The 57,671-nt window shown below is 76.2% G+C and carries 38 protein-coding genes and 1 pseudogene (1 of these 39 running past the window's edge); 34 read left to right on the top strand and 5 right to left on the bottom strand.

The annotated features are described in order from the left end of the window. The 6 genes in view from D5H78_RS05460 to D5H78_RS05435 are tightly spaced (at most 40 nt apart) and all read left to right on the top strand, a layout consistent with a single transcriptional unit that may run on beyond the window. A protein-coding gene (locus tag D5H78_RS05460) for a uracil-xanthine permease family protein (RefSeq protein WP_119949439.1) crosses the window boundary here: on the top strand, positions 1 to 446 show its 3' end. The gene continues 982 nt to the left of window position 1, outside the view; only the last 446 of its 1,428 coding nucleotides appear in the window; its start codon lies off the left edge, out of view; its stop codon occupies positions 444 to 446. A gap of 40 nt (positions 447 to 486) precedes the next feature. Next, entirely contained in the window at positions 487 to 1,401 is a 915-nt protein-coding gene (locus tag D5H78_RS05455) for an FAD binding domain-containing protein (protein WP_119949890.1), read from the top strand. Next, on the top strand, positions 1,394 to 1,888 hold the full coding sequence (locus tag D5H78_RS05450; protein WP_119949438.1) for a (2Fe-2S)-binding protein: 495 nt from the start codon (positions 1,394 to 1,396) through the stop codon (positions 1,886 to 1,888). The genes D5H78_RS05455 and D5H78_RS05450 overlap by 8 nt, the downstream gene beginning before the upstream one ends. Next, on the top strand, positions 1,885 to 4,359 hold the full coding sequence (cutA, locus tag D5H78_RS05445; protein WP_119949437.1) for an aerobic carbon-monoxide dehydrogenase large subunit: 2,475 nt from the start codon (positions 1,885 to 1,887) through the stop codon (positions 4,357 to 4,359). The genes D5H78_RS05450 and cutA overlap by 4 nt, the downstream gene beginning before the upstream one ends. After that, positions 4,359 to 5,030, top strand: coding sequence for an SRPBCC family protein (locus D5H78_RS05440; protein WP_119949436.1), 672 nt, complete (start codon positions 4,359 to 4,361; stop codon positions 5,028 to 5,030). Before cutA ends, D5H78_RS05440 begins: the two co-directional genes overlap by 1 nt. Before the next feature lie 4 nt (positions 5,031 to 5,034). Further along, the gene (locus D5H78_RS05435) at positions 5,035 to 5,961 is read left to right on the top strand and encodes a carbon-nitrogen hydrolase family protein (RefSeq protein WP_119949889.1); all 927 of its coding nucleotides are present in this window, start codon (positions 5,035 to 5,037) and stop codon (positions 5,959 to 5,961) included. A 20-nt stretch (positions 5,962 to 5,981) separates the two neighbouring features. On the opposite strand, the gene D5H78_RS05430 is transcribed toward D5H78_RS05435, so the two are convergent. Further along, positions 5,982 to 8,243: a putative bifunctional diguanylate cyclase/phosphodiesterase gene (locus D5H78_RS05430; protein WP_119949435.1), complete on the bottom strand. Its 2,262-nt coding sequence runs from the start codon at positions 8,241 to 8,243 to the stop codon at positions 5,982 to 5,984. A 114-nt stretch (positions 8,244 to 8,357) separates the two neighbouring features. Here D5H78_RS05430 and D5H78_RS05425 point away from each other — a divergent pair, with 114 nt between their 5' ends. The 5 genes from D5H78_RS05425 (at position 8,358) to D5H78_RS19715 (ending at position 28,861) form a co-directional block, all read left to right on the top strand. Continuing rightward, positions 8,358 to 8,993, top strand: coding sequence for a DUF2238 domain-containing protein (locus D5H78_RS05425; RefSeq protein ID WP_119949434.1), 636 nt, complete (start codon positions 8,358 to 8,360; stop codon positions 8,991 to 8,993). Between the two features lie 122 nt (positions 8,994 to 9,115). After that, the gene (locus D5H78_RS05420; protein WP_119949888.1) at positions 9,116 to 11,257 is read left to right on the top strand and encodes a hydantoinase/oxoprolinase family protein; all 2,142 of its coding nucleotides are present in this window, start codon (positions 9,116 to 9,118) and stop codon (positions 11,255 to 11,257) included. Then, positions 11,254 to 13,119: a hydantoinase B/oxoprolinase family protein gene (locus D5H78_RS05415; RefSeq protein ID WP_119949433.1), complete on the top strand. Its 1,866-nt coding sequence runs from the start codon at positions 11,254 to 11,256 to the stop codon at positions 13,117 to 13,119. The genes D5H78_RS05420 and D5H78_RS05415 overlap by 4 nt, the downstream gene beginning before the upstream one ends. Before the next feature lie 279 nt (positions 13,120 to 13,398). Next, complete coding sequence (locus D5H78_RS05410) at positions 13,399 to 14,082, top strand: LuxR C-terminal-related transcriptional regulator (protein WP_119949432.1); 684 nt, start codon at positions 13,399 to 13,401, stop codon at positions 14,080 to 14,082. Positions 14,083 to 14,329: 247 nt separating this feature from the next. Then, a complete protein-coding gene (locus D5H78_RS19715) occupies positions 14,330 to 28,861 on the top strand; it encodes a malectin domain-containing carbohydrate-binding protein (protein WP_218566277.1) in 14,532 nt (4,843 codons plus the stop codon). A gap of 68 nt (positions 28,862 to 28,929) precedes the next feature. On the opposite strand, the gene D5H78_RS05380 is transcribed toward D5H78_RS19715, so the two are convergent. Next, positions 28,930 to 29,535 carry a nucleoside/nucleotide kinase family protein gene (locus D5H78_RS05380; protein ID WP_119949431.1) on the bottom strand — a complete coding sequence of 202 codons (606 nt, stop codon included), beginning with the start codon at positions 29,533 to 29,535 and terminating at the stop codon, positions 28,930 to 28,932. Next, on the bottom strand, positions 29,532 to 30,233 hold the full coding sequence (locus D5H78_RS05375) for a FadR/GntR family transcriptional regulator (RefSeq protein ID WP_218566276.1): 702 nt from the start codon (positions 30,231 to 30,233) through the stop codon (positions 29,532 to 29,534). Before D5H78_RS05375 ends, D5H78_RS05380 begins: the two co-directional genes overlap by 4 nt. Positions 30,234 to 30,417: 184 nt before the next feature. Here D5H78_RS05375 and D5H78_RS05370 point away from each other — a divergent pair, with 184 nt between their 5' ends. The 7 genes from D5H78_RS05370 to D5H78_RS05340 all read left to right on the top strand — a co-directional run bounded on the left by D5H78_RS05370 (position 30,418) and on the right by D5H78_RS05340 (position 38,422). Then, entirely contained in the window at positions 30,418 to 31,773 is a 1,356-nt protein-coding gene (locus tag D5H78_RS05370; RefSeq protein ID WP_119949430.1) for an SLC13 family permease, read from the top strand. 34 nt (positions 31,774 to 31,807) lie between these two features. Beyond that, a complete protein-coding gene (locus D5H78_RS05365) occupies positions 31,808 to 32,974 on the top strand; it encodes a CaiB/BaiF CoA transferase family protein (protein ID WP_119949429.1) in 1,167 nt (388 codons plus the stop codon). After that, positions 32,971 to 34,488, top strand: a complete 1,518-nt coding sequence (locus D5H78_RS05360; RefSeq protein ID WP_245941602.1) for an acetyl-CoA carboxylase carboxyltransferase subunit alpha/beta — start codon at positions 32,971 to 32,973, stop codon at positions 34,486 to 34,488. The genes D5H78_RS05365 and D5H78_RS05360 overlap by 4 nt, the downstream gene beginning before the upstream one ends. A gap of 448 nt (positions 34,489 to 34,936) precedes the next feature. Continuing rightward, the gene (locus tag D5H78_RS05355) at positions 34,937 to 35,869 is read left to right on the top strand and encodes a carbamate kinase (protein ID WP_119949428.1); all 933 of its coding nucleotides are present in this window, start codon (positions 34,937 to 34,939) and stop codon (positions 35,867 to 35,869) included. A gap of 95 nt (positions 35,870 to 35,964) precedes the next feature. Continuing rightward, complete coding sequence (gene bar / locus D5H78_RS05350) at positions 35,965 to 37,083, top strand: barbiturase (protein ID WP_119949427.1); 1,119 nt, start codon at positions 35,965 to 35,967, stop codon at positions 37,081 to 37,083. 46 nt (positions 37,084 to 37,129) lie between these two features. Beyond that, a complete protein-coding gene (locus D5H78_RS05345; protein ID WP_119949426.1) occupies positions 37,130 to 37,915 on the top strand; it encodes an SseB family protein in 786 nt (261 codons plus the stop codon). Positions 37,916 to 37,945: 30 nt separating this feature from the next. Continuing rightward, positions 37,946 to 38,422, top strand: a complete 477-nt coding sequence (locus D5H78_RS05340) for a Fur family transcriptional regulator (RefSeq protein ID WP_119949425.1) — start codon at positions 37,946 to 37,948, stop codon at positions 38,420 to 38,422. A 96-nt stretch (positions 38,423 to 38,518) separates the two neighbouring features. Here D5H78_RS05340 and D5H78_RS05335 read toward each other — a convergent pair whose 3' ends face one another. Together D5H78_RS05335 and D5H78_RS05330 are read right to left on the bottom strand one after the other, a co-directional pair. After that, a complete protein-coding gene (locus tag D5H78_RS05335; RefSeq protein ID WP_119949424.1) occupies positions 38,519 to 40,177 on the bottom strand; it encodes a catalase in 1,659 nt (552 codons plus the stop codon). 177 nt (positions 40,178 to 40,354) lie between these two features. After that, entirely contained in the window at positions 40,355 to 40,795 is a 441-nt protein-coding gene (locus tag D5H78_RS05330; RefSeq protein ID WP_119949423.1) for a DUF1844 domain-containing protein, read from the bottom strand. A 192-nt stretch (positions 40,796 to 40,987) separates the two neighbouring features. On the opposite strand from D5H78_RS05330, the gene infC reads away from it, so the two are divergent. The 16 genes and pseudogenes from infC (at position 40,988) to tyrS (ending at position 57,310) form a co-directional block, all read left to right on the top strand. Beyond that, a complete protein-coding gene (infC, locus tag D5H78_RS05325; RefSeq protein ID WP_119949422.1) occupies positions 40,988 to 41,686 on the top strand; it encodes a translation initiation factor IF-3 in 699 nt (232 codons plus the stop codon). Between the two features lie 152 nt (positions 41,687 to 41,838). After that, the gene (rpmI, locus tag D5H78_RS05320) at positions 41,839 to 42,033 is read left to right on the top strand and encodes a 50S ribosomal protein L35 (protein ID WP_119949421.1); all 195 of its coding nucleotides are present in this window, start codon (positions 41,839 to 41,841) and stop codon (positions 42,031 to 42,033) included. Between the two features lie 28 nt (positions 42,034 to 42,061). Continuing rightward, the gene (rplT, locus tag D5H78_RS05315; protein ID WP_119949420.1) at positions 42,062 to 42,451 is read left to right on the top strand and encodes a 50S ribosomal protein L20; all 390 of its coding nucleotides are present in this window, start codon (positions 42,062 to 42,064) and stop codon (positions 42,449 to 42,451) included. 91 nt (positions 42,452 to 42,542) lie between these two features. Beyond that, complete coding sequence (locus D5H78_RS05310; protein WP_119949419.1) at positions 42,543 to 43,412, top strand: TrmH family RNA methyltransferase; 870 nt, start codon at positions 42,543 to 42,545, stop codon at positions 43,410 to 43,412. 60 nt (positions 43,413 to 43,472) lie between these two features. Continuing rightward, on the top strand, positions 43,473 to 44,564 hold the full coding sequence (locus D5H78_RS05305; RefSeq protein ID WP_119949885.1) for a sensor histidine kinase: 1,092 nt from the start codon (positions 43,473 to 43,475) through the stop codon (positions 44,562 to 44,564). A 67-nt stretch (positions 44,565 to 44,631) separates the two neighbouring features. After that, the gene (gene pheS / locus D5H78_RS05300; protein WP_119949418.1) at positions 44,632 to 45,744 is read left to right on the top strand and encodes a phenylalanine--tRNA ligase subunit alpha; all 1,113 of its coding nucleotides are present in this window, start codon (positions 44,632 to 44,634) and stop codon (positions 45,742 to 45,744) included. Then, the gene (gene pheT, locus D5H78_RS05295; RefSeq protein ID WP_119949417.1) at positions 45,744 to 48,227 is read left to right on the top strand and encodes a phenylalanine--tRNA ligase subunit beta; all 2,484 of its coding nucleotides are present in this window, start codon (positions 45,744 to 45,746) and stop codon (positions 48,225 to 48,227) included. Before pheS ends, pheT begins: the two co-directional genes overlap by 1 nt. Further along, positions 48,224 to 49,051, top strand: coding sequence for an SDR family NAD(P)-dependent oxidoreductase (locus tag D5H78_RS05290; RefSeq protein WP_119949416.1), 828 nt, complete (start codon positions 48,224 to 48,226; stop codon positions 49,049 to 49,051). The genes pheT and D5H78_RS05290 overlap by 4 nt, the downstream gene beginning before the upstream one ends. Positions 49,052 to 49,142: 91 nt before the next feature. Further along, positions 49,143 to 50,174, top strand: coding sequence for an N-acetyl-gamma-glutamyl-phosphate reductase (gene argC / locus D5H78_RS05285; RefSeq protein ID WP_119949884.1), 1,032 nt, complete (start codon positions 49,143 to 49,145; stop codon positions 50,172 to 50,174). Continuing rightward, entirely contained in the window at positions 50,171 to 51,322 is a 1,152-nt protein-coding gene (argJ, locus tag D5H78_RS05280) for a bifunctional glutamate N-acetyltransferase/amino-acid acetyltransferase ArgJ (protein WP_119949415.1), read from the top strand. Before argC ends, argJ begins: the two co-directional genes overlap by 4 nt. Next, positions 51,319 to 52,231, top strand: a pseudogene (gene argB / locus D5H78_RS05275) (acetylglutamate kinase); the annotation flags it as partial. The gene argJ and the pseudogene argB, both read left to right, overlap by 4 nt. Before the next feature lie 4 nt (positions 52,232 to 52,235). After that, positions 52,236 to 53,393, top strand: a complete 1,158-nt coding sequence (locus D5H78_RS05270; RefSeq protein WP_218566363.1) for an acetylornithine transaminase — start codon at positions 52,236 to 52,238, stop codon at positions 53,391 to 53,393. Then, positions 53,390 to 53,932 carry an arginine repressor gene (locus D5H78_RS05265; protein WP_119949412.1) on the top strand — a complete coding sequence of 181 codons (543 nt, stop codon included), beginning with the start codon at positions 53,390 to 53,392 and terminating at the stop codon, positions 53,930 to 53,932. Before D5H78_RS05270 ends, D5H78_RS05265 begins: the two co-directional genes overlap by 4 nt. Beyond that, entirely contained in the window at positions 53,929 to 55,389 is a 1,461-nt protein-coding gene (gene argH / locus D5H78_RS05260) for an argininosuccinate lyase (protein WP_119949411.1), read from the top strand. Before D5H78_RS05265 ends, argH begins: the two co-directional genes overlap by 4 nt. Further along, positions 55,386 to 56,036 carry a DNA-3-methyladenine glycosylase gene (locus D5H78_RS05255; protein WP_218566274.1) on the top strand — a complete coding sequence of 217 codons (651 nt, stop codon included), beginning with the start codon at positions 55,386 to 55,388 and terminating at the stop codon, positions 56,034 to 56,036. Before argH ends, D5H78_RS05255 begins: the two co-directional genes overlap by 4 nt. Beyond that, positions 56,033 to 57,310 carry a tyrosine--tRNA ligase gene (tyrS, locus tag D5H78_RS05250; RefSeq protein WP_119949410.1) on the top strand — a complete coding sequence of 426 codons (1,278 nt, stop codon included), beginning with the start codon at positions 56,033 to 56,035 and terminating at the stop codon, positions 57,308 to 57,310. Before D5H78_RS05255 ends, tyrS begins: the two co-directional genes overlap by 4 nt. The last annotated feature ends 361 nt before the right edge of the window (positions 57,311 to 57,671 follow it).

Below are 57,671 nucleotides of genomic sequence, written 5' to 3'. Positions count from 1 at the left end.
CCTACTACGTCGCCGCGGTCACCGCGATCCTCTTCGGCCTCTGCCCGAAGTTCGGCGCGCTCGTCAACGCGATCCCGGGCGGCGTGCTCGGCGGGATCACCGTGGTGCTCTACGGGATGATCGGCCTGCTCGGCGCGAAGATCTGGGTGGAGAACCGGGTCGACTTCGGCAACCCGATCAACCTGGTGCCGCTCGCCGCGGGGATCATCATCGGCGTCGGCAACGTCAACCTCCAGGTCACCGACGACTTCTCGCTCGGCGGCATCGCCCTGGGCAGCATCGTGGCCATCGCCGGCTGGCACCTGCTGCGCGTCCTGGCCCCCGCTCCGCTGCGCGACCAGCTCGCCGCGGAGGCGCAGGCGCCGGCCACCGCGGGTGGGGCGGACGGCGTGCCCCCGCAGGGCCGGCGCCCGTCCGCGCGCCGCGGCGGCGCCCGCCGCCGCTGAGCCCGGCGCGCACGCGAACGACGACCGCGACGGGAGAGCGGTGAAGCCCAGCCCCTTCACGTACCACCGGCCCGAGACCCTCGAGGAGGCGCTCGCGACGCTCGCCGACGTCGGCGGCGACGGCAAGGTCCTCGCCGGCGGGCAGAGCCTGCTGCCGCTGCTGAGCATGCGCCTGGCGGCGCCCGCGCACCTCGTGGACATCGGCCGGCTGCGCGGGCTCGCCCACGTCACCCGCGACGACGGCGGGGTGCGGGTGGGGGCGCTGGCCCGGCACGCCGAGGTCGAGCGCGACGCCGGCGCGGCGGCGGCCCAGCCGCTGCTGCGCCGGGCGCTGCGGCTCGTCGCGCACCCGACGATCCGCAACCGGGGCACGACGGTCGGCAGCATCGCCCACGCCGACCCCTCGGGGGAGATGACGGCCGTGCTCGCGCTGCTGCGCGGGAGCGTCGTGCTGGCGAGCGCGTCCGGGCGCCGCGAGGTCGCCGCGGCCGACTTCTTCGTGGGCCCGCTGGAGAGCGCCCTGCGCCCGGGGGAGCTGGCGCTGGAGGCGCGCTTCCCGGCCGCTCCGGCGCGCAGCGGCTCGGCGTTCGTCGAGCTGGCCCGCCGGCACGGCGACTACGCCGTGTGCGGGGTGGGCGCCGTCGTCGTCCTCGACGAGCGGGGCGCGGTCGCCTCGGCCCGCACGTCGTACGTCTCCATGGGACCGGTCCCCGAGGTCCTCGACCTCACCGCGGACGCGCCCCCCTCCGGCGCCGACCTCGCGGATTCCGCCGCCTGGCGGGCCGCGGGCGCGCGCACCGCCGCGCTGCTCGAGCCCGACGCCGACATCCACGCCACCGCTGACTACCGCCGGCACCTCGGGCGGGTGCTCACCGCCCGGGCGCTCGCCGAGGCTGCCGGCCGGGCCCGCGCCGCGGCGCGGGCGCCCGAGCCCGAGGAGGCCCTCCGTGCCTGAGCAGGTCCTGCCCGTCGCCCTGACCGTCAACGGCGCGGCGCACCGGGTGCAGGTGCCGTCGCGCCGGCTGCTCTCGGACTGCCTGCGCCACGACCTGCGCCTCACCGGCACCCACGTCGGCTGCGAGCACGGCGTGTGCGGCGCCTGCACGGTCCTGCTCGACGGGGTCCCCGTGCGCTCCTGCCTCGTGCTCGCCGCGAGCGCGGACGGCGCGGAGGTCACCACGGTCGAGGGGCTCGGCACCGAGGAGGCGCTGAGCCCCGAGCAGCAGGCGTTCCGGGAGTGCCACGCCCTGCAGTGCGGCTTCTGCACCCCCGGCTTCCTCACGACGGTCAGGGCGTACCTCGACGACCACCCCGACCCCACCGAGGAGGAGGCGCGCGAGGCGGTCGCCGGCAACCTGTGCCGGTGCACCGGCTACCAGGGCATCGTGCGGGCCGTGCTGCGCGCCGCCGAGATCCGCCGCGAGCGGGAGGTCGCCCCGTGACGACGAGGATGTTCGGCGCGCCGGTGCAGCGCCGCGAGGACGCGCGCCTGCTCACCGGCGGCGGGCGCTACCTCGACGACCTGGGCCACGACGCGCTCGCGGCCGCCTTCGTGCGCAGCCCGCACGCTCACGCCCGGGTGCTCGACGTGGACGTGACGGACGCGCTCGACGTCGAGGGGCTCGTCGCGGTCTACACGTGGGAGGACCTGCCCGAGCGGGTGCGCGACCCGCTGCCGCTGCTCATCCCGCACCCGTCGCTCGTCGCGCCGCGCACCGGCTACGCGCTGGCCCGCGGGGAGGTCAACCACGTCGGGGAGCCGGTGGTCATGGTGGTGGCCACCGACCGCTACGTCGCCGAGGACGTCGCCGAGCGGATCGCGGTGACGTACGAGGTGCTGCCCCCCGTGGTGGGGGTCGCCGCGGCGCGCGAGGCCGTGCACCTGGTGCACGAGGAGGCCGCCGGCAACGTCGGCGCCCACCTCGTGCAGGGCTACGGCGACGCCGGGGCCGCGATCGACGCCGCGCCCCACGTGCTCGAGCTCGACCTCGACGTGGAGCGCAGCGCCTGCGTCCCGCTGGAGGGCAAGGGCGTCTACGCGGTGTGGGACACCGACGAGCAGAGCCTGCGGCTGTGGTCCTCGACCCAGACCACGACCGGCGTGCGCGCCGCGGTCGCCGCGAAGCTCGGCCTGCCGCTGGCGAAGGTCGAGTGCACCGCGCCCGACGTCGGCGGCGGCTTCGGGGTCAAGATCATGCACCCGTGGCCCGAGGAGGTGCTCGTCCCCTGGGCGGCGCGCCTGCTCGAGCGCCCGGTCAAGTGGACCGAGGACCGGCGCGAGCACTTCGTCTCCAGCGCGCACGAGCGCCAGCAGCTGCAGCACGTGCGCGTCGGCTTCGACGACGAGGGCCGGGTGCTCGGGCTCGACGTGCGGCTGTGGCACGACCACGGGGCCTACATCCCGTACGGCGTCATCGTCCCCATCAACTCCTCGACGCAGCTGCTCGGGCCGTACAAGCCCGGCGCGTACCGCGTGGAGTTCTGGTCGCTCTACACGAACACCGTCATCGTCACGCCGTACCGCGGGGCGGGGCGCCCGCAGGGCGTCTTCGCCATGGAGCGGACGATGGACGCCATCGCCGACCACCTCGGCCTGGACCGGGCCGACGTGCGGGCGGCGAACTTCATCCAGCCCGAGGAGATGCCGTACGACTTCGGCCTCACCTTCCAGGACGGGCGCCCGCTGGTCTACGACTCCGGCGACTTCCCGGCGTCGCTGCGCAAGCTCAAGGACCTCGTGGGCTGGGACGGCTTCGAGGAGCAGCGCGCGCGGGCCCGCGCCGAGGGCCGCAGGGTCGGGATCGCGCTCGCCTGCTACGTCGAGGGGACCGGGCCCGGGCCGTACGAGGGCGGGCACGTGCACGTCGAGACCAGCGGTCGGGTCAACGTGTCCACGGGCCTGACCTCGCAGGGCCAGGGGCACCAGACGATCCTCGCGCAGATCGTCGCCGACGAGCTCGGCGTGCCGTTCGAGGACGTGCACGTGACGACCGGGGACACGCGCCGCTTCGGCTACTCCGTCGGCACCTTCGCCTCGCGCGGCGCCGTGATGAGCGGCAGCGCGGTGGCCCTCGCGGCCCGCAGGGTGCGGGCCAAGGCGCTGCGGATCGCCGGCGACGCCCTCGAGGCCGACCCCGGCGACCTGGAGGTGGTCGACGGCGTCGTGCGGGTGAAGGGCAACCCGGGCGCGAGCATGCCGCTCGGCACGGTGGCGGTGCTGTCCAACCCGCTGCGCTACGCCTTCGACGACACCGCCCGCGCCGCGACGCAGTTCGCCGCCGGCGGGCGCGGGCCCGACGAGCCGCCGGTCGCGCCGGGGGAGGAGCCGGGCCTCGAGGGCCGCGACTACCACTCCCCGCTGCGCTCCACCTTCGCCAACGGCATGCACGCCGCCGTCGTCGAGACCGACCCGGAGACGGCGGAGATCCGGGTGCTGCGCTACTGCGTCGTCCACGACTGCGGGACGATGGTCAACCCGATGATCGTCGAGGGGCAGATCCTCGGCGGGGTCGCGCAGGGCGTCGGCGGCGCGCTCTACGAGCGCATGCACTACGACGAGAGCGGCCAGCTGCTCAACGCCTCGTTCATGGACTTCCTCATGCCCTACGCGACCGAGGTGCCCCCGGTCGAGACCGACCACCTCGAGACGCCGTCCCCGCTCAACCCGCTGGGCATCAAGGGCGCCGGCGAGGCGGGCGTCATCCCCGCGGCGGCGCTCTTCGCCTCCGCCATCGAGGACGCCGAGGGGTTCCGCATCTCCCGGATGCCCATCTCGCCCAGCGAGCTGTTCCACCTGCGCGAGCGCTTCGCGGCCGGGGAGGTGCCCGCCCTGCGGCGCGGCGGCCCGGCCGGCGCCGCGCCCGCCACCCCCGCCACGCCCGCCACCCCCGCCCCCTCCGACGAAGGAGCCTGATGAAGGTCACCGGGACCGCCGTCCTGCACGCGCCCGTCGAGCGGGTCTGGTCCGCGCTCAACGACCCGGCCGTGCTCGTGCGGACCATCCCCGGCTGCGAGCGGCTGGAGGAGGTGGGCCCGGACCGCTACCGCATGACGGTGACCGCGGGCGTGGCGAGCATCAAGGGCTCGTACGTCGGCGAGGTCGCCCTCACCGAGCAGCAGCGGCCCGGCTCGTTCGTGCTCAGGGCGTCGGGCTCCGGCGCGCCCGGCACGGTGAGCGCCGACGTGCTGGTGCGCCTCGAGGAGGCGCCGGAGGGCACGCACCTCGCCTACGACGCCGACGCGGTCGTCGGCGGCCCGGTCGGGGGCGTCGGCCAGCGCGTCCTCACCGGCGTGGCCCGCAAGACCGCCGGGGAGTTCTTCCGCGCCGTCGACGACGTCCTCGCCGGCGGCGCGCAGGAGGGGGCCGCCGAGCCGGCGGCGGCGGTGCCGGCCGCGCGGCCCGCGCCCGAGGACGGCCCGCTGCCCGCGCCGCCCGCCGCGCCCGGGCCCGCGGTGCACGTGCCGCCGCCCCCGCCGCCCGCCGCGGCCGGCGGCCAGCAGCCGTTCGTCCTCGGCGCCCTCGTCGGGGCCGGCGCGGCGCTGCTGGGTGCCCTCGTCGGCGGCCTCGTGGCGCGGCGGCGGTGACGCGGTGAGGGCGTTCACCGCCGCGGCCGTGCAGATCGCGCCGCTGCCCGGGCCCCTCACCGCCGCCTCGGTCGCCGCCAACTGCGCCAAGGCCGTGGAGTGGGTCGAGCGGTGCGTGGCCGCGACCGGGGCCGAGCTCGTCGTGCTCCCCGAGTCGGCGTCGACCGGGTTCACCCCGGGCGTCGGCCCCGACGAGCTCTGGGACCTCGTGTCCGGGGTGCCGGGCCCGGTGACCGAGCCGCTGCAGGACGTGGCGCGCCGCCTCGGCGTCCACCTGGTCTGGGGGACGTACGAGCGCGGTGCCCGGCGGGGCACCGTGCACAACTCCGCCGTGGTCATCGGCCCGTCCGGCGACGTGCTGGGCACCTACCGCAAGACGCACCCGTTCTGCACCGAGATGCGCTCGCGCGGGGGGTGGGTGGAGCCCGGCGACGAGGTGGTCGTCGTGGAGACCGACCTGGGGCGGCTGGGCGTGGTCATCTGCTTCGACGGCGACTACCCGGAGCTGGCCCGGATCCAGGCGGTGCGCGGCGCCGAGGTCATCGCCCGGCCGTCGGCGCTGCTGCGCTCGGCGGACCTCTGGGAGCTCACGAGCCGGGCGCGCGCCTACGACAACCACGTCTTCGTCGTCGGCGCGAACTGCACGGGCACCGACCCCGCGGGCGTCCTCTACTTCGGCAACTCCCTCGTCGTCACGCCGACCGCGGAGGTCGTGGCCCGGGCCGCGAGCCACGAGTGCTGGGTGAGCGCGCGGCTCGACCCGGAGCGGGCCATGGCCTCGCTGACCCCGGGCTCGAGCGTCCCGCACGTCTTCGACCACCTGGCCGACCGCAACCTCGACCTCCTGCGCCGCTACGCCGACGACCTGGTCCGCCCGGCGGCGACGTCGTTCCCGCACGCGGCGCCGCGCCCGACGGACGTCGTGGACTGAGGGGTCGCCGGAGCGCCGGGCTAGGCGGCGGCCGGGCGCGGCACCCCCTGCACGAGCGCGCGCAGCGCCTCCGGCTCGAGCGGGCGGGACCACAGGAAGCCCTGCGCCGTGTCGCAGCCCGCGGCGAGCGCGGCGGCCGCCTGCGCCTCGGTCTCGATGCCCTCGGCGACCACGGGCAGCCCGAGCGCGTGCGCCAGGCCCACCGAGGAGCGCACGATGGCGCCGGCCCGCTCGTCGTGCACGAGCGGCTGCACGAAGCTGCGGTCGAGCTTGAGCTCGCTGGCCGGCAGGTGGTGCAGGTACGCCAACGAGCTGTACCCCGTGCCGTAGTCGTCGAGCGACACCCCGAGGCCGAGCGAGCGCAGCGCGCCCAGGACGCGCACCGCGCAGTCCCGGTCCTTGAGCAGAGCGCCCTCGGTGACCTCGAGCACGAGCCGGTCCGCGGGCAGGGCGTGCGCCCGCAGCAGCGCGTCGACGTCGTCGGGCAGCCGGGCGTCGATGAGGTCGGCGTCGGTGAGGTTGACCGAGACCCGCAGGTCCAGCCCGTCGGCCCGCCAGGCCGCGGTCTGCGCGACGGCGAGCCCGAGCACGAGGCGGGTCACCGCGGCCGAGCGCCCCGTCTGCTCCGCGACCGGGAGCACGTCGCCCGGGCCGAGGAGGCCCCGTCGCGGGTGCTCCCACCGCAGCAGCGCCTCGACGCCGACGACCCGCCCGTCGTCGAGGCGCACCTGCGGCTGGTAGCGCAGGACGAGCCGACCGCCCGCGGGGTCGCCGTCGAGCGCGCGGTGCAGGTCCTCGTACGCCTGCAGCCGGTCCCGCCCGTCGTCGTCCTGCGGGCCGTGCGCGGCGACCCCGCCGCCGCGCCGCTTGGCGCGGTACATCGCGGCGTCCGCGCGGCGCAGCAGCTCCTCGCGCCCCACCCGCTCGCCCGCGGCGGCGCCGCGCACGGCGGCCAGGCCGATGCTGACCCGCGGCTGCAGCGCGATCCCCGCGATGCGCACCGGCTCGGCGAGGGGGTCGAGCAGGGCCCGGGCGAGCAGCTCCCCGTCGCGCTCGCCGTCGGCGAGGACCGCGAACTCGTCGCCCCCGAGCCGCGCCAGCGCGGCGCCCTCGGGCAGCCGCCGCGCCCAGCGCCGGCCCAGCTCCACCAGGAGCTCGTCGCCGGCGCCGTGCCCCAGCGAGTCGTTGACCTCCTTGAAGCCGTCGAGGTCCAGCAGCAGGACGCTCGCCGGGGGACCGGCGGGGTCGTCGAGGCGCCGCTCGACCACCTCCTCGAAGCCCCGGCGGTTCAGCAGGCCGGTGAGGGGGTCCGTACGGGCCTCGAGCCGGCTGGCCGCGACCGCCTCCGCGTCGCGCACCCCGAGCCCGACGCGGGCCACGGCGGCGAGCACGGCCGCGCCCGCCAGGACGACCGCCGCGGGAGCGAGGTCGCCCAGCCCCGCGACGACGAGGACCGCGACCGAGGCGACCGACATGAGCGCCGGCACGAGCAGCAGCGCCCAGGGCCGCAGCGGCCTGGGCTCGGCGCGGACCGGGGCCGACCACGCGCCGCGCACCACGAGCACCATGGCGGCGCAGTAGAGCAGCGCCGGCCACGGCGACGCCGGGGAGTACGTGCCGCTCGCGGTCGTCGCCAGCCAGACGCCGTCGGCGCTGGTGTGCGCGAGCAGCCCCAGGCCGGTCCACCGCAGCTCCGGGGACGGGCGCCAGCCGGCCAGGGCGAAGAGCAGCCCGACGAGGGCGACGAGCACGAGGTCGCCGAGCGGGTACGCGACCGTCACGAGCCGCCCCTGCGCCTCGGCGAGCGCCCCGGAGGCCAGCGCCGCCCCGACGGCGCCCGCGCCCAGCCCGCCGACCAGGCCGTCGAGCCACATGCTCGGCGGGACCCGCCGGGCCTGGCGGCGCAGCAGGAGCATGAGGGCGACGTACGCGCAGGGGAAGAGCGCGAGCCAGCCGGCCTCGGACAGCCGCAGCCCCCGGGCCTCGGGGTCCGGCAGGCCGCTGGCCCCGAGCACCGTGCCGGCGGTGTAGAGGAGCAGCCCCGTGCCGAACCACGCCCACGGGCCGCGGTGCAGGGGCCGCAGCAGCGCGCGGGCGAGGACGAGCAGCGTCCCGGCCACCGCGAGCAGGCTGCCGAGCAGCCCGACGGCGAGGGCCGTGGCGCCGCCGCGCGCGGGCACGCCCGCGACGAGCAGGAGCGCGAGCACGGCGTACCCGGCGAGGAGGGCCAGCACGGCCGCGCGGACGGGGCGCGGGGCGGACGGCGGGGGCAGGGGGGTCACCGGGCACACCTCGGCAGGACGGGTGGCCACCTTGAGCGGCCGGTCGGGGGACGGCGCCCCGCCCGCGCGCACCGGGCCCGTGCGAGCGCCGACGGGCCGGGGTAGGGGGCGCCCGTGGACACCCGGACCCTCGTCCTCGGCGACTGGTCGCCCGTCGTGCGCGACGGCATCGACCTGCTGCGCCTCACCCTGCTCGGCGGCGCCCTGGGCTACGCGCTCGCCGGCGACCCGGGGGCGGCCACCACGCTCGCGGCCCTGGGCGCGCTGACGCTCCTCGCCCGCCTCGTGCAGCTGCCGCGCCTCTACGACCTCTCCTTCACCGCCGCGATGGTCCTGCAGGGCTGGGGCGAGGTCCTCGGCCTGTACGACCGCTTCGTGCGCTTCGACGACCTCGTGCACGTGACCCTGCCGATGCTCACCGCACCGGTCCTCTACATCGCCCTCGCCCGCCTCGACGTCGTGCCCGACCCCAAGGACGAGACGCACGGGCGGCACTACGCGGGCATCGCCGTCGTCACGTTCGCGCTCGGCGCGACCCTCGGCGCGCTGTGGGAGGTCGTGGAGTGGCGCTCCGACGCGTGGTTCGGCACGTCGCTGTCCATCGACAACGACGACACCGTCGGCGACCTCGTCCGGGACTGCCTCGGCTCGCTGCTCGGCGCGGGCCTGCTCGTGGTGTGGGCGCGCTGGGGCTGGGGGTCCGTGCGGCGCATCCCCGGGGTGAACACCCACGAGGAGGTCGACGCCTGACGGCGGCCCCGCGCTCCGCCCGCCGGCGCCGCGGGGCGGGCAGGACCCCACCAGCGGGGGACCCGAGGTCCGGCAGGACCTGACGATGCCCCGGCGGGGTGCGCTCGCGTGGGATGGCGGGCATGGCTGCGACGGCTGGCACCGAGGACGCCCCCCGCACCGCGGGCCGGGTCCGCATCGGCATCGACACCGGCGGCACGTTCACCGACGTGGTGGCGCTCGACGAGGCGACGGGCCGGCTCGTCACGACGAAGACGCCGTCGACGCCCGCGGACCCCGCCGACGGGTTCATGACCGGGGTGCGCAAGGTGCTCGACCTGCTCGGCGCGGGGCCGCAGGACGTCGCGTCCGTCGCGCACGGCACCACGGTCGCCACGAACCACCTGCTCGAGGGGAAGGTGGGCCGGCTCGGCTTCGTGACGACCGAGGGCTACGAGCACGTGCTGGAGATCGCCCGCCAGTCGGTGCCCGACGGCTACGGCAACTCGTACTTCTGGGTGAAGCCGCCGCGGATCGTCCCGGCGGACCTCGTGCGCACCGTGCGCGGCCGGCTCGACCACACCGGTGCGGAGGTCCGCCCGTTCGACGAGGAGCAGGCGGTCGAGGTCGCGCGGTGGTTCCGCGACCGCGGGGTCGACGTGCTCGGCGTCTGCTTCCTGCACTCCTACGCCGACCCGGGCCACGAGCGCCGCATGCTCGAGGTGCTGCGGCGCGAGCACCCGCGGGCGGTCGTCTCGATCAGCAGCGAGGTGCTGCGCGAGTACCGGGAGTACGAGCGCAGCATGACGACCCTCGTGGACGCGGCGGTCAAGCCGCGGGTGGCGCGCTACGTCCAGGGGATCCGGGAGCGCCTCGACGCGCTCGTCGAGGGCCTCGACCGCCCACGCGTCCCCTTCGCGGTGATGAAGTCGAACGGCGGCGTGCTGAGCGCCGACGAGGTGGTGCACCAGCCGGTGACGACGGTGCTCTCCGGACCCGCCGCGGGGGCGCTCGGCGCCGCCCTGCTCGCCGGGCGCGCCGGCTTCGACCGGGTGCTCACCTGCGACGGCGGCGGCACCTCGACCGACGTGTGCGTGGTGCTCGGCGGCGAGCCGTCGCTCACCACGGAGGGGACCGTCGGGGCGTACCCGTCGAAGATCCCCATGATCGACGTGGTGACGGTCGGCGCCGGCGGCGGGTCCGTGGCCTGGACGACCCCCGAGGGGGCGCTCAAGGTGGGCCCGCGCTCCGCGGGCGCCGACCCGGGCCCGCTCTGCTACGCCCGCGGCGGCACCGAGCCGACCGTGACGGACGCGCACGTCGTGCTGGGGCGCATCCCTGCGCACCTGCTCGGCGGCGAGGTGCCGCTCGACGTGGCGGCCGCCCGCGAGGGCCTCGCGGCGCTCGCGGACCGGCTGGGCCTGGGGCTGGAGCAGTGCGCCGTCGGCATCCTCGAGATCAGCGCGTGGAACCAGGCCAACGCGCTGCGCGAGGTCACCGTGCGGCGCGGCCTCGACGTGCGCGACTTCGTCCTCACGACCTTCGGCGGGTCCGGCTCCCTGCTGGCCTGCCGGCTGCTCGACGTGCTGGGCCTGGCCGCGGTCTGCGTCCCGGAGGACCCGGGCACCGTGAGCGCCTACGGGCTGCTCACGGTCGACGTGCGCCACGACGTCGTGCAGACCGCGGTCGCCCGCCACGCGGAGCTCGACCTGCCGGCGACCGCCGCCCGCCTCGACGCCCTGCGGGCCGCCGCCTCCGCCGCGCTGGAGCAGGAGGGCTTCGCCCCCGCCGACCGGCGCTACCAGCTCAGCGCCGACCTGCGCTACGCCGGGCAGGCCTTCGAGGTGCGGGTGCCGGCGGGCGAGGCCGCGGGGGAGGAGCGGCCCGTGCTCGACGCGGCGTGGGCCGACGGGGTCGCCGAGGCGTTCCACGCCGCCCACGAGCAGCTGTACGGCTACTGCTTCCGGGGCGACCCGCGCCAGCCGGTGGAGTGGGTGAACCTGCGCGTGACCGGCGTCGGCCCCCTCGCCCGGCCGGCACCGCGGCCGCGGCCGCCGGGCGACGGCGACCCGTCGAGGGCCCGTACGGGCACCCGCCCGGTCTTCTTCGACGCCTGGGTCGACACCCCCGTCTACTGGCGCCCCGACCTCGCCCCCGGCGACGAGGTGGCGGGCCCGGCGGTCCTCGAGGAGTTCGGGAGCACCGTGCCGCTGCACCCCGGCGTGGGCGCCGCGGTCGACCGCCACGGCAACCTCGTCCTGCGCCGCGCGGGGGCGGGCGCGTGAGCGCCGCGGCCCCCGGCGCCGTCGACCCGGTGCTCGTCGAGATCGTCCAGGGCAGCCTCGCCGCGGTGGAGCGCGAGGTGGAGACCGCGATCGCGCGCACCTCGCGCTCGCCGATGATCCGCGACGCGCACGACTTCCGGGCCGGCATCCACGACCGGCGCCTGCGCAAGCTCACCGGGCGCTCGTACTCCGCGCTGGTGCACCCCGTCGTGCGCGACCACCCGGTGGCGACGATGCGCCCCGGCGACGTCTTCTTCCACAACGACGTCTACCTCTCCGAGGGCGGGATCGGGCACCTGCCGGACCTGTGCGTCACGGTGCCCGTCTTCCACGAGGGCGAGGTCGTCGCCTTCGTGCAGGCCTTCGGGCACCACGACGACATCGGCGGCGGCTGCCCGGGGTCCATGCCCTCGGGGGCGACGAGCGTCTTCGAGGAGGGGCTCATGGTCCCGCCCATCAAGCTCTGGGACCAGGGCGTGCCCAACCGCGCCGCGCTCACGATCATGACCCGCAACTCGCGCATGCCCGACGCGCTGGCGGCCGACCTCGACGCGGAGTGCTCGGCGTGCCTCATGGGCAGCCGGCGGCTCGCGGAGCTCTTCGCGCGGTACGGCCGCAGCGAGGTCGAGGCGTGCTTCGACGCCATCCTCGACCGGACGACGCAGACGTACCGCCGCGAGGTGCTGGCGCGGATCCCCGCCGGCAGCTGGACCTGGGAGGACTACGCCGAGCACGACGGCGTCGACGCGCCGCGGCTGCACGCGCAGCGCATCACGCTCACCAAGACCGACGAGGACGGCGGCCGGCTGCTCGTCGACTTCACCGGCACGGGCCCGCAGGCGAAGGGGCCGATCAACCACTGCGGCGACTACGCCGACGGCAACTTCCTCAAGAAGTGGCTCGCGCCGATCCTGCGCAACCTCGCCGACTCGCCGGAGCGGATGGCCGAGCTCGACGTGGACGAGGGCGTCGTCCCGCTCATCGAGATGCGGTTCCCGCCCCCCGGGACGCTCCTGACCCCGGTGTTCCCGGCGCCCACGAACGCGCGGACGTTCGTCATCCTGCGCCTGCTCGGCGTGCTCGCCGGCGTGCTGGCCAAGGCCGTCGACGGGCGCATGCCCGCGGACCAGGAGACGATCCGCTACACGGGGGTGCACGGCGTCGACGAGCGCGGCGAGCGCTACCTCATGCGCGAGGTGCTCGGCGGGGGCTCCGGCGGTCGCTACTACGCCGACGGCGAGGACACGATCCACGTGGTCCCCGACTCGCGGAACCTCCCCACGGAGTTCAGCGAGTCGCGCTTCCCCTTCCGGGTCGAGCGCCTCGCCCTCGCCGTGGACTCCGGCGGCCCCGGGCTGCACCGGGGCGGCCTCGGCTACGAGAAGCACGTGCGGATGCTGCGCGACGCGAGCTTCATGTCCATCGCCGACCGCTCGATCCTGTCGTGCTGGGGCGTCAAGGGCGGCCGTGCGGGCCGGCCCTTCCAGGTCACGATCGACCCCGGCGGGCCCGACGAGCGCGAGGTCGACGCGCTGGAGGACGCCGCGCCGGTGCGCGCCGGAGAGGTCGTGCGCATCCGCACCACTGGCGGCGGCGGCTGGGGCGACCCGCTCGAGCGCCCGTACGAGGCCGTGGCCCGCGACGTCGCGTGGGGGAAGGTCTCCCTCGCGGGGGCGCGGGAGGACTACGGCGCGGTGGTCTCGGCCGGCCCGGACGGGCCCGTGGTGGACGTGCCCGCCTCGGACGCGCTGCGGGCCGCGCTGCGGGCTGCGCGCACGGGGGACGAGCCCTTCTTCGACCGGGGCCCGGGCTACGCGCGCCTCTCCGGGGGCGCGCCGCACGCCGACGTCGACGTCCTCTGACGGGCGAGCTCCTCACGGACAGCGCTTGCCTGTTCACTCACCCTGAGCGTCCTCGTCCTCATCGTCGGTGAGGGCGAGGACGCTCCGTGCCGACGTAGGGCCGTCCGGGTCACGACCGGGACCTCCGGCCCCCGCCGCGCAGGTGAGGATCTGCCCCGATCGGCGCCGATCCTGTGTCGGCGGGGCACCGCCGGGTCATGATGTCCCCGTCCCGGCGAGCGCGTGCTCGCCCGGCCCGGGGGAGGGCCGCGCGGACGGGCGAGGGGGTAGGGGGGCTCGATGTCGAGCGCGCGCGCGAGTGCGGTGCCCGGTCCGGCGGCGGCGCCGCTGCGGGTGCTCGTCGGCGGGGACCAGCAGCTGCTGGTCCTCGGCGTGCGGCACACCGTGGAGGCCGACGGCCTGCGCGTCGTCGGCCAGGCCGAGGCCGCCGCGGCGCTCGCGCGCACCGCGGCCGTCGAGCGGCCCGACCTGTGCCTGGTGCTGGCGCCGTTCCCCGGGGGGGTCGTCGCGGCCGTGCAGGCCGTGCTCACGGCGTCACCCGACACCGTCGTCGTGGTCCTCTCGGCCGACGACGCGGTCGACGGCGACAGCCTGCTGCGGGTCATGGCCGCCGGCGCGGACGGCTGGCTCTCGCTCGACCTGCCCCCGGCGGTGCTCGGGCGGACGCTGCGCGCGGTGCACGCCGGCGAGCCCGGCATCAGCCGCAAGCACGTCACCCGGTTGCTGAGGGTCCTGCGGCGCTCGACCCAGGGCGACGTCGTGCTCCGCGACGGACGGTCGGTGGCGCTCACGCCGCGCGAGCAGGAGGTCTTCTCCGCCGTGTCCGGCGGAGGGTCCACCCGCGACGTGGCGCTCGTGCTCGGGATGAGCGAGGCGACGGTGCGCTGGCACGTCGCCGCGCTCGTGCGCAAGCTCGGCGTGGGGTCGCGCGCGGAGCTCGTGGGGCTCCAGCTCCGCCGCTGACCGTTGCTGCGCGCTGCAACGGGACAGCGTCTTCCCGACTACGGGCCGTCCTGCCGCTGATCCGGCAGGGCGGCCCGCAGCCGTTGCGGGGCAGGGGATCCCGAGGCAGGGGACCACCCCGGACGGGCCCTGGCGCGTTGGGCGGTCCCAACGCAGAACAGCCGCGACGGGGCATGTCGCCCGACCCCTCCCGCACCGCACCCTCAGCGTGAAGGCTCGTCTCTGCCTGCCCATGGGGGGCTCCCGCATGTCATCCGAACACCTGCGCTCGCGGCTCGCCGCGAGCACGGTCGTCACCGTCCTGCTCGGGATGCTGGCGACCATGACGCCCGCGCTCGCCGGCGTCGCCCGAGCTGCCGTCACGCCGGACCTGAGCGTGAAGGTCAACTTCCAGCCCGACGCCTCCGCCGTGCCGGCGGGGTTCACCAAGGACACCGGCGCCGCGTTCGACGGCGCGCGGGGCTACGGCTGGGTGCGCCAGGACAGCCTGCAGGGCGCCCACGTGCCCTTCGGCGTCCCGCTGAACACCCGCGACCGCAGCACCTGCACCGCCCTGACGCCGCAGCAGCGCACGTTCGTCCACATGCAGGCGCCGGCCACGAACGCGACGAACAACGCGACCCCGGTGGCCTGGGACCACGCGCTGCCGAACGGCACGTACGAGGTCACCGTCGGCGTCGGCGACGCCAACCTCGGCAACGACGCGGAGTCGCACACCGTCAACGTCGAGGGCGTCCCGGTCGTCTCCGGCTTCGCCCGCTCCACGGCGGCCAACTGCACCCCGTCGCGGCTCACCACGGGCACGACCTCGGTCACCGTCACCGACGGGGTCCTGACGGTCGACGCCGTGGGGGGCACCAACACCAAGCTCCAGTACGTCACCATCGAGTCCACGCCGAACCCGGTCGCGAGCGTCTCCGCGACCTCGGGCACCTCGGGCGTGAGCCTCGACTGGGACGACGCCGAGGGCGCGACGGCGTACGAGGTCTTCACCTCCGCCACGCTCCCGGTGCCGACGACCGGCACCCCGGCCGCCACCGTGACCGGCAGCGCGTACGAGGACACCACGGCGCCGCGCGGCACCGTGCGCTACTACGCCGTGGCGTCGGTCGACGCCGACGGCGTGCAGGCGCCGGCCGCGCTCGCGTGGGGGATGCCCGACGCCGCCGAGCCGACCGCGCTGCCCCTGCCCGTGCAGGTGAACTTCAGCAGCCAGGCCGGCCCCGCCGTCACCGGCTACCTCAAGGACCACGGCCAGAACTACGCGAACGACCGCGGGTACGGCTGGGTCGTCCCCGGCACCCGGGTCCCCCTCAACCTCGTCGGCAACGGCCGCGTGCGGACCGAGGCGGGGCTCGACCCGCGCCTGGCCTCGCTCATGCACATGCAGGCCGACGACGTCCCGGCGCCCGCCGCCGGCACGATCAAGCAGGAGGGCGCCTGGCAGCTCGCCGTGCCGGCGGGCTCCTACGACGTCGAGGTGGCCGTCGGCGACGCGTCGCCGGGCAGCGACCCGACGACGCACCGCCTCCGCGTCGAGGGCACCGTCGCGGTCGACAGGTTCCCCGTGACCAGCACGACCACCGGTGCCGCCCGCTTCAGGACCGCGACGCTGACCGGCGTCCAGGTGGCCGACGGGTTCCTCACCGTCGACGCCGAGGGCGGCACCAACACCAAGATCGACTACATCACCGTCACGCCCACGCCGGCCGACGCCAAGCCCGCCGCGCCCACCGGCCTCACGGCCACCGCCGGCGACGCCCGCGTCGCGCTCGACTGGGCCGACGGCGGCGAGGACGACCTCGCCGGGTACGACGTCTTCCGCAGCACCGGCACCACCGTCCCGACGACGGGCACCCCGCTGAACGGCGACCAGCCGCTCGGCGCCTCGGCGTTCGAGGACACGACCGCCGCGAACGACACGACCTACCGCTACGCGGTCGTCGCCGTCGACCGTGCCGGGCAGCGCTCCGCGGCCTCGGCGACCGTGACCGCCACCCCGGACGCCGCGGCGCCCGCCGTCGCCGAGCTGCCGCTGAGGGTCGACTTCGTCGACCAGGCCGGCGCGGCGGTCGAGGGCTACCGCAAGGACTACGGCCAGGCGTTCGGCAACGCCCGCGGCAGCGGCTGGGTCGAGCCCGGCACGCACGAGCCGCTGAGCCTCGCCGCCGCGGGCCGCACCCGCCCGGCGCGCGCGGGCGTGACCCCGCTGCAGGCCTCGATCCTGCACATGCAGGGCAGCGGCCTCACGACCAACGCGACGCCCGACGGCTCGTACGAGGTCGCGGTCCCGAACGGCGCCTACGCGGTGACCGTCGGCGTCGGCGACCAGGCCGGCGCGGCCAGGACCGGCTGCCCGGCGCCCTGCTACGACTCGGTGCACCGGGTGCTGGCCGAGGGCGAGCCCGTCGTGGACGGCTTCCAGGCGACCGCCGCCCAGGAGTTCGCGACCCGCACCGCCGTCGTCGAGGTGGCCGACGGCCGCCTCACGCTCGACGCGACCGGTGGCACCAACACGAAGATCACCCACCTCGAGGTCGAGGTGGCCGACACCGCGGCCCCGGCCGCGCCGGCGGGCTTCGTGGCCGACGGCCGCGACGGCCTCGTGCACCTCGCCTGGGACGCCGTCGAGGACGCCGACCTCGCGGGCTACCACGTCTACCGCGCCACCGGCTCCGACCCGGAGCTCGTCCCCGCGAACCGCGTGACCCCCGCCCCGCGGACGGGCAGGACGTACGACGACAGCGCGGTGCAGAACGGCACGTCGTACCGCTACGCCGTCACCGCGGTCGACGCCGCCGGCAACGAGTCGGCGCCGGTCCGCGGCACCGCCACCCCGGCCGACCGCACCGCGCCGCCCGCCGTGGCCGACCTCGTCGCCGTCGCCGGCGTCGAGAGCGTGGCCCTGCGCTGGACGCCGAGCACCGCCACCGACGTGAGCGGCTACCGGGTCTACCGCGCCACCGGCCCGATCCGCGAGCTCACGGACGCCGAGCACGTCGGCTCCTCGCCGACGCCGGCGTACCTGGACGAGGGGCTCACCAACGGCACGACGTACCACTACGTCGTCGTCGCGGTCGACACCGCCGGCAACGTCTCGGCCCTGCCCGCCGGCGTCGAGGCCACGCCGACCGCCGCGCCGGACACCGAGGCGCCCGCCGCCCCGACCGGCCTCGCCGCGACCGCCGGCGATGCGCGCGTCGAGCTCGCCTGGACCGCGAGCACCAGCGGCGACGTCGTCGGCTACGACGTCTTCCGCGCGGCCACCGCCGACGGCGCCGGGACGAAGCTCAACGCGCTGCCGCTGACCGCCACCGCGTTCACCGACGCCACGGCGCTCAACGGCACGACGTACCACTACTACGTCACCGCGTCCGACCTGGCCGGCAACGCGTCCGGGCGCAGCGGGGTCGCGAGCGCGACGCCGCGCGACACCACCGCGCCCGCCGCGCCCCGGGGCGTCACCGCCACGGCGGGGCCCGCCAGCGTCACGCTGCGCTGGACGGCGAACACCGAGCCCGACCTGCGCGGCTACCGGATCTACCGGAGCACCACCGCGTCCGTGCCGACCGACGAAGAGCACCTCGTCGGCCTGCTCACCGGGCGCACCGGGCGCACGTTCCTCGACAGCGACCTCGAGCCGGGCACGACGTACCACTACGTGCTCACCGCGGAGGACCAGCTGCGCAACGCCTCCGCGCCCAGCGCGGTGGCCAGCGCCACGCCCACCGCCCCGGCCGACACCACCGCGCCCGCCGCGCCGACCGGGCTCTCCGCCACGGTCGACGGGACGGACGTGCGCCTGGCCTGGACCGCGGTGACCGCCACCGACCTGGCGGGCTACAACGTCTACCGCTCGACGGGGACCGCCCCGCGGGTCAAGGTCAACGCGGCGCCGGTCACGGCGACCTCGGCCACCGACAGCGGTGCTCCGGCGGGGAGCACGTCGACGTACGTGGTCACCGCCGTCGACCGCAGCGGCAACGAGTCCGTCGCGTCGGGTACCGCCACGGCGACGCCGGCCCAGCCGGCCCTGTCCGCCAAGGTGGACTTCCAGACCGCGGCGGGGGCCGCCGCCCCCGGCTACACCAAGGACACGGGGGCGGCCTTCTCGGTCGCGGCCGGGCAGGGCTGGGTCCGCCAGGACAGCCTGGCGGGCGCCGCCCACACCCCGCTGGACCTGTCGGCCAACACCCGCGACCGGGCGCGCGCCGGGGTCGACGAGCGCCTCGACTCGGTGATCCACATGCAGTACGGCGACATCGTCCCGCTGCCCACGGGCAACGGGAACCTGACGTCGGGCGCGTGGGAGAAGGTCGTCCCGAACGGCCGCTACACCGTCACCGTCGGGGTCGGCGACCAGCCGGGGAACGGCAAGACCGGCTGCCCCGCGCCCTGCTACGACAGCACCCACACGGTGCGGGTCGAGGGCGTCACCGCGGTGGACGCCTTCCAGGCCACGGCGGCGCAGGAGTACGAGACCGGCACCGTGACGGTCGACGTCACCGACGGCCTGCTCACCGTCGACGCGGTCGGCGGCAACAACACCAAGCTCGGCTTCGTCGACATCGCGAGCGCCGGGCCGGTGCTCCCCGACACGACGCCGCCGGCGGCGCCGAGCGGCCTGTCCGCCCTGCCCGGCGACGGCAGCGCCACCCTCACGTGGGGCGCGAGCACGAGCAGCGACGCGGTGGCGTACAACGTGTACCGCGGCGCGACCGACGTCGTCGTGCCCAGCGCGGCCTCGAAGGTCAACACCAGCCCGGTCGTGGGCCTGAGCCTCACCGACACCGGCCTGACCAACGGCACGACGTACCACTACGTGGTCACCGCCGTCGACCAGGCCGGCAACGAGTCGGCCGCCTCGGCGGTCCGCTCGGTCGTCCCGGCCCCCGGCACCGGCACCACCACCGTCAAGGTCAACTTCCAGGACGAGGCGACGACCCCGCCGGCGGGCTACCTCGCCGACTGGGGCCAGGCGTTCGGCCCCCGCACCAGCACGGGCCAGGGCACCGGGCAGTCGTACGGCTGGGTCGGGGTCGGCACCGGCACCCCGCTCTCGCTGGTCGGCAACGGCCGCAACCGGAACGTCGCCTCCAGCGGCATGCCGGCGGCGGGCCTCGCGGACCTGCGGATGGCCACCTTCCTGCACATGCAGCTGCCGGCCACCGTCACCGGCGGGGTCAAGACCCCGGGCAGCTGGGAGCTCGCCGTCCCCAACGGCGCGTACGTCGTCACCGTGGCGGTCGGCGACGCCGGCACCCCGGTCGACAGCACCAACTGGATCGGCATCGAGAACCAGAACGCGATCGCCGCGCACGTGCCCACCGCCACGGCGAAGTCCGCCACGGCGACCCGCACCGTCGTGGTGTCCGACGGCCGGCTCACGCTGTCGCCGGCGGGCGGCACCAACACCAAGATCGACTACGTCGACGTCGTCGGCGTCGACCGCGGCGGGCGGCCGTTCTCGACGGCCGTCACCCCGGCCAACGGCGCCACCGGCGTCGTGACCAACGCGTCGGTCACCACCGACAACGCGCTCAACCCCACCGACGGCGCGGTCGACGAGACCAGCCTCGGCGGGGGCAACGTCCGCCTGGTCCGCGTCCTCGACGGCACGCCCGTCGCCGGCCGCGGCGTCACCAGCGGCGGCGGCGACACGGTCTCCTTCCAGGCCGACGCGCCGCTGAGCCCGAGCACGCTGTACCGCTTCGAGATCACCGAGGCGGTCAAGGACAAGGGCGGGCGCTCCTTCCTGCCCTTCTCCAGCGTCTTCACCACCGCCGGCGGCACCGGGACCGAGCAGCCCCCCGGCACCGTGCGGGCGGCGTTCGACAAGGCCGCCTCCGGCGCCTCGGCCGGCAAGATGTACACCTCGGTGGTCGTCGGCCCCGACGGCAAGCTCTACGCCGGCAGCATCACCGGCCAGATCTACCGCTGGACGATCGGGCAGGACGGCACGCTCTCGGGCGAGCAGGTCATCGACACGGTCCGCACGCACGCCGTGCAGCGCGGCTGGGAGGGCGCTCCCAACCGCACCGTGATCGGCATGGCGTTCGACCCCGCGTCGACGCCGTCGAACCCGGTCCTGTGGATCACCGACAACTACGCGTACCTCGGCCAGGACGTGCCGAACGCGACCGGCGCGATCTCGCGCCTCTCGGGCCCGAACCTGGAGAACTACCAGGAGGTCGCGGTCAACCTGCCGCGGTCGATCAAGGACCACGAGACGAACTCCATCGCGATCCGCGACGGCAAGCTCTACGTCACCCAGGGCTCCATGAACGCCATGGGCGCCACCGACGGCACGTGGAAGCGCCCGGAGCACCTGCTCTCGGCGGCCGTCCTCGAGCTGGACCCGGCCAAGCTGCCGGCCCAGCTGCCGGTCGACGTCGCCACGCCGGACCTGCAGGCCCCGGCCCGCAGCGGCGTCCCGGCCCACACCGGCACGTACGACCCGTACGCGCCGGGCGCCCCGCTGACCCTCTACGCGACGGGCGTGCGCAACGCGTACGACCTCGTGTGGCACAGCAACGGGCACCTCTACTCCGGCACCAACGGCTCGGCCGCGGGCGGCAACACGCCGGCCACGCCGAACCCGCTGCCGGCGTCCTGCGCGAACCGCCCCGACGGCGGCTACAGCGGCCCGTCCGCGCCCGCCATCACGGGCAACCGCCAGGCGGAGACGGACTACGTCTTCGACGTCAGGAAGGGCAAGTACTACGGCCACCCGAACCCGGTGCGCTGCGAGTACGTGCTCAACGCGGGCAACCCGAACGGGTACACCGGCAACCCGCTGTTCAAGGTCAACGCCTACCCGCTGGGCCAGGCGGCGGACCCGAACTACGACCTCGCGGGCGTCTACGACGCGGGCCTGCACGCCAGCGCCAACGGCACCATCGAGTACAAGAACACCCGGGCCTTCGGCGGCGCCTTCGCCGGCAAGCTCGTCGTCGTCCGCTACAGCGCCAACCAGGAGCTGGCCGCGTTCGACGTCGACGCCCAGGGGGCGCTGTCCGCGCCGGTCACCGGGCTCACCGGCTTCACCGGCTTCCGCCAGCCGCTCGACGTCGCGGAGGACGTCGCGACCGGCAACCTCTACGTCACCGAGCTGACGGACAACCCGGCGACCACCGGCATCGTCCTGCTCAAGCCGCAGGGCGGGGCCGGCTCCACCGGCCGCGCCGAGGTCACCGAGCGCCTCGTCTTCTCCGACGTGCAGGGCGGCGCCGCCTCGGCGGCGCAGCAGGTCACCGTCCGGAACACCGGCGGCGGCGCGCTCACCGTCGGCGGGGCCTCCGCCACCGGCACCGACGCGGCGCGCTTCACCGTCGGCACGCCGAGCAAGCCCTTCCCGGCCGTGCTCCAGCCGGGCGAGACGATGACCATCCCGGTCGCGTTCGCGCCGACCACGGCGGGACCGCGCACCGCGACCCTGTCGGTCTCCTCCGACGACCCCCGCTCGGCCACCGCGACCACGCGCCTGCGCGGGCTCGGCACGCTGGGCACCGGGGGCAGCAACGAGCCGTCCCTGCAGTGGATCCTCCAGACGCTGGAGGTCCCGGTGCAGACCGGCGACCCCGACCCGACGAACAACGACATGCCCGCCACCAGCGGCATGCTCGGCGACGAGGTCGCGGTGCAGTCCTTCACCAAGGCCGCCTTCGACCACCCGGTCGAGGTGCAGCCGCTGTCCCTCTACGGCCCCGACGGGCCGGCGGCGAACCCGTACGTCGTGACGGTCGCCGCGCACACCACGGGCAGGCCGGCCGAGCGCACCGTGCTCTTCCGCGGCCCGAACAGCTCCAACCAGCAGCTGCTCCCCGCCGTCACCGACGTCGGCGAGTACGACCTCGAGACCCCCTTCGGGCTCGACTTCACCTGGCACGGCCTCAGCAACCGGGTCGCCTACAGCGAGGACGCGCTCAACACCTGGGGCGGCGCCACGCCGCACAAGGTGCGCGTGTACCCGCTGAAGGACGCCGCCGGCGCCCTGGTGCCGAACGCGTACGTGGTGGCCCCCGAGGACGTCCCGTCCCCGGTGGACTACCAGGACGCGGTGCTGGTCCTGCGCAACGTCAAGCCGGCCACGACGACCGGACCGGTCGAGGGGAAGGTCACGACGAGCGTCCCCGAGCTGGTCTTCAGCGGGGTCCGCGGGACGACGATCCCGACGCGGTCCGTGGTCGTGACCAACGAGACGCTCGAGCCGGTCACCGTCACCCCGTCCGTCACCGGCACCCACGCCGGCGCGTTCGCCCTCGTCGGCGGCGCGCAGGAGGTGGCCGCGGGCGCGACGGCGACGTTCCAGGTGCGCTTCGCCCCGACGAGCGCCCAGCCGCTGGGCCACCTCGAGGCGGCGCTGCGGATCGCCACGACCAGCACGGGCAGCCCGCTCGTCGAGGTCGGGCTGCACGGCCTGGCGACCCCCGGCGAGCAGGGGGGCAACGAGCCCCCGCTCAAGGCGGTCGTGGACACCCTCGGCCACCCGGTCGACGTGGGCGGTACCGGCCTGATCCTGGGCACGGGCGCCGCGCCGATCGGCGAGGAGGTCGCCGCCCAGCAGTTCGTCAAGGCCGGCACCGCGCCGGTCACGCTCACCCCGGTGGCGCGCTACTCCCCGGACGAGGTGCTGCCCTTCGGGTGGTACCCGGCGACCGCGGGCGACCCGGAGCTGCGCGAGGTCGGCGTCATCGCGCTCGACAACGAGCAGACCCTCAACCCGGCGGTCCAGCCGGGCGGGAGCGCCTCGTTCGACCCGGGCACGGCGCCGTTCGGCCTGTACGTCGACTCCAAGTCGTTCGGCCGGGTCAGCTACACGCAGGACGGGCTCAACGTCGGGGCGGGGCGCACCGTGCACGCGGCGCGCACCTGGCCGGCCAAGGACCGCTCCGGCAAGGTCGTCCCGGGCACGTACCTCGTGGGCTTCGAGGACGCGACCAACGGCGACTACCAGGACTACCTGTTCCGGATCACCGGCGTCCGCCCCGCGGCGGACAGCGCGACCGGCACGGCCCTGGCGCGGGTGGACTTCACCACCCCGGCCGGCCCGGTGGCGGCGGGCTACACCGCCGACAGCGGCGCGCCGTACTCGGACGCGGCCGGCCGCGGCTGGGTCCGCCCCGGCACGGGCACCCCGCTCGACATGGGCAGCCTCACCCGTGAGCGGACGGGGACGGCCGAGCAGCGCTCGCGCACGCTCGTCCTCATGCAGCCGACGGCGACCCAGTCGCCGAACGGCGACGGCGCCTGGGAGCTCGCGGTCCCGAACGGCACGTACACCGTGACCGTCGAGGCCGGTGACGCGTCCTTCACCGACTCGGTCCACACGGTCCGGGTCGAGGGCCAGGTCGCGGTGGCGGGCTTCGTCCCGACCACGGCGACGCCGTTCCAGACCGGGCGGGTCACCGTCCCGGTCAGCGACGGCCGGCTCACCGTCGACGCGGTCGGCGGCACCAACACGAAGGTCACGTACGTCGACGTGGACCGCACCACGGTCACCGGCGACACCACGGCGCCGACGGTCACCGCGACGGTCAGCGGCCTGCAGCAGTCCGCGGGCACCTTCAAGAACACCGCCACGGTCACGGTCACCGCGACCGACGCGGGCAGCGGGGTCGCCTCGACCTCGTACAGCCTCGACGGCGGGGCCTTCCGGACCTACACCGGCCCGGTCGAGGTCACGACGACGGGCGCGCACACCGTGCGGGCCCGGGCGGTCGACGTGGCCGGCAACATCGCCACCTCGGCGACGACGACCTTCAGCGTCGTCACGGCCGCCCCGAGCACGGCGAACGTCGTGCTCGAGAACGTCGACGGGGTGCCGTTCGCGGACCGGCTCGTCATGAACCGGATCCAGAACCCCGAGACGGGCAAGCGCTGCCGGGACACCGCGGCCTGCGACCCGGTCACCGGGCCGTTCTTCCCCGTCAACGGCGTCCACGACGTCGCCACCCTGCGGATCCGCAACACCGGGACCGATGCGCTCAACGTGACCGGCCTGGCCGTCACCGGGCCCTTCGCCCTCGTGGACCCGCAGGCCGCCCCGGCGCTCGTCGCGGCCGGCGCCTCGCTCGACGTGCCCGTGCGCTTCACCGCCACGGCGGCGGGCAGCGCCGCCGGTCTCTGGACCGGGTCGCTGACCGTCACGACGGACGACGTGGACGAGCCGAGCCTGCCGGTGGAGCTCGCCGGCTTCTGGCAGAGCCAGTCCGAGGGCGGCCAGGAGCCCGACCTCACCGAGATCACGCGGCTCTTCGGCTACCGCACGGCGATCACCAGCGCCGGGCAGTCCATCAACCAGCAGGGCCTGGTCACCGCCGTCGGCGACGAGGTGCTCAGCCCCTACTGGGTCCGCACCAGCGCCACGGCGCCGGTCACGGTCCGCCAGCTGGCGGCCTTCCACACCCAGGGCAACACCGCGACCATCGGGTGGCACGCCAAGGGCTCGTCGTCGGTGACGAACGTCGTCACCCACGCGGGGGTCGACGGCCAGTCGGTGCTGCCGCACCGCAACGGCTCGACGACGCAGTACGCCTCGGGCACCTTCTCGCCGGCCGGCGCCTTCGGGCTCCGGATCGACAGCGAGTGGAGCGACCCGGCGCGCAACAACAGCGCCGTGGACGTCGAGAACGGCTGCGTCGGCACCTGCGGGCACCACATGCGGTTCTGGCCGGTCCGCGACCGCGCCGGCGCCGTGGTGCCGGGCAGCTGGATCGTCGCGATGGACTACTCCGGGATCAACTACGACTACCAGGACAACGTCTACCTGGTGACGGGCATGCGCCCGGAGCTGGCCGTCGACCCGGCCGCCCCGGCCCCGGTGCCCGGCGCGTCCTCCCTGCAGCTCGGCTTCGACGCCGCGGTGCCCGGGACGGTCGCGGACAAGGACGGGACGGGGACCGGCTTCACCTCCGTCCAGCGCAACAAGCAGGACACCACCGGCACCACCAGCTCGTACCAGGCGCCGCTGCTGGACGTCGTCACCTCCGCTCCGGGCACCCTCGCGGTGACCTCCAACGGCGGCGCGACGACCGGCAGCAACGCCGGCACGGACAACACGCTCGTCAACGGCCTGCAGACGGCCTTCGACGGCACCGCCGGGACCTTCGCGGTCACCGGTCGCCTGCTCGGCCCGGTCGCCGGCTTCGACGCCGGCAGCGAGCAGGCGGGCGTGATGCTCGGGGCGAACCAGGACAACTTCGTCAAGGTCGCCGTCATCAACCGCAGCGGCGTCCCGAGCATCGAGCTGTACGCCGAGCAGGGCGGCACGGGCGCGACGGTCGGCACCGCGGTGCCGGTCCCGGGCCCGGCGACGGTGGGCTCGCTCGAGCTGGTGCTCATCGGCGACGCCACCGCCGGGACCGTGCGGGCGGCGTACCGGGTCGACGGGGGCACCCTCCAGGTGCTGCCGACGGCGTGGACGGTGCCGGCCGGCACCAGGGGCACGATCTTCGACGCCCAGTCGAAGGCCGGCCTGATCGTGGCCCACAAGGGCGGCGCCGCCTTCACGGCGACGTACGACTCCTTCGCGGTCACCGCCGGCGACCCGACCGCGGGCGCCGACCAGCGCGAGGCCCTGCACCGCCTGGACGTGGCCGGCTCCGCGCCGTACACCGACAGCAAGGGCCAGGTCTGGACGACCGACGCCGGGCGCTACTCGCCGGCGACGGCTCCCGCCGAGGGCGCGAGCACGACGCAGGAGATCGCGGGCACGACGGACGACGTCCTGTACCGCACCTACCGCGGGAACGTGGGCAACGTGGCGCAGGACCAGCGGGTCCTGACCTACGCGCTGCCGACGAGGGCGGCCGGCACGGTCGACCTGCGCCTGCACTTCGCCGAGCGCGCCGCGGGCAACAACGCGGTCGGGCGGCGGGTGTTCGACATCGAGGCCGAGGGCAAGGTCGTGCGCCGCGGGTTCGACGTCTACGCGGCCGCCGGCGGGCTCAACACCGCCGTCGTCCTCCCGGTCCGCGGCGTCACCGTGACCGACGGGGTCCTCGACCTGGCCTTCCGGGCCACGGCCGACTACCCGTCGATCGCCGCGATCGAGGTCCTCTGCCAGGGCACCTGCCCGGTGGACACCACCGCCCCGGCGGCGCCGACCGGCCTCGCGGCCACGGCGTCCACCACGGGCGTGGCCCTCGACTGGGCCGACAACGGCGAGGCCGACGTCGTCGGGTACGACGTCTACCGCGCCACCGGCACCGGCGCCTTCGCCAAGCTGACCGCGACGCCGGTGCGGGCCTCGGCCTACACCGACAGCACCGCGGCCCCCAGCACGGCCTACGGCTACCGCGTCGTCGCGCTCGACAGCTCGGACAACGCCTCCGCGGCGTCCGCGACCGCCACGGTCACGACGCCGGCCCCGCCGGCGCCGACCTCCGTCCGCATCAACGCGGGCGGCGCGGCGCAGACGGTCGGCGGCACCACCTGGTCCGCCTGCGCGGCCACCACGGCGTGCAGCGGCTGGGTGAGCGGCGGCTTCGCCTACTCCGAGGCCGACACCGTCACCGGCATCCCCGCCGGGCTCAACAACGCGGTGTTCCAGACGGAGTGGACCGGCGGCGCCACCGGCACCGGGGTCGTCCCGGTCGGGCAGCGGGCCTTCGGGTTCGACGTCCCGGTCGTCAACGGCCCCTACGCGGTCCGCCTGCACTTCGCCGAGCTGAACAAGACCGGCGCGGGGCAGCGCACCTTCGACGTCCGGCTCGAGGGCTCCACGGTCCTCACCGCCTTCGACGTCTGGGCCGCCGCCGGCGGGATCGACCGGGCCGTGGTCCGGGAGTTCCCCGTCACCGTCACCGACGGGAAGGTCACGATCGACTTCCTGCGCCGGGTGGAGAACGCGAAGGTCTCGGCGATCGAGATCCTCCCCGTCCTGCCCGACACGACGGCACCGGGCGCCCCGGCCGGCCTGACGGCCACCGGCGCCCTCGCCGGGAACACGCTCTCCTGGACGGCGCGGACCGAGGCCGACCTCGCGGGCTACAACGTCTACCGGGCGTCCTCGCCCACGGGGACGTACACCAAGCTGAACGGCGCGCTGCTCACCGGCACGACGTTCAGCGACACCGCCGCCCCGGTCGACGCCGCGTCGTCGTACCAGGTCACCGCGGTGGACCGCGCGGGGAACGAGTCCGCCCGCTCGGCGACGGCGACGGCCACCCGGCCGGCGCCCGACACGACGCCGCCGGCCGTCGTCACGGGCCTCACGGCCACGGGCTCGGCCACCGGCGTGGCGCTCTCCTGGAGCGCGAGCACGGCGGGCGACCTCGCGGGCTACACGGTCTACCGGTCCTCCGCGGCCACGGGGCCGTGGACGGCGCTGACGACGTCGCTGATCACGGGCACGACGTTCGCCGACCCGAGCGCCCCGCAGGGCGCCGCGTCCTACTACCAGGTCACCGCGACCGACCGGTCGGGCAACCAGTCCGCCCGCTCGGCGACGGCGTCCGCGACGCGGCCCGACACCACCGCCCCCGCGGCGGTGACCGGGCTCACGGCCACCGGGTCCCAGACCGGGATCGCGCTCTCCTGGGGCGCGAGCACGGCGGGCGACCTGGCCGGCTACTCGGTCTACCGGGCCTCCTCGGCCACGGGGACGTACACGAAGCTGGGCGGCGCGCTGCTCACCGGCACGACGTTCACCGACACGACGGCTCCGGCGGGCGCGGCGTCCTGGTACCAGGTCACCGCGACCGACACGGCCGGCAACGAGTCGCCCCGCCCGGCGGCGGTCTCGGCCACCCGGCCGGGGACGACGACGCAGCAGCCGGTCCGCATCAACGCCGGCGGCGGCGCCGTCACCACCGGCGGGGTCAGCTGGCTGGCCGACCAGTGGTTCACCGGGGGCAAGAGCTACAGCAACGCCCAGGTCAGCGCGATCGCCGGCACCACCGACGACGTGCTGTACCGGACGGAGCGCAGCGCCACCGGGAACCTGGTGCCGTTCAGCTACGGCATCCCGGTCGCCAACGGCACCTACACCGTCCGCCTGCACTTCGCCGAGATCTACTTCGGCGCGACGGGTGGCGGCGCCGGCGGCACCGGCAAGCGGGTGCTCAGCGCGAACATCGAGGGTGGTCCCGTGGAGGTCGCCAACCTCGACCTCAACGCGGTGGCCGCGCCGATGACCGCGGTGGTCCGCGAGTTCCAGGTGCCCGTCACCGACGGCCGGGTCGACATCGCCTTCAGCTCCACGGTCAACCAGGCCAAGGTGTCGGCGATCGAGGTCCTGCCGGTCACCACGACCCCGCCGGCGCGCCCGACCGTCCGCATCAACGCGGGCGGCCCGGCGCAGACGGTCGGCGGGACGACGTGGGCGGCGTGCTCGTCCACCACGGCCTGCAGCGGCCGGGTGAGCGGCGGCTTCGCCCACACCGAGGACGACACCATCACCGGTCTGCCGGCGGGCACCAACCAGGCGCTCTACCGGTCCGAGTGGACGGGCGGCGCGACGGCCCCCGGCGCCGTCGTGCCGGTCGGCTCGCGGGCCTTCGGGTTCGACGTGCCGGTCACCAACGGCGCCTACACCGTCCGGCTGCACTTCGCGGAGCTCAACAAGACCGGCGTCGGCCAGCGCGTCTTCGACGTGCGGCTCGAGGGGACCGAGGTCCTCAGCCGGTTCGACGTCCGCGCGGCCGCGGGGGCGATCGACCGGGCGGTCGTCAGGGAGTTCCCGGTGACCATCACCGACGGGCGGGTGACGATCGACTTCATCCGCCGGGTCGAGAACGCGAAGGTCAGCGCGATCGAGATCGTCCCGGTCGGCTGAGCGGCACCACCCGTACGGCCCGCGGCGCCGGCGCCCCCCGCGAGGGGGGTGCCGGCGCCGCGGCGCGTTCAGCGGGGGAGCAGGGGCAGCGGGTCGTCCGGGCCCGGCGGCGGGGCCGCGCCGTCGAGCAGCAGCCCGGCCGCCGCCCGGGTCCCCTCCGCGGCGTGGTGCGCCTCCTCCTGCGCCGCCCAGCGGTCCCAGTGGGGGGCGTACGCCTCCCCGTCGCGCGCCAGGGCCCGCTGCCGGCGCAACGGCGCCGGGGCGTCGAGCCACACGAGCAGCGACAGCCGCGGGCGGGCGCAGCGCGCGCCGGCGCCGACGCCCTCGACCACGAGCACCCCGCCCGGGCGCACCTCGGCCCGTCCCGCGGGCTCGGACCGGACCCAGGACCAGCGGCGGTACCCGGCGGGGCGACCGGTGGCGAGAGCCTCGAGGACGTCGGCGCACAGGGCCCGCGCGCCGGCGGCGAGGCCGTCCCAGCCCGGGTAGACGTCGTCGAGGTGCAGCGTGCGCGCGTCGGCGCCGGCGTCGCGCAGCGCAGCGACGAGCCGGCGGGCGAAGGTCGTCTTGCCCGACCCGGAGCGCCCGTCGACGCCCACGACCACGGTGCCGCCCGCGCGCGGGGGCAGGGCCCGGACCCGGTCGGCGAGGTCGCGCAGGGAGGCCGGGCTCACGCCCCGGGCTCGCCGCGCAGCAGGGCGACGTCGGAGACGAGCCGGATGTGCTCGCGCATGGCCGCGGCCGCCGCGGCCGGGTCGCCCGCCTCGACGGCGTCGGCGATGCGGGTGTGCCCGGCCAGGGAGTCGTGCGGGCGCCCGGGCTGCCCGAGGGACTCCTGGCGCGAGGCCCGGACCTCCTGGGCCAGCCCGGTCATGAGGTCGGCGAGCAGCCCGGAGTGGGCCGCTGCCGTCACGGCCGCGTGGAAGCGCTCGTCGCCCTCGAGCCCCCGCCCGCCGGCGTCGATGTCCCGGGCCATGAGCTCGAGCGCGGCCCGGATCCGCGCCACGTCCTCGTCGGTGCGCCGCGCGGCGGCGAGCTCGGCGAGCTTCACCTCGAGCGCCTCGCGCGCGTCGATGACCTCGGACAGGGCGCGCCGGCGGGCTCGCAGCGCCGCGAGGACCCGCGCGTCGGGACCCTGCTCGAGCAGCACCGCGCCGTCCCCGTGGCGCACGTCCACGACGCCGCGCACCTCGAGGGCCACGAGGGCCTGGCTGACCGAGGCCCGGCTCACGCCGAGGCGGACCGCCAGCTCGCGCTCGCCCGGCAGGCGGTCCCCCGGGCGCAGGCCCTCGGCCTCCACGTGCTCGAGCAGGCGCTCGACGAGGCGCTCGTAGAGCCGGGCCCGCGGCACCGGCCGCAGCGGCGCGCTCACGCGGGCCGCCCGGCCGCGCCCGGCCCTGCGCCGCGGCCCCCCGTCGGACCCCTCACGCGACCTCCCCGCGCCCCGGCGAGCTGTGTTGACAGTCACAGATGCTGTCCTAGAGGCTAGGCCACCGGTCCAGACGCCGCCACCCCTCGCGGCGCGCCCCCGCAGCCCCGCACGCAGGGAGACGTCGATGTCCCCGGAGCTCATCTCCATCCTCGCCCTCGTCGCGATGTTCGTCGTCGCGACGTTCCTGCCCATCAACATGGGCCTGCTCGCCCTCGTCGGCGCCTTCCTCGTCGGGACGGCCGTCGCCGGCTTCGAGACCGACGACATCCTGGGCGGCTTCCCGGGCAGCCTCTTCGTGACCCTCGTCGGCATCACGTACCTCTTCGCGATCGCCCAGAACAACGGCACGATCGACTGGCTGGTGCGGACCGCGGTGCGCGGCGTGCGCGGGCGGGTCTGGCTCATCCCCTGGGTGATGTTCTCGGTGGCCGCGCTGCTCACGGCCGTCGGCGCCGTGAGCCCGGCCGCCGTCGCCATCCTCGCCCCGGTCGCGCTGGGCATCGCGGCGCAGTACGGCATCAGCCCGCTGCTCATGGGCCTGCTCATCGTGCACGGCGCCCAGGCGGGCGGCTTCTCCCCGATCAGCATCTACGGCAGCACGGTCAACGACATCGTCGACTCCAGCGGGCTGCCCGGGGACGAGCTGGTGCTCTTCCTGTCCAGCCTGCTGTTCAACCTCGTCGTCGCGGTCGGGCTGTTCCTCGTGCTCGGCGGGCGCCGGCTCATGGCCCTGCGGATCGACCCCACGACCGGCGACGCCCACGACGGCGACGGCAACCGCGTCTCCGTACCCGGGCGCAGCGTGCCGGTGCGCGGGCACGGGGGCACCGAGGCGGCGACGGCGCAGGGCGGGCACGCGCTCGCGCTGTCCGACGGCCCGGGGCTCACCCGCGACCAGGGGCTCACCCTCGTCGGCCTGCTCGCCCTCGCCGTCGCCGCCTTCGGCTTCGACCTGGACGTCGGCCTCGTCGCCGTCACCGTCGCGGTCGTCCTGGCGCTGCTGAGCCCCGCCTCGCAGAAGGGCGCGGTCGACAAGGTCGCCTGGTCCACGGTGCTGCTCGTCGGCGGCGTCGTCACGTACGTCGCGGTGCTGCAGGAGATGGGGACGATCGACTACGTCGGCACGACCGTCTCGGACCTCGGCGCCCCGCTGCTCGTCGCCCTGCTGCTGTGCTTCGTGGGCGGCATCGTCTCGGCGTTCGCCTCCTCGACGGCGATCCTCGCCGCGACGATCCCGCTCGCCGTGCCCTTCCTGCTCGCCGGCGAGGTCGGGGCCGTCGGCCTCATCGCGGCCCTCGCCGTCTCCTCGACGATGGTCGACGTCAGCCCGTTCTCCACCAACGGCGCGCTCGTCCTCGCCAACGCCCAGGGCGTCGACCGCGACGCCTTCTACCGCCAGCTGCTGCTCTACGGCGCGGCGGTCGTCGTCCTCGCGCCGGTCGCGACCTGGCTCGTGCTCGTCGTCCCCGGCTGGCTCTGACCCGCCCGCGCACCCGCACCCGGAGGTACGTCCCGTGGCCCGACCCCTCGACGGCGTCGTCGTCGTCGACCTGTCCCGAGCCCTCGCCGGACCGCACGCGGGGATGATGCTCGCCGACCTCGGCGCGCGCGTCATCAAGGTCGAGACGCCCGGCACCGGCGACGACACCCGCGGCTGGGGGCCGCCCTTCGTCGGTCCCGAGGACGCGCGCGAGTCGACGTACTTCCTGTCGTGCAACCGCGGCAAGGAGTCCGTCGCGCTCGACCTCAAGAGCGAGGACGGCAAGGACGTCCTCACCCGGCTGGTCCGGCGCGCGGACGTCCTCGTGGAGAACTTCCGCACCGGGGTGCTGGACCGGCTCGGGTTCTCCGTCGAGCGCCTGCACGAGCTCAACCCGCGGCTCGTCGTGCTCTCGATCACGGGCTTCGGCCACGACGGGCCCGAGGGCGGGCGCGCCGGCTACGACCAGATCGCGCAGGGCGAGGCCGGGCTCATGGCGCTCACCGGCCCGTCGCCCGACGAGCCGACCAAGGTCGGCGTCCCGATCGGCGACCTGCTCGCCGGGATGTACGGCGCGTACGGCGTCGTCTCCGCGCTCTACGAGCGCGAGCGGACGGGGCGCGGGCGCGTCGTCCGCACGAGCCTGCTCGCCGCGGTGGTCGGGGTGCACGCGTTCCAGGGGACGCGGTGGACGGTGGCCGGGCAGGTGCCGCGCGCCATCGGCAACCACCACCCGTCCATCACGCCGTACGGCCTCTTCCACGCCGCCGACGGGATGCTGCAGATCGCCGTCGGCAGCGAGGGGCTGTGGCGGCGCTTCGCGCCCGCCTTCGGCCTCGACCGCGAGGACTGGGCGACCAACGCGCAGCGCGTCGACGACCGCGACGCGGTGATCGCCGCGGTGGACGAGGCCTTCTCCTCCGTGCCGCTGGCCGACCTGCTGCCGCGGCTCGCGGAGATCGGCATCCCGGCCGGCGAGGTGCGCACGCTGGACCGCGTCTACGCGTGGGAGCAGACCCGCTCGCAGGGGCTGCTGCTCGACGTGGAGCACCCGACGCTGGGCACGGTCACGCTGCCCGGCCCGCCGCTGCGGTTCGACGACGGCTTCCTCGGCGACGACGGCATCGCCGCGCCGCCGACGCTGGACCAGCACGGCGCGGCGGTGCGGGCGTGGCTGGACGAGCTCGAGGCGGGGGAGTGAGCGCCCGCCCGCGCCGGGTCGGCGCCCTCGAGCTCGCCCGGCGGGTCCTCGACGGCGGCAGCTGGACCTCGTGGGACGAGGACCCCGTCGACATCGGCCCGATGTCCGAGGCGTACCGCGCCGACGTGGCGGCCGCGCGCGAGCGCTCGGGCCTGGACGAGGCGCTCATCACGGGGGAGGGGCGCATCCGCGGGCGGCGGGTCGCCGTCGTCGCGTGCGAGTTCTCCTTCCTCGCCGGCTCCATCGGCGTCGCGGCCGCCGAGCGGCTCGTCCGCGCGGTCGAGCGCGCGACCCGCGAGGGGCTGCCGCTCGTCGCCTCGCCCACCTCCGGCGGCACCCGCATGCAGGAGGGGACCGTCGCCTTCCTGCAGATGGTGAAGATCAGCGCGGCGGTGGCCAAGCACAAGGAGGCGGGGCTGCCGTACCTCGTCTACCTGCGCAACCCCACCACCGGCGGCGTCCTCGCCTCCTGGGGCTCGCTCGGGCACGTGACGGTCGCCGAGCCCGGCGCGCTCGTCGGCTTCCTCGGCCCCCGCGTGTACGAGGCGCTCTACGGCGACGCGTTCCCCGAGGGCGTGCAGGTCTCGGAGAACCTCTACGAGAAGGGCCTCATCGACGCGGTCCTGGCCCCCGAGCAGCTGCGGGGCACCGCCGCGGACGCGCTCGACGTGCTCATGGCGCCGCGCGAGGACCTGCCCGAGGTGCCCGACCTGCCCGAGGACGCGCCGGAGGAGCTGCCCGACGTCCCGGCCTGGGAGTCCATCCGGATCACGCGCCGCGCCGACCGCCCGTCGGTGCGGGCGCTGCTGCGGGCCGCGGCGGGCAGCATCACCCCGCTGCACGGCACCGGGCAGGGCGAGAGCGAGGGGACGCTGCTCGTCGCCCTCGCCCGCTTCGGCCAGGCTCCGTGCCTCGTCATGGGCCAGGACCGGCGCCGCCAGAGCGAGGGCGCGCCGCTCGGCCCGGGCAGCCTGCGCGAGGCCCGCCGCGCGATGCGCCTCGCCGCCGAGCTCGGCCTGCCGCTCGTCAGCGTCATCGACACCGCCGGCGCCGCGCTGTCCCGCGAGGCCGAGGAGGGCGGGCTCGCCGGGGAGATCGCCCGCTGCCTCGCCGAGCTCGTCGTGCTGCCGGCGCCGACGCTGTGCGTGCTCCTCGGCCAGGGCACCGGCGGCGGCGCGCTCGCGCTGCTCCCCGCCGACCGCGTGGTCGCCGCGCAGCACGCCTGGCTGTCGCCGCTGCCCCCCGAGGGCGCGTCGGCCATCCTGCACCGCACCACCGAGCGCGCCCCCGAGATCGCCGCCGACCAGGGCGTGCGCTCGCTCGACCTGCTCCGCGACGGCGTCGTCGACCGCATCGTCGCCGAGCGCCCCGACGCCGCCGACGAGCCCCGCGCCTTCCTCGCCCGCCTCGGCGGGGTGCTGGAGCAGGAGCTCGTCCGCCTGCTGCGCCGCCCCGCCGGCGAGCGCCTCGACGCCCGGCTCGCGCGGTACCGAGGGCTCGGGCTCCCGGGCTGACGCGCGGCGGTCGCCCCCCCGGGGGTGTCCTTGACGGGGGGCACCACGCCTGAGGGGCACCCTCACGCCGCCCGCACGCCTGAGGGGCACCCTCACGCCGCCCGTACGCCTGAGGGGCACCCCCAGCAGACTCGACTCTGCTGAGGGGCACCCTCACGCCGCCCGCACGCCTGAGGGGCACCCTCACGCCGCCCGTACGCCTGAGGGGCACCCTCACGCCGCCCGCACGCCTGAGGGGCACCCTCACGCCGCCCGTACGCCTGAGGGGCACCCTCAGCAGACTCGACTCTGCTGAGGGGCACCCCGAGGCGCGGGATGCGCCTGGGGGTGCCCCTCATGGGTGGAGCACGGGGCCGCGCACCCGGGCCACCCCTGCCAACGCGCGCCGGGCCGCCCGGGCAGATCCTGCCCGTGCCGGGGCCGGAGGCGCCGCCCTACGCTCCCCGGCATGCGCCTGCTCGTCGCCCTCGGGGGCAACGCGATGACGGCCCCGGACGGGAGCGCGACGCCGCAGGCCCAGATCGCCGCTGTCACCGCCGCGGCGGGGGGCCTCGCCGCGCTGGTCGCCGACGGGCACGAGCTGGTGCTCACCCACGGCAACGGCCCGCAGGTGGGCAACCTGCTCGTGAAGAACGAGCTCGCCGCCCACGTCGTCCCCCCAGTGCCGCTGGACTGGTGCGGCGCGCAGACCCAGGGGACCGTCGGCGCGGTCGTCCTCGACGCGCTGGAGCCGGCGCTGGCCGCGCACGGGCTCGCGCCGCGGGTCGCCGTCCTCGTGAGCCGCACCCTCGTCGACCGCGACGACCCGGGCCTGCACGCGCCGAGCAAGCCGGTGGGCCGCTACCTGCCGGCCGACGAGGCGCGGGCGCTGGTCGAGCACGGGCAGGTGTGGCAGGACCGCGGGGAGCGCGGCTGGCGGCGGGTGGTCGCCTCGCCGGAGCCCGTCGAGGTGCTCGACGCCCCGGCGGCCCGGGTCCTCCTCGAGGCCGGCTACGTCGTCGTCGTCGCCGGCGGGGGCGGCATCCCCACCGTCCGCGAGCCCGACGGTCGCCTGCGCGGGGTCGAGGCCGTCATCGACAAGGACCTCACGGCGGCCGTGCTGGCGCGCCAGCTCGGCGCGGACGCGCTGGTCATCGCCACCGACGTGCCGGCGGCCGTCCTCGGGCACGGCACGCCCGACGCCCGCCCGCTCGGCCGGGTCACCACCGCCGACCTGCGCGCGCACGCCGCGGGCGGCGCCTTCGCCAGCGGGAGCATGGGCCCGAAGGTCGAGGCCGCGCTGCGCTTCGTCGAAGCCGGTGGGGCGCTGGCCGCCATCACGGCGCTGGGCGCGATCGGCGACGCGGTGCGCGGGCGGGCCGGGACGGTCGTCGTGCCCTGACGGCGGGACCCGCGCAGGAGCGCGCGCACGAGCAGCAGGACCCCCGCGCCGACCGGCGCGGGCGGGAGCCGTACGAGAGCGGAGAGGTGCCCCCAGTGAGCGCAGCGGTCGAGCCCGTCGAGGTGCGCAAGGTCCCCATCGAGAGCGTGAGCGACGCCTCGGGCCTGGCGCGGCTCATCGACGAGGGGGTCGTCGAGGCCGACCGCGTCGTGGCCGTGGTCGGCAAGACCGAGGGCAACGGCGGCGTCAACGACTACACCCGGATCATCGCCGACCGCGCCTTCCGCGAGGTGCTGCTGGCGCGGGGCACGCGCACGCCCGAGGAGGTCGGCGAGGTCCCCATCGTCTGGTCCGGGGGCACCGACGGCGTCATCTCCCCGCACGCCACGGTGTTCGCGACCCTCCCGCCCGGCAGCGTGGAGCCGAGCGACGAGCCGCGGGTGTCCGTGGGGTACGCCATGAGCGCGCAGATCCTCCCCGAGGACATCGGCCGCCCCGCGATGGTCGAGAAGGTCGCCGCCGGCGTGCGCGAGGCGATGGCCCGCGCGGGCATCGACGACCCCGCCGACGTCCACTACGTCCAGACCAAGACGCCGCTGCTCACGCTCGAGACGATCACCGACGCGAAGTCCCGCGGCCGTGACGTGGTCACCGAGGACACGCTGAAGTCGATGGACATCTCGAACTCCACGACGGCCCTCGGCATCGCGGTGGCCCTCGGCGAGATCGAGCCGCCGACGGCGGAGCAGATCCACAAGGACCTCTCGCTCTACTCCGCGGTCGCCTCGTGCTCCTCGGGCGTGGAGCTGGACCGCGCGCAGATCGTCGTCGTCGGCAACGTGCGGGGGATCGGCGGGCGCTACCGGGTCGGGCACAGCGTGATGCGCGACGCGCTCGACGCCGACGGGGTGTGGGACGCGATCCGCTCGGCGGGGCTCGACCTGCCCGAGCGCCCGCGCACCGAGGACCTCGGCGACCGCGTCGTCAACGTCTTCTGCAAGTGCGAGGCCGACCCGACCGGGCGGGTCCGCGGGCGGCGCAACATCATGCTCGACGACTCCGACGTGCACTGGCACCGCCAGATCAAGGCCTGCGTGGGCGGCGTCGTCGCGAGCGTGACCGGCGACCCGGCCGTGTTCGTCTCGGTCGCGGCCGTGCACCAGGGCCCGTCCGGTGGCGGGCCGGTCATCGCGATCGTCGACCACGGCGCCTGAGCCGGGCCGCCCCGCGCGACCGGCGCGGCGGGTAGGGTCGCCGCCCGTGCAGCGGCCCGACCCCACCCCCCGCACGCCCGTACGGCCCGGGACGCCGGTCCCCGACCCCGGGTTCGCCGGCGACGAGGGGGGTGCCGACCCGCGCCTCGCGGCCGCGCTGGCCGCCTGGTCGCGGGACCCGGCGCACGAGCCCGAGGTGCTGCGGGCGCTCGCCGCGGCGCGGGTGCTCGTGCCCGTGGTCGCCGTCGCGACCGGGGTCGAGGACGCCGGCGGCGGCCTGCACCGCGAGGCGGGCACCGACATGGCCGTCGTCGTGCTCGAGGGGACGGACGGCCGCCGGGCGCTGCCGGTGTTCACCGGGCTGGCGTCCCTCGCCGCGTACGACCCGGCCGCGCGGCCCGTGCCCGTGGAGGCCGCGCGGGCCGCGCTCGCCGCGGCGGCCGAGGGAGCGCCGGTCGTCGTCGTCGACGTGGCGGGCCCGGTGCGGTACGTCGTGCCGTCCGCCGCCTTGCGCCGGCTCGCCGAGGGCGACCCGCTGCTGCCGCTGTACGACGACCCGGCCGCCCTGGCGGCCCTCGGCGCGCTCCTGGCGGAGGAGCCCGCGGTGGTCGCCGCGTGGGTCGGGCCGGTCGGCGGGTCCGACGCGCGGCTCTCGCTGGCCGTCGCCGACCCCTCGGACGCCGCGGCCGTGCGCGCGCTCGCGGCCCGGCTCGGGGGCCGGCTCCGCGAGGACCCCGCGGTGCGCGCGCGGGTGCTCCGGGGGGTGGAGGTCGCCCTGGTGGGCGCGGCGCCGCCGGGTGCCCGGCCGGTCGCTCGCCGTACGGATCCTTGACCCGTTCCAGATCAGGGTTACCCTCGGAGGATGCCCGCGTCCCCGGTCCCCGCCGTGGCGCCCGCCGTCGAGCCCGACGACGGGCCGCCCACCGAGCCGTCCACCGACGCCGCCGCCGTGCTGCGCGGCGCGGGCCTGCGCGTGACGCGCCCTCGCCTGGCGGTGTACGGCGCCCTCGGCGAGCGCCCGCACGCCGACGTGGAGACCGTCGTCGAGGCGGTGCGCGCCGAGCTGGGGCACGTGTCGGTGCAGGCGGTGTACGACGTCCTGCGCGCCCTCACCGGCGCCGGCCTCGTGCGCCGCGTCGAGCCCGCGGGCAGCCCCTCGCGCTACGAGCTGCGCGTGGGGGACAACCACCACCACGTCGTCTGCCGCTCCTGCGGCAGCACCGCCGACGTCGACTGCGTCGTGGGCCAGGCGCCCTGCCTCACCCCGTCGCAGACCCACGGCTTCACGGTCGACGAGGCCGAGGTCACCTTCTGGGGCACCTGCCCCTCCTGCCGCTGAGGCGCGCCGACCCGCGCGCCGGTCCCGCACGCACGAGCGCCCGGCCCCCCGAGGGGGGCCGGGCGCTCGTGCGTCCGGTGCGCTGGCAGGGGCGCCTCAGGAGGCGAGGACCACCCGCTCGTTGGGCACGCAGTGCGTCATCTGCAGGCCCGTGACGTCGCGCGGGCCGTTCTTGCCGAGGTTGGCGAGGCGCTCCTCGTCCTCGGGGGTGAGCGTCTGGCTGGCCAGCGGCTCGAGGTGCCGGACGTCGTCCGGGCCGATGCCCAGGCCCTCGCCGACGCGCAGGCCGAGCTCGTCGTCGACGAGCAGGAAGTGCCAGACCATGCGCTCCTGCACCGCGCGGGCGGCCTGGCCGATGAGCGCGACGAAGTTGGCGACGAGGTCGTCCTTCTCCCACTGCTCGAGGAGCTGGTAGCGCTGGCCGGCCTGCTTGTAGTCGTTGGTCCGCGGGATCCGCTTGCGCGTGAGGCGGCCGACGATCTCCGGGCCCTGCTCGTCGTGCGTGGGGTACGTCGCCTCGCGCAGCCCGCCGGTGATGGAGGGCTCGTAGTTGACGTGCGGGTTCTCGCCGACCTGGTCGACGAAGTACTGCATCTGCCCGCCCTGCTGGTTCGTGGCGACCCGGGCGCCCTTCGGCTGGTTCACCGGCAGCTGCAGGTAGTTGGGGCCGACGCGGTAGCGCTGGGTGTCGCTGTACGAGAACGTGCGCCCGACCAGCATCTTGTCGTCCGAGAAGTCGAGCCCGTCGACGAGCACGCCGGTGCCGAACGCGATCTGCTCGTTCTCGGTGAAGAAGTTCTTCACGTTGGCGTTGAGCACCATCTTGCCGACCGGGCGCGCCGGGAACTCGTTCTCCGGCCACACCTTGGTGTCGTCGAGCGGGTCGAAGTCGAGCTCGGGGTGCTCGTCGTCGCTCATGACCTGCACGAGCAGCTCCCACTCGGGGTAGTCGCCGCGCTCGATGGCCTCGTAGAGGTCCTTCGAGGCGTGCCCGAGGTCCTGGCCCTGGATGACGGCGGCGTCGGCCTCGGTGAGGCTCTTGACGCCCTGCTTGGGCATCCAGTGGTACTTCACCAGGTGCGTCACGCCCTCGGCGTTGACCCACTTGTAGGTGTTGACGCCGAAGCCCTGCTGGTGGCGGTAGTCCGCGGGGATGCCGCGCGGGCTGAAGAGGTTGACGAGCATGTGCATCGCCTCGGGCGTCTGCGACATGAAGTCGAAGATGCGGGCCGGCTCCTGGCGGAACGTCACGGGGTCCGGCTTGAGGGAGTGGATGACGTCGGGGAACTTGATGGCGTCGCGGATGAAGAAGACCGCGAGGTTGTTCCCGACGAGGTCCCAGTTGCCGTCCTCGGTGTAGAACTTGATCGCGAAGCCGCGGGGGTCGCGCGCGGCCTCGGAGGAGTCCCGGCCGCCGATCACGGTGGAGAACCGGATCGCCAGGTCCGTGCGCTTGCCGGCCTCCTGGAAGAGCTTGGCCCGGGTGTACTGCGCGATGGGCTCGTCGCCGAGCTTGCCGTACGCCTCGAAGTAGCCGTACGCCACGGCCCCGCGCGCGTGCACGACCCGCTCGGGGATGCGCTCGCGGTCGAAGTGGCTGATCTTCTCGAGGAACTGGTAGTTCTCCAGCGTGGCCGGGCCGCGTGCGCCGACCGTGCGCTGGTTCTGGTTGTCGTAGACGGGGTGGCCCTGGCGGTTGGTCAGGACCGGCCGCTCGTCGCCGGGTGCGGACGGCTTGCTCGCCACGTCGGTCATGCGTCCTCCTCGCTGCGTCTGCCGGCGGCTGCGCCGGCGGTGGTGGTCGTACGACTGCTCGACGTCCGCGCCCAGCCCACACCCTTTCCTGGAACGAGTCAAGACAAGGGCGTGTCGGGCGCGTCCCGCCAGGGGTGCCCGCCGCGGCGACCGGTACGCCCGCCGCGCCCGGCCGGCTCAGCGCCCCCGGCCCGCCCCGCGCCCGCCCCAGACCGGCCCGGTGAGCGCCTCGCCCGGGCCCTTGCCCGGCGGGTCGGGGACCACCGACGCCTCGCGGAAGGCGAGCTGCAGCGACTTCAGCCCGTCGCGCAGCGGCGCGGCGTGGTGGCTGCCCAGGTCGGGCGCGGCCGCGGTCACCAGCCCGGCCAGGGCCTGGATGAGGACGCGGGCCTCGGCGAGGTCCTTCTGCTGCTCCGCGGTGGCGCCCGGCAGGTCCTCGCCGAGCCCGCACTTGACCGCCGCGGCGCTCATGAGGTGCAGCGCGGCGGTCGAGACGAGCTCGACGGCGGGGACGTCGGCGATGTCGCGCAGCGCGCCGCCGAGGTCGCCGGGGCCGGCGGCGTCGGCGGCGTCGGCGGAGGGGCGGTCGGGGCCGTCGTGCGGAGGGGGCGCGCTCATGCTGCTACCCTGGCACGCGACCCGCCGCGCACCGACCCCAGGGCCCGCCCCCGGAGCCGGACGCGGCGCGCAAGCGGAGGTCTCCTCCCACCCGCCGCGGCCCCCGGGCCGCCGGGTCCGGTCCGGCAGGGCGTCCGCGCCCTGCCCGCGCAGGACGGGAACATCCTGCGCCCGGTCGGGGCTTTCGCATGCATGGGCGCGAGAGCCCCTTTCTCGTGCCCGCGCGCAGGTCGCGCACCGCAGACCGCACGAGGAGGAAGCATCAGCACGGAGCCCCGCATCAACGACCGGATCCGCGTCCCCGAGGTGCGGCTGGTCGGGCCCAACGGCGAGCAGGTCGGGATCGTCCCCATCGCCAAGGCCCTCCAGCTCGCGCAGGACGCCGACCTCGACCTCGTCGAGGTGGCCCCCATGGCGCGCCCGCCGGTCGCCAAGCTCATGGACTTCGGCAAGTTCAAGTACGAGTCCGCGATGAAGGAGCGTGAGTCCCGGCGCAACCAGGCTCACACCATCATCAAGGAGATGAAGCTCCGGCCGAAGATCGACCCGCACGACTACGAGACCAAGAAGGGTCACGTCGTGCGGTTCCTCAAGGCCGGGGACAAGGTCAAGATCACGATCATGTTCCGCGGTCGCGAGCAGAGCCGCCCCGAGCTGGGGTTCCGCCTGCTGCAGCGCCTCGCGACCGACGTGCAGGAGCTCGGCTTCGTCGAGTCCTCGCCGAAGCAGGACGGTCGCAACATGGTCATGGTGCTGGGCCCGCACAAGAAGAAGGCCGAGGCGATGGCCGAGGCGAAGGCCGCGCGGGCCGCGCGCGACGACGCCGGCGCCGACCCCGGGGTCGACGCGGCGGCGCCCGCCACGGCCGACGCGGGCGCCGAGCAGGCCTGAGCACCGGCACCCGCCGGTCGCACCCGGCCCCCCCGCCCGCGCGGGGCGGCCCGCACGACGAGCCAGCCGGTCGCGGGGCGCGAGCCCCGCGACCGGTCCAGCCCGCCGCGCCACCCCCGGTGGCGGGGCCCGACGAGGAGACGACGGCACCCATGCCGAAGAACAAGACCCACAGCGGCGCCAAGAAGCGCTTCCGGCTCACCGGCAGCGGCAAGGTCATGCGCGAGCAGGCCAACCGCCGCCACCTCTTCGAGGGCAAGCCCTCGACGCGCACCCGGCGCCTGGCGATGGACGTCTCCGTCGCGCCGGCCGACGTGAAGAAGATCAAGCGCCTCCTCGGCAAGTGAGCCGGAACCACCGAACGGAGTAGGACCAGTGGCACGCGTCAAGAGCGCCGTCAACGCCCAGAAGAAGCGCCGGGTCGTCCTCGAGCGCGCCAGCGGCTACCGCGGCCAGCGCTCGCGGCTCTACCGCAAGGCGAAGGAGCAGGTCACCCACTCCCTCGTCTACGCCTACCGCGACCGCAAGCAGCGCAAGGGCGACTTCCGCCAGCTGTGGATCCAGCGGATCAACGCGGCGGCCCGGGCCGAGGGGCTCACGTACAACCGCTTCATCCAGGGCCTCAAGGCCGCCGAGGTCGAGGTCGACCGCCGCATGCTCGCCGAGCTCGCGGTGAACGACCCGGCCGCGTTCCGCAGCCTGGTCGAGGTCGCCCGCGCGGCCCTGCCGGCGGACCGCAACGCCGCGAAGACCCCCGCGGCCTGAGCCCGGTGGGCGACGGGCACGCGCCCGCACCCCACGCACCCGCGACCCGGGTCCCCTCGTCGGGGCCCGGGTCGCGGCGCGCGGGGGCGGCGTGAGGGGGGAGGCCGGCGGCGTCGAGCTGACGTCGCCGCGCAGCCCCCGGGTCACCGCGGCGCGCCGGCTGCACAAGCGCGCCTTCCGCAGCCAGGACCGGCGGTTCCTCGCCGAGGGCCCCCAGGCGGTCCGCGAGGCGCTCGCGCTGGCGCCGGGCGCCCCCGGGCGCCCGGTGGAGGTCTTCGCCACGGCGGAGGCGCTCGCCCGGCACGACGACGTCCTCGGGCCGGCCGCCGCGGCGGGCGTGCCCGTGCACCGGGCCAGCGGCGAGGTCCTCGCGGCGCTGGCGCAGACCGTGACGCCGCAGGGCGTCGTCGCGGTGTGCACCCTGCTCGACGTCCCCCTGGGCGCGGTGCTGGAGCAGCGGCCGCGGCTCGTCGCGGTGCTCGCGAACGTGCGCGACCCGGGCAACGCCGGCACCGTCCTGCGGGCGGCCGACGCGGCGGGCGCCGAGGCCGTGGTGCTCACCGACGCGAGCGTCGACGTCTACAACGGCAAGTGCGTCCGGGCCAGCGCGGGCTCGCTGTTTCACCTGCCGGTGGTCCTCGGCGCCCCGCTGCCCGCCCTCGTCGAGGGGCTGCGCGGCGCGGGGCTGCGGGTCCTCGCCGCCGACGGCGCGGGCGAGCAGGACCTCGACGCGCTGGCGGACCGGCCGGGCGCGCAGGGCCTCGGCGGCCCCGTCGCCTGGATCTTCGGCAACGAGGCGTGGGGCTTGCCGGAGGAGTCCCGCCGGCTGGCCGACGCCGTCGTCCGGGTGCCGATCCACGGCCGCGCGGAGAGCCTCAACCTGGCGGCCGCCGCGGCGGTGTGCCTCTACGCGACGGCGCGTGCACAGCGCGCTGACGGTGGTTGCCGCGCGGGCGGCTGAGCGATGCAGCGCCCGGTCGCGCCCCTCCTCGGCGGCCCGGCGCGCCGCTACGATCCGGCCATGACCGCACCCGGTGGGGGACCTGGTGCCGGCGACGGTGGGGCCGTCCCGGGCCCGCCCCCGTACGACTACCTGCCCGACGGGCTCGTCGTGGCCGACGAGCAGCACCGGGTCATCGTGTGGAACACGGCCGCGGAGCGGGTGACGGGCATCCCCGCCGCCGCCGCGATGGGCAAGGACCTCGAGGACGCCCTGCCGCTGGACGGCCCCGAGGGGCGGCGCTGGTGGTCCTGCGCCGCGCCGTGGACCAGCCTGCCCACCGTGACCGGGCACGCGGAGCGCCTGCTGCTCGTCCCGGGCGGGCGAGAGGTCCTCGTCACCTCCCGCTACGTGCGCACCGACCCGCGCGGGCCCGTGCACCGGGTGGTCGTGTGCCTGCGCGACGCCCGGGCCCGCCAGCGCGAGGAGCAGAGCCGGGCCGAGCTCATCTCGACCGTGGCGCACGAGCTGCGCTCCCCGCTCACGAGCGTCAAGGGCTTCACGGCGACCCTGCTCGCGCGCTGGGACCGCTTCACCGACGCGCAGAAGCGGCTCATGCTCGAGACGGTCGACGCGGACGCGGACCGCGTCACCCGCCTCATCTCCGAGCTGCTCGACATCGCGCGCATCGACTCGGGCCGGGTCGTCGTGCGCCGCCAGCTCGTCGACCCGGTCGCCGCGGTGCGCCGGCACGTCGCCGGCCTCGTCGCGTCGGGGCTGGGGGAGGACCGCTTCGTCGTCGAGGTGCGCGACCCGCTGCCGGAGCTGTGGGCCGACGCCGACAAGGTCGACCAGGTCCTCGGCAACCTGCTGGGCAACGCCGTGCACCACGGCGCGGGCACGGTGACCGTGGTCGTCGAGCCGGGGGAGGAGCCGGGCAGCACGGCCGTGACCGTCCTGGACCAGGGCGAGGGCATCCCGCCGGAGCAGCAGGCGCGGGTGTTCACCAAGTGGTGGCGCAGCGGGCGCCGCGGAGGCACCGGCCTGGGCCTCTACATCGTCCGCGGCCTCGTCGAGGCGCACGGCGGGACGGTGACGCTGGGCGAGGCGCCCGGGGGCGGTGCGATGTTCCGCTTCGTCCTGCCCGACGGCACGCCCGAGCTCGCCGGCTGACGGGCCCCGGGACACCCGCGGGCCGGGCGGCGGGCCGGGCCGCGCACCTCGCCTAGACTCGCGACCCGTGTCCGCGCCCAACAAGTCCTTCGACCCCGTGCAGGTGACGCCGCTCAACGCCGACGAGGTCGAGCGGGCCCGCGACGCGGCGCTCGCGGCCGTCGCGGGCGCCGCGGACCTCGACGCGCTCAAGCGCGTGCGCCTCGAGCACGCCGGCGACCGCAGCCCGCTCGCGCTGGCGAACCGCGAGATCGGCGCCCTGCCCCCGGCCGCGCGCGCCGACGCCGGCAAGCGCGTGGGCCAGGCGCGCGGCGCGGTCGCCCGCGCCCTGCAGGAGCGCCAGGGCGCGCTCGAGGCCGAGCGCGACGAGCGCGTCCTGCGCGAGGAGGCCGTCGACGTCACGCTGCCGTGGGACCGCGCCCCGCTCGGCGCGCGCCACCCGCTGACGACGATCGCCGAGCGCATCGCCGACGTCTTCGTGGCGATGGGCTGGGAGGTCGCCGAGGGGCCCGAGGTCGAGACCGAGTGGTTCAACTTCGACGCCCTGAACTTCCGGCGCGACCACCCCGCGCGCAGCGACTCCGACACCTTCTTCGTGGGCTCGCCGGACTCCGGGGTCGTCCTGCGCACGCACACCTCGCCGGTGCAGGCCCGCACGATGCTCGAGCGCACGCCGCCGATCTACGTCGTGTGCCCGGGGCGCACCTTCCGCACCGACGAGCTCGACGCGACCCACACGCCGGTGTTCCACCAGGTGGAGGGCCTCGCCGTCGACGAGGGCCTGACGATGGCCGACCTGCGGGGCACGCTCGACCACTTCGCCGCGACGATGTTCGGCGAGGGGCTGCGCACCCGGCTGCGCCCGCACTTCTTCCCCTTCACCGAGCCGTCGGCCGAGATGGACGTGCAGTGCTTCGTCTGCCGTGGCGAGAGCGGCCGGGACGGCGCCGCCGCGCCGTGCCGCACGTGCGGCGGGCAGGGCTGGATCGAGTGGGGCGGCTGCGGCATGGTCAACCCGCGCGTGCTCGTCGCGTGCGGCATCGACCCGGAGCGCTACTCCGGGTTCGCCTTCGGCATGGGCATCGAGCGCACGCTCATGACCCGCCACGACGTCGCGGACATGCGCGACATGGTCGAGGGCGACGTCCGCTTCACCCTGCCGTTCGGGACGGAGGTCTGATGCGCCTGCCGATGTCCTGGCTGCGCGAGCACGTCGAGCTGCCGGAGGGGGTGGGTGCGCCGGAGGTCGCGGACGCGCTGGTGCGCGCCGGCCTCGAGGTCGAGGGGGTCGACGACCTCGCCGCGTCGGTCACCGGGCCGCTCGTCACCGGCGTGGTGCTCAGCGCGGAGCCGGAGCCGCAGAAGAACGGCAAGACCATCACCTGGTGCCAGGTCGACGTCGGGGAGGCCGAGCCCCGCGGCATCGTCTGCGGCGCGCACAACTTCGGTGCGGGCGACGCGGTCGTCGTCGCCCTGCCCGGCAGCGTCCTGCCCGGCGGCTTCGCCATCGCCCGGCGCAAGACCTACGGCCACCACTCCGACGGCATGATCTGCTCGGCCGCGGAGCTGCGGGTGTCCGAGGAGTCCGACGGCATCATCGTGCTGCCCGCCGGCACGGCGCCAGGGCAGGACGCCCGCCCGCTGCTCGGGCTCGACGACGCCGTCGTCGACGTGCAGCCGACCCCCGACCGCGGGTACGCGCTCTCCGTGCGCGGCCTCGCGCGCGAGGTCGCGGCGGCGTACGACCTGCCCTTCCGCGACCCGGTCGACCACGCGGCGGCGGGGGAGCTGGTGGCCGCGGGACCGCCGGGGAGCCACCCGGTGCGCGTGGAGGACCCGGGCGGCTGCGACGCCTTCGTGGCCCTGCGCATCACCGGCCTCGACCCGGCCCGCCCGTCGCCGGAGTGGCTCGCCCGGCGCGTGACCCTGGCCGGCATGCGGTCGGTGTCGCTCGCGGTCGACGTGACCAACTACGTCATGCTCGAGCTCGGCCAGCCGCTGCACGCGTACGACGCGGCGCGCCTGCAGGGCCCGATCGTCGTGCGCCGCGCCCGTCCCGGCGAGCGGCTCACGACGCTCGACGGCACCGCGCGCGCCCTGGAGCCGCACGACCTGCTCATCACCGACGACTCCGGCCCGATCGGCATCGCGGGCGTGATGGGCGGGGCCGACACCGAGATCTCCGCGACCACCACCGAGGTCGTCCTGGAGGCGGCGCACTTCGACGCGGCGAGCGTGTCGCGCTCGAGCCGGCGCCACCACGTGCCGAGCGAGGCGTCCCGGCGGTACGAGCGCGGCGTCGACCCGCTCCTGCCGCTCGCCGCAGGCCTGCGCGCGGCGCGGCTGCTCGCCGAGCTCGGGGGCGGGACGCTCGCGCCGGAGCTGACCCGGGTCGACACCGTCGCCGACCCCGCGCCGGTCGCGCTGCCCGTGCGCCACCCGGGCGACGTGGCGGGCCGTGAGGTCCCCGCCGAGGCCGTGCGGCGCCGCCTCGAGCAGGTGGGCTGCGCGGTGTCCGGCGACGAGGTGCTGCGGGTGGTGCCCCCGTCGTGGCGGCCCGACCTCGTGGACCCGGCCGACCTCGTCGAGGAGGTGCTGCGGCTCGAGGGCTACGACACGCTGCCCTCGCGGCTGCCCGCGGCCCCCGCCGGGCGGGGCCTCACCGAGGACCAGCGCCTGCGCCGGCGCGTCGGGCGGCTGCTCGCGACCGCGGGCCTCGTCGAGGCGCCGTCGTACCCGTTCGTGGCGGAGTCCGCGGCCGACCGCCTGGGCCTGCCGGCGGACGACGCGCGCCGCCACGCGCTGCGCCTGGCCAACCCGCTCTCGGACGAGGCGCCGCTGCTGCGCACCACCCTCCTGCCGGGGCTGCTCGACGCGCTGCGGCGCAACAGCGGCCGCGGCGCCCACGACGTCGCCCTCTTCGAGGTCGGCACGGTCTTCCGGCCGCGCCCGGGCCAGGCGGCCTCCGCGCCCGCGCTGGGCGCCCTGCGCCGCCCGACGGCACAGGAGCTCGCCGAGCAGCAGGCGGCGCTGCCGGACCAGCCGACCCGGCTCGCCGCGGTCCTGTCCGGCGAGCGCTGGCGCAGCGGCTGGTGGGGCCCGGGCCGCCCGGTCGCCTGGGCGGACGCGGTCCAGCTCGCCCGCGAGGTGGGCGCGGCCGCCGGCGTCGTCGTCGAGGTCGTGGCGGACGAGCACGCCCCCTGGCACCCGGGCCGCTGCGCCGCGCTGCGGGTCGAGGGCCGGCTCGTCGGCCACACGGGCGAGCTGCACCCCGGCGTCGCGCGCGCCTGGGGGGTCCCCGAGCGCACGGCGGCCCTCGAGCTCGACCTGGCGCTGCTCGGGCGCGGCGGTCTCGTGCAGGGCCCGCACGTGTCGACGTACCCGGTCGCCACCCAGGACGTCGCGCTCGTCGTGCCCGAGGGCGTCCCGGCGGCCGAGGTCGAGGCGGCGCTGCGCGAGGGCGCCGGCGCGCTCCTGGAGTCGCTGCGCCTCTTCGACGTCTACACCGGGGCGCCGGTCCCGGAGGGCTCGCGCTCGCTGGCGTACGGCCTGCGCTTCCGCGCCCCCGACCGCACCCTCACCTCGGAGGAGGTGGGCGCGGCCCGCGACGCGGCCGTCGAGGAGGCGGCCCGGCGCACCGGCGCCGTGCTGCGCGGCGCGTGAGCGGCAGCGGCGCGCTCGAGGGGCAGGTCGCCCTCGTCACGGGCGCCTCGCGCGGCATCGGGCGCGCGCTCGCGCTCGGCCTGGCCGGGCGCGGGGCGCGGGTGGGCCTGCTGGCCCGCTCGGGCGACGCGCTCGAGCGGGTGCGGGCCGCGGTCGAGGACGCGGGCGGGCGGGCGGCCACGGCCGTCGCCGACGTGACGGACGCGGGGGCCGTACGGGACGCCGTCGCCGCCCTCGAGGCCGCGCTCGGGCCGGTGGACCTGCTCGTCAACAACGCGGGGCTCATCGAGGGCGCCGAGGTGCCCGTGTGGGAGGGCGACCCCGCCGAGTGGTGGCGGGTCGTCGAGGCGAACGTGCGGGGGCCGTACCACCTGGTGCGGGCGGTGGTGCCGGGGATGCTCGCCCGCGGCGGCGGGCGCGTGGTGGACGTCAGCTCCGGCTTCGGGGTGCGCGACACGGTCCCCTACAGCGCGTACGCCGCGAGCAAGGCGGCCCTGCTGCGCCTCGGCGGCTCGCTCGCGCTCGCGGGGGAGGAGCACGGCGTCCGCTGCTTCGAGGTGGCGCCGGGGCTGGTGCGCGAGGGCATGGCGGGCTCGATGCCGATGTGGGCCGACGCCCCGCCGGAGCGGTTCACGCCGCTGGAGCGCGTGGTCGACCTGGTGGCCGCGGTCGCGCAGGGGCGGCTCGACGCGTGGAGCGGGCGCTACCTGCGCGCGGACCGCGACGACCCCGCGGCGCTCGAGGCGCGCGCGGCCGCGGGACCCCTGGGCGGGGCGCGCGCGCTGCGCGTCGTGCCCTGGGGCCCGGACGACCCGCTGGCCTGAGCCCGCGCACCCCGGCCCGCATCACCATCCGGCGCCCTGTATGGTCATGCAGGACGTCGGGCCGCCGGGCCCGCGGGGAGCGAGGTCGTACGTGGGCACGCGCGTGGCGGTGGCGGGGGCGAGCGGCTACGCCGGGGGCGAGCTGCTGCGCCTGCTCCTCGCCCACCCCGACCTGGAGGTCGGCCCGGTCACGGCCGGGACGAGCGCGGGCGCGCCGGTGACGAGCGTCCACCCGCAGCTGCCGCAGCTGGCGGGGACGACCTTCGGGGGGACCAGCGCCGCGGTGCTCGCCGACGCGGACCTCGTGCTCCTCGCGCTGCCGCACGGGCAGAGCGCCGCGCTCGCCGCCCAGCTGCCGCCGACGCTGCCCGTCGTCGACCTCGGCGCCGACCACCGGCTCGCGAGCGCCGCCGACTGGGAGGCGTTCTACGGCGGCGCGCACGCGGGCACGTGGACGTACGGCCTGCCCGAGCTGCCGGGCGCCCGGGCGGCGCTGCGCGGCGCCGTACGGGTCGCCAACCCCGGCTGCTACCCGACCTCCGTCGCGCTCGGCCTGGCCCCGGTCCTCGCCGCCGGCCTCGTCGAGCCGCAGGACGTGGTCGTCGTCGCGGCCTCCGGCACGTCCGGGGCGGGGCGCTCGGCCAAGGCCAGCCTGCTGGGCAGCGAGGTCATGGGCAGCATGGCGGCGTACAAGGCGGGCGGCGCCCACCAGCACACGCCGGAGATGGAGCAGACGCTCTCCGCGGCCGCCGGCGCGCCGGTGTCGCTGCTCTTCACCCCGACGCTCGCGCCGATGCCGCGCGGCATCCTGGCCACCTGCACGGCCCGGCTCGCGCAGGGCACCACGACCGCGGCCCTGCGCGAGGTCCTCGCCGCGGCGTACGACCCCGAGCCGTTCGTGCACCTGCTGCCCGAGGGCGCGTGGCCGGCCACGGCGTCGACGTACGGCTCCAACGCCGTGCAGCTGCAGGCGGCCGCCGACCCGCGCTCGGGCCGCGCGACGGTCGTCGTCGCGATCGACAACCTCGGCAAGGGCGCGGCCGGCCAGGCCGTGCAGAACGCGAACCTGCTCCTCGGCCTCGAGGAGACGGCGGGCCTGTCGGCGGCGGGGGTGGCCCCGTGAGCGTCACCGGTCCCGCCGGCTTCCGGGCCGCGGGCGTCGCCGCCGGGCTCAAGGCGAGCGGCGCGCCGGACGTCGCCCTCGTCGTCAACGACGGGCCGTCGCACGCGGCCGCGGCGGTGTTCACCGCGAACCGGGTCCAGGCCGCGCCGGTGCTGTGGAGCCGGCAGGTCGTCTCCGACGGGCGGGTCGACGCCGTCGTGCTGAACTGCGGCGGCGCCAACGCCTGCACCGGCCCCGGCGGCTTCCAGGACACGCACGCGACCGCCGAGCACGTGGCGGGCCTGCTCGGGGTGTCGGCCACCGACGTGGCGGTCTGCTCCACCGGCCTCATCGGCGAGCGGCTGCCCATGGGCGAGCTCCTCGCCGGCGCGTCCGCCGCCGCCACGGCGCTCGACGCCGAGGGCGGCCCCGACGCCGCGACGGCCATCATGACCACCGACACGGTGAGCAAGCAGTCCCTCGTCGAGGGCGACGGCTGGTCCGTGGGTGGGATGGCCAAGGGTGCCGGCATGCTCGCCCCGGGCCTCGCCACGATGCTGGTCGTCCTCACCACGGACGCGGAGGTCGGGCCGGAGGAGCTGGACAGCGCTCTCCGCGGCGCGACGCGCGTGACGTTCGACCGCGTGGACAGCGACGGCTGCATGTCGACCAACGACACCGTCCTGCTCCTCGCCTCCGGGGCCAGCGGCGCACGGCCCGACCCTGTCGCGTTCGACGACGTGGTGCGCGCCGTGTGCGCCGACCTGGCGGGGCAGCTGCTCGACGACGCGGAGGGGGCGTCGAAGACCATCGAGGTCGAGGTGGTCCACGCCGCGACGGAGGACGACGCCGTGGAGGCCGCGCGCGCGGTGACGCGCAGCAACCTCTTCAAGTGCGCGGTCCACGGCGAGGACCCCAACTGGGGCCGCGTGCTGGCCGCGGTGGGCACGACGGGCGCGGCCTTCGCGCCGCAGGACCTCGCCGTCGCGATCAACGGCGTCTGGGTCTGCCGCGACGGCGGGGTCGGGGAGGACCGCGCGGAGGTCGACATGAGCGGCCGCGCCGTGACCGTCACGGTGGACCTGGGCGCGGGCACCGAGCACGCCACGGTCTGGACGAACGACCTCACCGCGGACTACGTCCACGAGAACTCGGCGTACTCGACGTGAGCACCCACCTCGACCCCGATGCGGCCCTCGCCAAGGCGCGCACGCTCACCGAGGCGCTGCCGTGGCTGGCCCGCTTCCACGGCGTCGTCGTCGTCGTGAAGTACGGCGGCAACGCGATGACCGAGCCCGCGCTGCAGGAGGCGTTCGCCGAGGACGTCGTGTTCCTGCGCTACGCCGGGCTCAAGCCGGTCGTCGTGCACGGCGGCGGCCCGCAGATCTCCGCGCAGCTGGACCGGCTCGGCCTCGAGTCGGTCTTCACCGGCGGCCTGCGCGTCACGACGCCCGAGACGATGGACGTCGTGCGCATGGTCCTCGTGGGGCAGGTGCAGCGGCACGTCGTCGGGCTCATCAACGCGCACGGCCCCTTCGCCGTCGGCATGTCCGGCGAGGACGCCAACCTCTTCACCGCGGAGCGCCGGCACGCGGTCGTCGACGGCGAGCCGGTCGACGTCGGGCTCGTCGGCGACGTCGTCGAGGTGCGCCCCGGCGTCGTGCACGGGCTGCTGCAGGACGGGCGCATCCCCGTCGTGTCCAGCGTCGCCCGCGGCGCCGACGGGCAGGTCTACAACGTCAACGCCGACACCGCGGCGGCGGCGCTCGCCGTCGCGCTGGGCGCGGAGAAGCTCGTCGTCCTCACCGACGTCGAGGGCCTGTACGCCGACTGGCCGGCGAGCGACGAGGTCGTCAGCCAGATCGACGCGGAGCGGCTCGAGGCGCTGCTCCCGTCGCTGTCCTCGGGCATGGTCCCCAAGATGGAGGCCTGCCTGCGGGCGGTGCGCGGCGGCGTCCGCCGCGCGCACGTCCTCGACGGCCGCGTGCCGCACGCGCTGCTGCTCGAGGTCTTCACCGACGAGGGCGTGGGGACGATGGTGCTGCCGTGAGCGGGATCCTGCAGCGCTGGGGGACCAGCGTCATGGGCACGTACGGGGCGCCGCCCCTCGCCCTGGTCAGCGGCAGCGGCGCCGTGGTCACCGACGAGGACGGCCGCGAGTACGTCGACCTCGTCGGCGGCATCGCGGTCAACGCGCTCGGCCACGCGCACCCCGCGGTCGTGGAGGCCGTCAGCCGGCAGGTCGCGACCCTCGGCCACGTGTCGAACCTCGTCGCCCACCCCACCGCCGTCGAGCTCGCCGAGCGCCTGCTCGGCCTGTTCGGGCGCGAGGGCAAGGTCTTCTTCTGCAACTCCGGCGCCGAGGCGAGCGAGGCCGCCTTCAAGCTCACCCGGCGGACGGGGCGCACCCGCGTGGTCGCGGCGGAGGGCGGCTTCCACGGCCGGACCATGGGCGCGCTCGCGCTCACCGGCCAGCCGGCCAAGCGCGCGCCCTTCCTGCCGCTGCCCGGCGACGTGGTCCACGTGCCGTACGGCGACGCCGCGGCGCTGGCCGCCGCGGTGGACGCGACGGTGGCGGCCGTGGTCCTCGAGCCCGTGCAGGGCGAGGCCGGCGTGCGCCCGGCGCCCGCCGGCTACCTGCAGGCGGCGCGCGAGGCCTGCGACCGCGCGGGCGCGCTGCTCGTGCTCGACGAGGTGCAGACCGGGGTGGGCCGCACCGGGGCGTGGTTCGCGCACCAGGCCGAGGGGGTGCGCCCCGACGTCGTCACCCTGGCCAAGGGCCTGGGCGGCGGGCTGCCGCTCGGTGCGTGCGTCGCCTTCGGCGCGGCCGCGGACCTGCTCGGCCCGGGGCAGCACGGCACCACCTTCGGCGGCAACCCCGTGTGCTGCGCGGCGGCGCTCGCGGTGCTCGACACCGTCGCCGCCGAGGACCTGTGCGGGCAGGCCAAGCGGCTGGGCGAGCGGATCACCGCGGCGGTGGAGGGCCTGGGGCACCCGCTGGTGGCGGGGGTGCGCGGGCGCGGGCTCATGCTGGGGATCGCGCTGTCCGGGCCGGTGGCCGCCGGCGCCGAGCGGGCGCTGCGCGAGGCCGGGTTCCTCGTGAACGCCGTCGCCGCCGACACCCTGCGCCTGGTGCCCCCGCTGGTGCTCTCCGAGGCGCAGGCGGACGCCTTCGTCGCGGCGCTGCCCGCCGCGCTCGACAGGGCGGCGGCACCCGCGGCACCGGAGCCGCCGGCGTGAGCGTCCGCCCCGCGACGAAGGCCGCGCGGCACCAGCGCATCGCGGCCCTGCTCGCCCGGCACCCGGTGCGCTCGCAGCCCGACCTCGCCCGGCTGCTCGCCGACGAGGGGCTCAGCGTCACGCAGGCCACTCTCTCGCGCGACCTCGACGAGCTGGGCGCGGTCAAGGTGCGCGGGGGCAGCGGGGGCCTCGTGTACGCCCTCCCCGGCGAGGGCGGCGACGCCCGCCCGCAGCCGCCCGAGGACACCGCCGTCGCCGTCGAGCGGCTGCGCCGGCGCAGCGAGGAGCTGCTGGTCTCCGTCGACCACTCCGGCAACGTGGTGGTGCTGCGCACCCCGCCGGGCGGGGCGCAGTTCCTGGCCTCCGCGATCGACCACACCGTCCTGCCCGAGGTCATCGGCACGGTCGCGGGCGACGACACGGTCCTGCTCGTGACCCGCGCGGTCGACGGCGGCGCCGCCGTCGCGCGCGACCTGCTCGCGCTCGTCGAGACCCGTACCGCCCCCGAGGGCACCACCCGAGAAGGAGCCGCTCCGTGACCGAGCCCGCCGCCACCCCCTCCGCCGCTCCCGCAGCCGGAGCGGCACCGGCGGGCGGGCGCCTCTGGGGCGGCCGCTTCGCCTCCGGGCCGGCGCAGGCCATGGCCGCGCTGTCCTCGAGCGTGCACTTCGACCACCGCCTCGCCCCGTACGACCTGCTCGCCAGCAAGGCGCACGCCCGGGTGCTGCACCGCGCCGGGCTCCTCGACGCCGACGAGCTCGGCCGCATGCTCGCCGCGCTCGCGGAGCTGGAGGAGGTCGTGGCCTCGGGCGGGTTCGCGCCGACCGTGGCCGACGAGGACGTGCACACCGCCCTCGAGCGCGGGCTCGTCGAGCGCCTCGGCCCGCTCGGCGGCAAGCTGCGCGCCGGGCGCAGCCGCAACGACCAGATCGCCACCGACCTGCGCCTGTTCCTGCGCGACCACGCCCGGCAGGTGGTGCTCGCGCTCGGGCACCTGCAGGAGGCGCTGCTCGAGCAGGCCGACGCGCTCGCCGACGCGCCGGCACCGGGCTTCACCCACCTGCAGCACGCCCAGCCGGTCGCCTTCGGGCACGAGCTGGCCAAGCACGCGCACGCCCTGGCCCGCGACGTGGACCGGCTGCGCGACTGGGACCGCCGCGCGGCGGTCTCCCCGCTCGGGGCGGGCGCGCTGTCCGGGTCGTCGCTGCCGCTGGACCCGGAGGCGGTCGCGGCCGAGCTCGGCTTCGACCGGGCCGCGGCGAACAGCATCGACGCGGTGAGCGACCGCGACTTCGCCGCGGAGTTCCTCTTCTGCGCGGCGCTGCTCGGGGTCCACCTGTCCCGCCTCGGCGAGGAGTACTGCCTGTGGGCCTCGCGCGAGTTCGGCTGGGCCACGCTCGACGACGCGTTCTCGACGGGGTCGTCGATCATGCCGCAGAAGAAGAACCCCGACGTCGCCGAGCTGGTGCGCGGCAAGGCGGGCCGGCTCATCGGCGGCCTCACCGGGCTGCTGGCGACGCTCAAGGGCCTGCCGTTCGCGTACAACCGCGACCTGCAGGAGGACAAGGAGCCGGTGTTCGACGCCGTCGACACGCTGCTCCTGGTGCTGCCCGCCCTGGCGGGCATGGTGGCCACGACGCGGTTCCACCGCGAGGTGATGGAGGCTGCCGCGCCGGAGGGCTTCGCGCTCGCGACCGAGGTCGCCGACTGGCTGGTGCGCCGGGGCACCCCGTTCCGGGAGGCGCACGAGGTGGCCGGGGCGTGCGTGCGCTGGTGCGAGGAGCGCGGGGTCGGGCTGGAGTCGCTGGCGCCGGCGGACCTGCCGGGCATCTCGCCGCTGCTGGACGCGGACGTGCTGGCGGTGCTCGACGTGCGGGGCGCCATCGAGGCCCGCTCCACCCCGGGCGGTACGGCCCCCGCCCGCGTGCGGGAGCAGGTGGGGGCGCTGCGCGCGGCGCTGCACGCCCAGCGCGCCTGGGCCGCGGGCGGCGCGTGAGCCTGCTCGACCGGTCGTTCTTCGACCGCCCGGTGCTCGACGTCGCGCCGGACCTGCTCGGGCGCGTCGTCGTGCACGACGGCCCGCAGGGGCGGGTGGCGGTGCGCCTGACCGAGGTGGAGGCGTACGACGGCGAGCAGGACCCCGGCTCGCACGCCTTCCGCGGCCGCACGCGGCGCAACGCGACGATGTACGGCCCGCCGGGGCTCGTCTACGTCTACTTCACCTACGGCATGCACTGGTGCATGAACCTCGTCTGCCGGCCCGAGGGCGTGGCCGGCGCGGTGCTCCTGCGCGCCGGGGAGGTGGTGGAGGGCGTCGATCTGGCGACCGCGCGCCGCACCCGCGGCGAGGTCCCCGTACGCCCCCGCGAGCTCGCCCGCGGGCCGGCCCGGCTCTGCGTCGCGCTCGGGGTCGTGGGGGCGCTGGACGGGAGCGACGCCGTCGACCCGGCCTCCCCGCTGCGCGTGCAGGAGGGGGCGCCCGGCGCGGGCGCGGTCCGTACGGGCCCCCGGGTCGGCGTCGCCGGCGCCGGCGCACCCACCCCCTGGCGCTACTGGCTCGACGGCGAGCCCACCGTCTCGGCGTACCGCGCCGCGGTGCCGCGGCGCCGACGGCCCGCAGCGCCTGGGAGGATCGACCCGTGACGCACATCCTCGACGACCTGGAGTGGCGCGGCCTCGTCGCGCACAGCACCGACCTCGACGCCCTGCGGGCGGCGATGGACGCCGGGCCCGTCACGTTCTACGTGGGCTTCGACCCGACGGCCCCGAGCCTGCACATCGGGCACCTCGTCCAGGTCCTCACCGCGCGGCGGCTGCAGGAGGCCGGGCACCGACCCCTGGCCCTCGTCGGCGGCGCCACCGGGCTCATCGGCGACCCGAAGGAGAGCGGCGAGCGGAGCCTCAACGACCCGCAGGTGGTCCGGCAGTGGGTCGACCGGCTGCGCGGGCAGATCGAGCCGTTCCTGCGGTTCGACGGCGACGCCGCGGCCCGGATGGTCGACAACCTCGACTGGACCGGGCCGATGACCGCGATCGAGCTGCTGCGCGACGTGGGCAAGCACTTCAGCGTGAACCGCATGCTGGACCGCGAGGCGGTCGCCCGTCGCCTGGCCGGCGAGGGGATCAGCTTCACCGAGTTCAGCTACGTGCTGCTGCAGTCCAACGACTACCTCCAGCTGCACCGCAGGCACGCCTGCGCGCTGCAGCTGGGCGGCAGCGACCAGTGGGGCAACCTGACCGCCGGCGTCGACCTGGTGCGCCGGGTGACGGGGGAGCGGGTGCACGCGCTGGCCACGCCGCTGCTGACCAGGGCCGACGGGACGAAGTTCGGCAAGACGGAGGGCGGCGCGGTCTGGCTCGACCCCGAGCGCACCTCGCCCTACGCCTTCTACCAGTTCTGGTTCGGCACGGACGACCGCGACGTCAGCCGCTACCTGCGGGTCTTCTCGCCGCGCTCGCGCGAGGAGCTCGAGGAGCTGGAGCGGTCCGTGCAGGAGCGCCCCGCGGCCCGCGCCGCGCAGCGGGCCCTGGCCGAGGACGTGACGACGCTCGTGCACGGCGAGGGCGCGACGCGGCGCGTGGTGGCCGCCAGCCAGGCCCTGTTCGGCCGCGGCGAGCTCGCCGAGCTCGACCCGGCGACGCTCGGGGCGGCGCTGGAGAGCGTCCCCACGGTGCGCGTGCCCGGCCCCGAGCTGCCGCCGCTCGTCGACCTGCTGGCGGGGGCCGGGCTCGTCGACAGCAAGTCGGCGGCGCGACGGGCGGTCAAGGAGGGCGGGGCGTACGTCAACAACCGCAAGGCCGCCGACGCCGACGAGGCGCCCGCGCGCGAGGAGCTGCTGCACGGGCGCTACCTCGTCCTGCGGCGCGGCAAGCGCCAGGTCGGGGCCGTCGTCGTGGGGGCGGACGGGGGCGCCTGAGCCGGCCGGCGGGGGTGCGGGTGCCGGCACCGCCGGACGGTGGCGGGCGTCACGCGCCACGGGTTTGACGTGTCGTCCCGGTGTCCGTAACGTTTTTTCCCGTCGCTCGGCAGGGAGGAACGGACACCGCGAGGTGGCCGGTCCCGGGGCGACCGCCCCCGACACGGAGACCCGGTCCTCGAGACCGGCTCCTCGTCGCGGGCGGCGCAGGACGCGGAGGCGGGTTTGACCCGCTACCGCGGAGGGCGTAAGTTTGATCGAGTGCCTGGGCGAGGGACCTGACGGTCCCGAGCCTCGAGCGCCGGGTGGTTGAGAACTCAACAGCGTGCCATGTACATCAATGCCAATTGTTGTTTTTTTT

This window comes from Vallicoccus soli, assembly GCF_003594885.1.
GTDB lineage: Bacteria > Actinomycetota > Actinomycetes > Motilibacterales > Motilibacteraceae > Vallicoccus > Vallicoccus soli.
This window is presented reverse-complemented; position numbering and strand designations above follow the sequence as displayed.

Coding starts and splice junctions, on each gene's coding strand:
- D5H78_RS05440 (WP_119949436.1), top strand. CDS start 4,359: ATGAAGGTCACCGGGACCGCCGTCCTGCACGCGCCCGTCGAGCGGGTC.
- D5H78_RS05420 (WP_119949888.1), top strand. CDS start 9,116: ATGGCTGCGACGGCTGGCACCGAGGACGCCCCCCGCACCGCGGGCCGG.
- D5H78_RS05410 (WP_119949432.1), top strand. CDS start 13,399: ATGTCGAGCGCGCGCGCGAGTGCGGTGCCCGGTCCGGCGGCGGCGCCG.
- D5H78_RS19715 (WP_218566277.1), top strand. CDS start 14,330: ATGTCATCCGAACACCTGCGCTCGCGGCTCGCCGCGAGCACGGTCGTC.
- D5H78_RS05370 (WP_119949430.1), top strand. CDS start 30,418: ATGTCCCCGGAGCTCATCTCCATCCTCGCCCTCGTCGCGATGTTCGTC.
- D5H78_RS05355 (WP_119949428.1), top strand. CDS start 34,937: ATGCGCCTGCTCGTCGCCCTCGGGGGCAACGCGATGACGGCCCCGGAC.
- D5H78_RS05340 (WP_119949425.1), top strand. CDS start 37,946: ATGCCCGCGTCCCCGGTCCCCGCCGTGGCGCCCGCCGTCGAGCCCGAC.
- D5H78_RS05335 (WP_119949424.1), bottom strand. CDS start 40,177: ATGACCGACGTGGCGAGCAAGCCGTCCGCACCCGGCGACGAGCGGCCG.
- D5H78_RS05330 (WP_119949423.1), bottom strand. CDS start 40,795: ATGAGCGCGCCCCCTCCGCACGACGGCCCCGACCGCCCCTCCGCCGAC.
- infC (WP_119949422.1), top strand. CDS start 40,988: ATGGGCGCGAGAGCCCCTTTCTCGTGCCCGCGCGCAGGTCGCGCACCG.
- rpmI (WP_119949421.1), top strand. CDS start 41,839: ATGCCGAAGAACAAGACCCACAGCGGCGCCAAGAAGCGCTTCCGGCTC.
- D5H78_RS05305 (WP_119949885.1), top strand. CDS start 43,473: ATGACCGCACCCGGTGGGGGACCTGGTGCCGGCGACGGTGGGGCCGTC.
- pheT (WP_119949417.1), top strand. CDS start 45,744: ATGCGCCTGCCGATGTCCTGGCTGCGCGAGCACGTCGAGCTGCCGGAG.
- D5H78_RS05270 (WP_218566363.1), top strand. CDS start 52,236: ATGGGCACGTACGGGGCGCCGCCCCTCGCCCTGGTCAGCGGCAGCGGC.